General features: G+C 59.9%; 58 protein-coding genes and 2 pseudogenes (2 of these 60 running past the window's edge). 30 read left to right on the top strand and 30 right to left on the bottom strand.

The features are described from left to right. The 4 genes from FGA82_RS02440 to FGA82_RS32055 all read right to left on the bottom strand — a co-directional run. Positions 1-839: the 5' portion of a YifB family Mg chelatase-like AAA ATPase gene (locus FGA82_RS02440; RefSeq protein ID WP_110718106.1), read on the bottom strand. 655 nt of this gene lie to the left of the window's left edge; the window shows 839 of its 1,494 coding nt (coding positions 1-839); its start codon is at positions 837-839; its stop codon lies off the left edge, out of view. A 172-nt stretch (positions 840-1,011) separates the two neighbouring features. Then, positions 1,012-1,182 (bottom strand): hypothetical protein, encoded by a 171-nt coding sequence (locus FGA82_RS32060; RefSeq protein ID WP_171057229.1) that lies wholly within the window; start codon positions 1,180-1,182, stop codon positions 1,012-1,014. A 34-nt stretch (positions 1,183-1,216) separates the two neighbouring features. Next, entirely contained in the window at positions 1,217-1,753 is a 537-nt protein-coding gene (locus tag FGA82_RS02435) for an N-acetyltransferase (RefSeq protein WP_141125910.1), read from the bottom strand. Between the two features lie 459 nt (positions 1,754-2,212). Further along, positions 2,213-2,383, bottom strand: coding sequence for a hypothetical protein (locus tag FGA82_RS32055; protein WP_171057228.1), 171 nt, complete (start codon positions 2,381-2,383; stop codon positions 2,213-2,215). A 201-nt stretch (positions 2,384-2,584) separates the two neighbouring features. On the opposite strand from FGA82_RS32055, the gene FGA82_RS02430 reads away from it, so the two are divergent. After that, complete coding sequence (locus tag FGA82_RS02430) at positions 2,585-2,854, top strand: HigA family addiction module antitoxin (protein ID WP_141125909.1); 270 nt, start codon at positions 2,585-2,587, stop codon at positions 2,852-2,854. Here FGA82_RS02430 and FGA82_RS02425 read toward each other — a convergent pair. Next, positions 2,849-3,375 (bottom strand): annotated as a pseudogene (locus FGA82_RS02425) (BRO-N domain-containing protein). The gene FGA82_RS02430 and the pseudogene FGA82_RS02425 overlap by 6 nt on opposite strands. 359 nt (positions 3,376-3,734) lie before the next feature. Beyond that, positions 3,735-3,995 carry an accessory factor UbiK family protein gene (locus tag FGA82_RS02415; protein ID WP_007920416.1) on the bottom strand — a complete coding sequence of 87 codons (261 nt, stop codon included), beginning with the start codon at positions 3,993-3,995 and terminating at the stop codon, positions 3,735-3,737. A gap of 414 nt (positions 3,996-4,409) precedes the next feature. On the opposite strand from FGA82_RS02415, the gene glnK reads away from it, so the two are divergent. From glnK to sutA, 4 genes are all read left to right on the top strand, one after another. Continuing rightward, a complete protein-coding gene (gene glnK, locus FGA82_RS02410) occupies positions 4,410-4,748 on the top strand; it encodes a P-II family nitrogen regulator (RefSeq protein ID WP_002555808.1) in 339 nt (112 codons plus the stop codon). Positions 4,749-4,786: 38 nt separating this feature from the next. After that, on the top strand, positions 4,787-6,124 hold the full coding sequence (locus FGA82_RS02405) for an ammonium transporter (protein WP_141125908.1): 1,338 nt from the start codon (positions 4,787-4,789) through the stop codon (positions 6,122-6,124). Positions 6,125-6,340: 216 nt separating this feature from the next. Beyond that, positions 6,341-6,766: a secondary thiamine-phosphate synthase enzyme YjbQ gene (locus tag FGA82_RS02400; RefSeq protein ID WP_102901435.1), complete on the top strand. Its 426-nt coding sequence runs from the start codon at positions 6,341-6,343 to the stop codon at positions 6,764-6,766. A gap of 102 nt (positions 6,767-6,868) precedes the next feature. After that, on the top strand, positions 6,869-7,195 hold the full coding sequence (gene sutA / locus FGA82_RS02395) for a transcriptional regulator SutA (RefSeq protein WP_007920420.1): 327 nt from the start codon (positions 6,869-6,871) through the stop codon (positions 7,193-7,195). 143 nt (positions 7,196-7,338) lie between these two features. Here sutA and FGA82_RS02390 read toward each other — a convergent pair whose 3' ends face one another. The 6 genes from FGA82_RS02390 to lptM are packed head-to-tail and all read right to left on the bottom strand — an operon-like array spanning position 7,339 to position 11,942. Next, positions 7,339-8,037 carry an HAD family hydrolase gene (locus FGA82_RS02390; RefSeq protein ID WP_141125907.1) on the bottom strand — a complete coding sequence of 233 codons (699 nt, stop codon included), beginning with the start codon at positions 8,035-8,037 and terminating at the stop codon, positions 7,339-7,341. After that, positions 8,034-8,933: a tyrosine recombinase XerC gene (xerC, locus tag FGA82_RS02385; RefSeq protein WP_141125906.1), complete on the bottom strand. Its 900-nt coding sequence runs from the start codon at positions 8,931-8,933 to the stop codon at positions 8,034-8,036. The genes FGA82_RS02390 and xerC overlap by 4 nt, the downstream gene beginning before the upstream one ends. 2 nt (positions 8,934-8,935) lie before the next feature. Further along, positions 8,936-9,661: a DUF484 family protein gene (locus FGA82_RS02380; protein ID WP_137218492.1), complete on the bottom strand. Its 726-nt coding sequence runs from the start codon at positions 9,659-9,661 to the stop codon at positions 8,936-8,938. Positions 9,662-9,674: 13 nt separating this feature from the next. Continuing rightward, positions 9,675-10,505, bottom strand: coding sequence for a diaminopimelate epimerase (dapF, locus tag FGA82_RS02375; RefSeq protein WP_008084573.1), 831 nt, complete (start codon positions 10,503-10,505; stop codon positions 9,675-9,677). 3 nt (positions 10,506-10,508) lie between these two features. Next, a complete protein-coding gene (gene lysA / locus FGA82_RS02370) occupies positions 10,509-11,756 on the bottom strand; it encodes a diaminopimelate decarboxylase (RefSeq protein WP_141125905.1) in 1,248 nt (415 codons plus the stop codon). Positions 11,757-11,765: 9 nt separating this feature from the next. Then, positions 11,766-11,942 (bottom strand): LPS translocon maturation chaperone LptM, encoded by a 177-nt coding sequence (gene lptM / locus FGA82_RS02365; RefSeq protein ID WP_003229400.1) that lies wholly within the window; start codon positions 11,940-11,942, stop codon positions 11,766-11,768. A gap of 355 nt (positions 11,943-12,297) precedes the next feature. Between lptM and cyaY the strand changes: the two genes are divergently transcribed. The 3 genes from cyaY to rnk all read left to right on the top strand — a co-directional run bounded on the left by cyaY (position 12,298) and on the right by rnk (position 13,423). Next, positions 12,298-12,630 (top strand): iron donor protein CyaY, encoded by a 333-nt coding sequence (gene cyaY / locus FGA82_RS02360; RefSeq protein ID WP_141125904.1) that lies wholly within the window; start codon positions 12,298-12,300, stop codon positions 12,628-12,630. 4 nt (positions 12,631-12,634) lie between these two features. After that, positions 12,635-12,856, top strand: coding sequence for a DUF1289 domain-containing protein (locus FGA82_RS02355; RefSeq protein WP_137218495.1), 222 nt, complete (start codon positions 12,635-12,637; stop codon positions 12,854-12,856). Positions 12,857-13,003: 147 nt separating this feature from the next. Continuing rightward, positions 13,004-13,423 carry a nucleoside diphosphate kinase regulator gene (gene rnk / locus FGA82_RS02350; protein WP_016985881.1) on the top strand — a complete coding sequence of 140 codons (420 nt, stop codon included), beginning with the start codon at positions 13,004-13,006 and terminating at the stop codon, positions 13,421-13,423. A 6-nt stretch (positions 13,424-13,429) separates the two neighbouring features. Here the strand turns inward: rnk and FGA82_RS02345 are convergent, their stop codons facing one another. From FGA82_RS02345 to FGA82_RS02335, 3 genes are all read right to left on the bottom strand, one after another. Next, the gene (locus tag FGA82_RS02345; RefSeq protein ID WP_141125903.1) at positions 13,430-16,273 is read right to left on the bottom strand and encodes a class I adenylate cyclase; all 2,844 of its coding nucleotides are present in this window, start codon (positions 16,271-16,273) and stop codon (positions 13,430-13,432) included. Between the two features lie 181 nt (positions 16,274-16,454). Continuing rightward, complete coding sequence (locus tag FGA82_RS02340; RefSeq protein WP_008084565.1) at positions 16,455-16,700, bottom strand: TIGR02647 family protein; 246 nt, start codon at positions 16,698-16,700, stop codon at positions 16,455-16,457. Positions 16,701-16,960: 260 nt separating this feature from the next. Further along, a complete protein-coding gene (locus FGA82_RS02335) occupies positions 16,961-17,245 on the bottom strand; it encodes a hypothetical protein (RefSeq protein ID WP_122596690.1) in 285 nt (94 codons plus the stop codon). A gap of 123 nt (positions 17,246-17,368) precedes the next feature. On the opposite strand from FGA82_RS02335, the gene FGA82_RS02330 reads away from it, so the two are divergent. Then, a complete protein-coding gene (locus FGA82_RS02330) occupies positions 17,369-18,028 on the top strand; it encodes a glutathione S-transferase family protein (protein ID WP_141125902.1) in 660 nt (219 codons plus the stop codon). A gap of 133 nt (positions 18,029-18,161) precedes the next feature. Here the strand turns inward: FGA82_RS02330 and argH are convergent, their stop codons facing one another. Further along, on the bottom strand, positions 18,162-19,556 hold the full coding sequence (gene argH / locus FGA82_RS02325) for an argininosuccinate lyase (protein WP_141125901.1): 1,395 nt from the start codon (positions 19,554-19,556) through the stop codon (positions 18,162-18,164). Positions 19,557-19,881: 325 nt separating this feature from the next. Between argH and FGA82_RS32800 the strand changes: the two are divergent. The 8 genes and pseudogenes from FGA82_RS32800 to rsd form a co-directional block, all read left to right on the top strand. Then, a pseudogene (locus FGA82_RS32800) lies at positions 19,882-20,031 on the top strand (sensor histidine kinase); the annotation flags it as partial. Further along, the gene (locus FGA82_RS02320; RefSeq protein WP_007911111.1) at positions 20,028-20,774 is read left to right on the top strand and encodes a LytR/AlgR family response regulator transcription factor; all 747 of its coding nucleotides are present in this window, start codon (positions 20,028-20,030) and stop codon (positions 20,772-20,774) included. The pseudogene FGA82_RS32800 and the gene FGA82_RS02320, both read left to right, overlap by 4 nt. A gap of 138 nt (positions 20,775-20,912) precedes the next feature. Continuing rightward, on the top strand, positions 20,913-21,854 hold the full coding sequence (gene hemC / locus FGA82_RS02315) for a hydroxymethylbilane synthase (protein ID WP_141125900.1): 942 nt from the start codon (positions 20,913-20,915) through the stop codon (positions 21,852-21,854). Continuing rightward, positions 21,851-22,612, top strand: coding sequence for a uroporphyrinogen-III synthase (locus tag FGA82_RS02310; protein WP_141125899.1), 762 nt, complete (start codon positions 21,851-21,853; stop codon positions 22,610-22,612). Before hemC ends, FGA82_RS02310 begins: the two co-directional genes overlap by 4 nt. Before the next feature lie 16 nt (positions 22,613-22,628). Further along, positions 22,629-23,771 (top strand): uroporphyrinogen-III C-methyltransferase, encoded by a 1,143-nt coding sequence (locus tag FGA82_RS02305; protein ID WP_141125898.1) that lies wholly within the window; start codon positions 22,629-22,631, stop codon positions 23,769-23,771. Next, positions 23,768-25,006 (top strand): heme biosynthesis protein HemY, encoded by a 1,239-nt coding sequence (locus FGA82_RS02300; protein WP_141125897.1) that lies wholly within the window; start codon positions 23,768-23,770, stop codon positions 25,004-25,006. The genes FGA82_RS02305 and FGA82_RS02300 overlap by 4 nt, the downstream gene beginning before the upstream one ends. Before the next feature lie 218 nt (positions 25,007-25,224). Continuing rightward, positions 25,225-25,776: a disulfide bond formation protein B gene (locus FGA82_RS02295; RefSeq protein ID WP_141125896.1), complete on the top strand. Its 552-nt coding sequence runs from the start codon at positions 25,225-25,227 to the stop codon at positions 25,774-25,776. 183 nt (positions 25,777-25,959) lie between these two features. After that, positions 25,960-26,418, top strand: a complete 459-nt coding sequence (gene rsd, locus FGA82_RS02290) for a sigma D regulator (protein WP_141125895.1) — start codon at positions 25,960-25,962, stop codon at positions 26,416-26,418. 58 nt (positions 26,419-26,476) lie between these two features. On the opposite strand, the gene FGA82_RS02285 is transcribed toward rsd, so the two are convergent. Then, complete coding sequence (locus tag FGA82_RS02285; protein WP_134175989.1) at positions 26,477-27,142, bottom strand: FKBP-type peptidyl-prolyl cis-trans isomerase; 666 nt, start codon at positions 27,140-27,142, stop codon at positions 26,477-26,479. A gap of 192 nt (positions 27,143-27,334) precedes the next feature. On the opposite strand from FGA82_RS02285, the gene FGA82_RS02280 reads away from it, so the two are divergent. Then, positions 27,335-28,501 (top strand): AlgP family protein, encoded by a 1,167-nt coding sequence (locus tag FGA82_RS02280; RefSeq protein ID WP_141125894.1) that lies wholly within the window; start codon positions 27,335-27,337, stop codon positions 28,499-28,501. Here FGA82_RS02280 and FGA82_RS02275 read toward each other — a convergent pair. Continuing rightward, entirely contained in the window at positions 28,498-28,959 is a 462-nt protein-coding gene (locus FGA82_RS02275; RefSeq protein WP_141125893.1) for a TIGR02444 family protein, read from the bottom strand. The genes FGA82_RS02280 and FGA82_RS02275 overlap by 4 nt on opposite strands. Positions 28,960-29,009: 50 nt before the next feature. Between FGA82_RS02275 and FGA82_RS02270 the strand changes: the two genes are divergently transcribed. From FGA82_RS02270 to rhtB, 3 genes are all read left to right on the top strand, one after another. Continuing rightward, positions 29,010-30,920: an ATP-binding cassette domain-containing protein gene (locus tag FGA82_RS02270; RefSeq protein WP_141125892.1), complete on the top strand. Its 1,911-nt coding sequence runs from the start codon at positions 29,010-29,012 to the stop codon at positions 30,918-30,920. After that, positions 30,920-31,501 (top strand): mechanosensitive ion channel family protein, encoded by a 582-nt coding sequence (locus tag FGA82_RS02265; protein WP_064116380.1) that lies wholly within the window; start codon positions 30,920-30,922, stop codon positions 31,499-31,501. Before FGA82_RS02270 ends, FGA82_RS02265 begins: the two co-directional genes overlap by 1 nt. Positions 31,502-31,653: 152 nt before the next feature. Then, positions 31,654-32,286 (top strand): homoserine/homoserine lactone efflux protein, encoded by a 633-nt coding sequence (rhtB, locus tag FGA82_RS02260; RefSeq protein ID WP_077574998.1) that lies wholly within the window; start codon positions 31,654-31,656, stop codon positions 32,284-32,286. 114 nt (positions 32,287-32,400) lie between these two features. On the opposite strand, the gene FGA82_RS02255 is transcribed toward rhtB, so the two are convergent. From FGA82_RS02255 to FGA82_RS02235, 5 genes are all read right to left on the bottom strand, one after another. Then, positions 32,401-33,144: a hypothetical protein gene (locus FGA82_RS02255; protein WP_038359108.1), complete on the bottom strand. Its 744-nt coding sequence runs from the start codon at positions 33,142-33,144 to the stop codon at positions 32,401-32,403. Positions 33,145-33,147: 3 nt separating this feature from the next. Further along, a complete protein-coding gene (lpoB, locus tag FGA82_RS02250) occupies positions 33,148-33,735 on the bottom strand; it encodes a penicillin-binding protein activator LpoB (RefSeq protein ID WP_016772610.1) in 588 nt (195 codons plus the stop codon). A 36-nt stretch (positions 33,736-33,771) separates the two neighbouring features. Next, positions 33,772-34,146: a YcfL family protein gene (locus FGA82_RS02245; protein ID WP_141125891.1), complete on the bottom strand. Its 375-nt coding sequence runs from the start codon at positions 34,144-34,146 to the stop codon at positions 33,772-33,774. A 15-nt stretch (positions 34,147-34,161) separates the two neighbouring features. Further along, the gene (locus FGA82_RS02240) at positions 34,162-35,556 is read right to left on the bottom strand and encodes a COG3014 family protein (protein WP_141125890.1); all 1,395 of its coding nucleotides are present in this window, start codon (positions 35,554-35,556) and stop codon (positions 34,162-34,164) included. Positions 35,557-35,745: 189 nt separating this feature from the next. Next, on the bottom strand, positions 35,746-37,167 hold the full coding sequence (locus tag FGA82_RS02235) for a COG3014 family protein (RefSeq protein ID WP_141125889.1): 1,422 nt from the start codon (positions 37,165-37,167) through the stop codon (positions 35,746-35,748). A gap of 256 nt (positions 37,168-37,423) precedes the next feature. Here FGA82_RS02235 and FGA82_RS02230 point away from each other — a divergent pair, with 256 nt between their 5' ends. Further along, on the top strand, positions 37,424-39,322 hold the full coding sequence (locus tag FGA82_RS02230) for an FTR1 family protein (RefSeq protein ID WP_141125888.1): 1,899 nt from the start codon (positions 37,424-37,426) through the stop codon (positions 39,320-39,322). A gap of 134 nt (positions 39,323-39,456) precedes the next feature. After that, a complete protein-coding gene (locus FGA82_RS02225; RefSeq protein WP_141125887.1) occupies positions 39,457-39,912 on the top strand; it encodes a YaiI/YqxD family protein in 456 nt (151 codons plus the stop codon). A 128-nt stretch (positions 39,913-40,040) separates the two neighbouring features. Here FGA82_RS02225 and elbB read toward each other — a convergent pair whose 3' ends face one another. After that, positions 40,041-40,709, bottom strand: coding sequence for an isoprenoid biosynthesis glyoxalase ElbB (elbB, locus tag FGA82_RS02220; protein WP_141125886.1), 669 nt, complete (start codon positions 40,707-40,709; stop codon positions 40,041-40,043). Between the two features lie 290 nt (positions 40,710-40,999). Next, positions 41,000-41,650, bottom strand: coding sequence for a DedA family protein (locus tag FGA82_RS02215; RefSeq protein WP_141125885.1), 651 nt, complete (start codon positions 41,648-41,650; stop codon positions 41,000-41,002). A gap of 207 nt (positions 41,651-41,857) precedes the next feature. Between FGA82_RS02215 and hemB the strand changes: the two genes are divergently transcribed. Together hemB and ppk1 are read left to right on the top strand one after the other, a co-directional pair. Beyond that, on the top strand, positions 41,858-42,871 hold the full coding sequence (hemB, locus tag FGA82_RS02210) for a porphobilinogen synthase (protein ID WP_141125884.1): 1,014 nt from the start codon (positions 41,858-41,860) through the stop codon (positions 42,869-42,871). Between the two features lie 18 nt (positions 42,872-42,889). Next, positions 42,890-45,115: a polyphosphate kinase 1 gene (ppk1, locus tag FGA82_RS02205; protein WP_016985903.1), complete on the top strand. Its 2,226-nt coding sequence runs from the start codon at positions 42,890-42,892 to the stop codon at positions 45,113-45,115. A gap of 254 nt (positions 45,116-45,369) precedes the next feature. On the opposite strand, the gene ppx is transcribed toward ppk1, so the two are convergent. The 5 genes from ppx to FGA82_RS02180 all read right to left on the bottom strand — a co-directional run bounded on the left by ppx (position 45,370) and on the right by FGA82_RS02180 (position 49,939). Next, complete coding sequence (gene ppx, locus FGA82_RS02200) at positions 45,370-46,872, bottom strand: exopolyphosphatase (RefSeq protein ID WP_008081406.1); 1,503 nt, start codon at positions 46,870-46,872, stop codon at positions 45,370-45,372. A gap of 220 nt (positions 46,873-47,092) precedes the next feature. Continuing rightward, on the bottom strand, positions 47,093-47,830 hold the full coding sequence (locus FGA82_RS02195; protein WP_007911148.1) for an amino acid ABC transporter ATP-binding protein: 738 nt from the start codon (positions 47,828-47,830) through the stop codon (positions 47,093-47,095). Further along, a complete protein-coding gene (locus FGA82_RS02190) occupies positions 47,817-48,467 on the bottom strand; it encodes an amino acid ABC transporter permease (RefSeq protein ID WP_007911158.1) in 651 nt (216 codons plus the stop codon). Before FGA82_RS02190 ends, FGA82_RS02195 begins: the two co-directional genes overlap by 14 nt. Then, complete coding sequence (locus tag FGA82_RS02185) at positions 48,464-49,132, bottom strand: amino acid ABC transporter permease (protein WP_077574989.1); 669 nt, start codon at positions 49,130-49,132, stop codon at positions 48,464-48,466. Before FGA82_RS02185 ends, FGA82_RS02190 begins: the two co-directional genes overlap by 4 nt. Positions 49,133-49,153: 21 nt before the next feature. Next, positions 49,154-49,939, bottom strand: coding sequence for a transporter substrate-binding domain-containing protein (locus FGA82_RS02180; RefSeq protein WP_141125883.1), 786 nt, complete (start codon positions 49,937-49,939; stop codon positions 49,154-49,156). A 256-nt stretch (positions 49,940-50,195) separates the two neighbouring features. Here FGA82_RS02180 and FGA82_RS02175 point away from each other — a divergent pair, with 256 nt between their 5' ends. The 5 genes from FGA82_RS02175 to ubiD form a co-directional block, all read left to right on the top strand. Continuing rightward, a complete protein-coding gene (locus FGA82_RS02175; protein WP_141125882.1) occupies positions 50,196-50,903 on the top strand; it encodes a FadR/GntR family transcriptional regulator in 708 nt (235 codons plus the stop codon). Between the two features lie 120 nt (positions 50,904-51,023). After that, a complete protein-coding gene (trxA, locus tag FGA82_RS02170) occupies positions 51,024-51,353 on the top strand; it encodes a thioredoxin TrxA (protein WP_003206727.1) in 330 nt (109 codons plus the stop codon). A 249-nt stretch (positions 51,354-51,602) separates the two neighbouring features. Further along, positions 51,603-52,862, top strand: coding sequence for a transcription termination factor Rho (gene rho / locus FGA82_RS02165; RefSeq protein ID WP_003229334.1), 1,260 nt, complete (start codon positions 51,603-51,605; stop codon positions 52,860-52,862). Between the two features lie 127 nt (positions 52,863-52,989). Continuing rightward, complete coding sequence (locus FGA82_RS02160; protein WP_141125881.1) at positions 52,990-54,951, top strand: acyltransferase family protein; 1,962 nt, start codon at positions 52,990-52,992, stop codon at positions 54,949-54,951. An 80-nt stretch (positions 54,952-55,031) separates the two neighbouring features. After that, a protein-coding gene (gene ubiD / locus FGA82_RS02155) for a 4-hydroxy-3-polyprenylbenzoate decarboxylase (protein ID WP_077574985.1) crosses the window boundary here: on the top strand, positions 55,032-55,228 show its 5' portion. Its footprint extends 1,270 nt past the window's final position; the window shows 197 of its 1,467 coding nt (coding positions 1-197); its start codon is at positions 55,032-55,034; the stop codon falls past the right edge of the window.

The raw sequence follows: 55,228 nt of genomic DNA, 5'->3' as shown, positions 1-55,228 counted from the left end.
CCCACCAGCGCTGGCCCGGATGCCGAGTGGTGCGGTTGACGGAAGGGACGCTGCGGCCAATGGGTCAGCGGTGCGCCACTGGCGACGGACTGAATCGCCGCCACCTCCAGCGCTTCACTCTCGGCCAGCGGCGGCAACAGTCCCGGCAATCGGCTGGCCAGCAATGTCTTGCCCGTTCCCGGCGGCCCACTGAACAGCAGGTTATGGGCACCCGCAGCGGCAATCAGCAATGCCCGTTTCGCCGCCACTTGCCCCTGCACTTCATTCAAGTCGGGATAAGGCTTGCTGGCATGCATCAGTCCGTCGGAGACATAGGGCTCAACCGGCGTATGCCCATTGAAATGCGCCACCGCCTCCAGCAAATGATCCACCGCAAACACCTTCAACCCCGAAGCCAGGCACGCCTCCTCGGCATTCGCCCGCGGCACCACCAGCGCACGACCCGCCTTGCGCGCGGCCAACGCTGCCGGCAACACGCCGCGCACCGCTCGTACTGCGCCGGACAACGCCAACTCACCCAGACATTCCACATCGTCCAGCGTCAGACACGGCACCTGCACACTCGCCGACAGAATCCCCAAGGCAATCGCCAGATCAAACCGCCCGCCATCCTTGGGCAGATCCGCCGGCGCCAGATTCAAGGTGATCCGCCGCGCCGGAAACTGCAGCCCGGAATTGATGATCGCACTGCGCACCCGGTCCTTGCTCTCCTTTACAGCCGCCTCGGGCAGACCGACCATGGTCAGCGACGGCAGACCGTTGGCCAGATGGACTTCGACAGTGACGGCGGGGGCTTCCACGCCAATCTGGGCGCGACTGTGGACGATGGAGAGGGACATGGTCGTTCCTTGAGCTGAATCGGGGAGCCGCTTCCTGCGGGTTTTTTAAGGGTAGTCGGGGGAGAGGGCGTTGGTCGGACAGTTTTAAGGTCGAACCTTCACTGGATGTTGCTGAAGACACTAATTCTCAGGCATAAAAAAACCGCCTGTCAGGCGGTCATTTTTGCGGTACTCAGGTTCCACCACCGGCGAGCCAACCATCGGGCTCCATTTCCTTGCCATAGGTCGCGGCCACTTTCAGAAAATGCCGCTGACTGGCTGAAACTCTGTCCGGTAATCCGAGTGCCTCGGTACCCGGTTTGGACACCCGTGCCGGTTGGGTTTTCTGCTTCTTCTGCTTCATAAACACCTCACGTGCCGGGATGCTTGATTCGATCTTATTGGTCGTCCAATGGAAAGACAAGGCGACCGGTTGTATCAAAATAAAATCCCAGCGTTTGATAGTAAGGGATGGCGCCTGAGTCTGGCTCTTGTACTTCGATTTGCGTGCACCCCAGCTTCCGGGCGTAGAACTCTGTTGTCAGCAATGCCATCGGAGCGATCCAACCCCGCAAGGTATTCGTCTTGCAGGTGTGTCCCTGCAAAAGGACGATTTTCATGCAGATCGTGCTTCTTCGCGGTGTTGCGTAGCACAGTCCGCACAGTTCCTCTTCGTACCAGAACGCCAAGTCCAGCCCTTTTGCATCTTTGGTCTTCCAGTCCAAAACAGCGTCCCAGGGATACCCAACGGGGCCGGTCCACTGGTGGAATGCGTTAATTGCTACTGGAGTAATCGGATCGATCCTGAGTGATAGAGCGTCAACTCCAGCTGCCAGGGCTTCTGGATCCATGGACATGGTTTGATGTGCGAGTTTGCGCGATTCAGATTTGAAAGTCTGATTTCGAAGCTCGGTACCTTTGCCTTTTCTTCGCATCGTCTTGTTCTGTCGGGATCAATATGCAGACGATATCGAAGGCATTGATGCTTACGTAATCAGACGTAGGGGACGATCCTCGTAGGACTGTGCTTGTGTTAGTGAAGGACGTTGGAGATGACCAGTTCAGGGTGTGAGAGGGCGGAGAGGCAATACTTTATACCGGCATGGATGAGGGTTTTGCGCTGCTCTCGATCGTAAATGAGCTTTGACTCCTGAGCGGTACTGAAGGATCCTCACGCTCGAGGACTGCAACTGCGCATTCGTCGGGACTGGGCACCAGTAAAAGCTCCCCCGCATTTTTGGCAGCAGAGAAAGCTGGTTTCTCTGAAGTAATGACGACGGGCTAGCCTGTCGGATTCTGAACCCAAGGCCATAAAGTCGGGAGCTAAAGAATCGCTGCGACTACTCCTCCGAACACAAAAAAGGCGTCCTATGGACGCCTTTTTTATTTTTCACTCAGGATCTTCTACCGGCCAGCACGCCGCTTGGCTCAAGCGCTGGCCCAGATGTAACAGCAACTTCAATAAATCGCCGTTGGTTGGCTGACATATCCCCAGCCAAACGGAGTGCTTCGAGGTGTAAATCAACAATCTGAAATAGCTTTTCCTTCCTCTTCTTATCTTTCACAGATACCTCCATCTTGATGGGCGTATTTCGTTCGCCAATGTAATGACATGCGTAAGGGCTGCGTAACTGGGCGCAGACGCTAATGTTTGTAGGGCCATGCCCTAATAGTTGTAGGACGCCGGCGAAAGGGGGGTGAAGGTCTTGAATCCGGGAGTCGGATGCTCCAGTTTGGCCGTTCAATGCAGCCTCTGGAGGCGAAAAATGGATCGCAATGGTATGCGCCCGATTCATCCGGGCGAGGTTCTGAATAAGGAATTCATGGAGCCGTTGGGCATGACCGTCATGGATCTGGCCATGCCCACGAACTGGCCCGAAAGTGAGATCGAAAAGCTTGTGAAATGCCAGCTCGGGATCTGCGCCGATCTGGCAATCAGCCTTGCCACTCATCTCAACACTACGCCTGAGTTCTGGATCAATTTTCAATCGACTTACGATTTGCGCAGGGCCCAGCTCCGGCATGCGGGTTTATAGGGATTGCAGCATCCGCGAAGCTCTTTTCCACCATGGCCCCGTCATTGGGCGCTTGGTCTGTTCCCGTTCCACCATCATCTGCGGCACATCCTGCAACCGTATCCACGGTTGATTATTCCAATGCAACAAACTCAACGTCATGTCCGGCCAGTTGAGCAAGCTGAGGTGTGGGCGTTCGCTTGTGCTGGGGTGTTGGGCGTCGCGCAGGGTGGGGATGACTTGGTGGGTGAGCCATTCGCGCAGCGCTCGGTATTCGGGGCAGTAGTGGTAGACGAGGAGGGCGTAGATGCCTGATTCGCTGATCAGCAGGGTGTTTTCGATCTGGTTGTGGATCAAGGTTTTGCGGGTTTGGTATTGGTCGGGTCGAGTTTTCGCAGCATGCGTTCGTTGAGGTAGATGTGCAGCAGGCGGCTCAGGTCTCGGGCGCAGAACCACGGTTGGTTCTGGATGAGGAGGGCGTGGAGGGGGAGTTTGTGGCGGGTGAAGATGTGCGGTGTCAGATAAGTCTCTTCTTGATTCATTGAGCAGTTCCTCTTGCTTAAGGGGCTGCCCTCAATCGTCGCCAAACGATTGGGTGGCAGTTGTACGCGGGTTGGCGAACCGGAGCAAAAGGAACCCGGCAGACCCGAAGGTCTCCCACGCACAACCGCCATGAAACGATGTGGCGGTAAATGTAGCCGCCATCATGGTTGTCGTGCGCCTTAAGCTGTTCGGGTCGCCAAACCCGGTGCTGAACATTCAGCATCGGGTGAGCTTAGAAACCTGGGCTTTTCGGCGCAATCGGACGGCGGTGGTGCAGGTTGTAGGACGTTGCCGGGATGGTTGAAGGGCTGGAGATCAAAAGATCGCAGCCTTCGGCAGCTCCTACAGGGGGCGCGGATTATTCCGCGGGCGGTGTCAGCTTGGCTTCCATCTCGGCGACTTTGGCTTCGAGGCTTTCGAGGCGGGCGCGAGTGCGGGCCAGTACGACCATCTGGCTGTCGAATTCTTCGCGGCTGACCAGGTCGAGTTTGCTGAAGGCGCTTTGCAGCAGCATCTTGAACTGGCTTTCGATTTCGGCTTTCGGCAGCGGGGTGTCACCGCTGAAGAGGCGGGAGGCGGTGCCGCTCAGGGCGTCGAGGAAGTCTTTGGGCGCGAGCATGGTGGATGTCCTGGAAACAATGGCCGGCAGTGTATCACGCAGTGTCTATAGTCAATCTCGTGGTCAAGGATGCACGCTTTTCGCGCAGGCGGACGGACGGCGACGCACCGTTGTTGTGCGTATCCGGATGGGGTTTTGCACGGGATGGCGTGCGGCAGCGGCCAAGGGATTGAAATCAGAGGTTTTTGGCGAGATGGCAAGCTTTCTGCTTAGTCACCTTCGACCCATGCACTGATGCAGTCGCTGTGACGAATGCAGTGCGGCAGACGGAGCGGGGAGTTTCGTCGGCAGCGGTTAGCTGGCGTCAGTCGGGCAGGTACGGCCGACGATGCGTTACAAAGCCAGGCACTGCGCTTAGACTTGAGTCGGGTTTGTTTTCCTGGGGCAAGTCCACCAATTCGGGAGAGAGTTTTCATGAAGCTAGTCACTGCCATCATCAAGCCGTTCAAGTTGGACGACGTGCGCGAGTCGCTGTCCGAAATCGGCGTGCAGGGCATTACCGTTACTGAAGTCAAAGGCTTCGGCCGGCAGAAGGGTCACACCGAGCTGTATCGCGGCGCGGAATATGTGGTCGATTTTCTGCCCAAGGTGAAAATCGACGTGGCCATCGACGACAAGGATCTGGATCGGGTTATCGAGGCGATAACCAAAGCGGCCAACACCGGCAAGATCGGTGACGGCAAGATCTTCGTGGTCAATCTGGAACAGGCGATTCGCATCCGTACCGGCGAAACCGATACCGACGCGATCTAAGCGCCGCCACAAACCCCAACGCCCCAGGAGAAAACAATATGACTCTGCGTAAATTCGCAGGGCTAGGAGCCCTGTTGTCTATCGTAATGCCCGGCCTTGCTATGGCGGCAGACGAAGTGGCGGCCCCGGTCCTCAATTCCGGCGACACTGCCTGGATGCTCACCTCGACAGCACTTGTGCTGTTCATGACCATCCCCGGCCTGGCGCTGTTCTACGGCGGCATGGTTCGCTCGAAAAACATTCTTTCCGTGATGATGCAGTGCTTCGCCATTACCGGTCTGATCAGCATCCTGTGGGTCATTTATGGCTACAGCATCGCGTTCGACACCACCGGCATGGAGCAGGGCGTCGTCAATTTCAACTCGTTCTTCGGCGGCATGGGCAAGGCGTTCCTCGCCGGTGTCACGCCTTCGAGCCTGACCGGCCCTGCGGCGCTGTTCCCTGAGGCGGTGTTCATCACCTTCCAGATGACCTTCGCGATCATCACCCCGGCGCTGATCGTCGGTGCGTTCGCCGAGCGCATGAAGTTCTCCGCGATGCTGATCTTCATGGGCATCTGGTTCACCCTGGTTTATGCACCGATCGCGCACATGGTCTGGTCCGGTAACGGCGGCCTGATGTGGGACTGGGGCGTGCTCGATTTCGCGGGTGGCACCGTGGTGCACATCAACGCCGGTGTCGCTGGTCTGATTGCCTGCCTGGTGCTGGGCAAGCGTAAAGGCTTCCCGACCACCCCGATGGCTCCACACAACCTCGGTTACACCTTGATGGGCGCGGCGATGCTGTGGGTTGGCTGGTTCGGCTTCAACGCCGGTTCCGCTGCGGCGGCCAACGGCACTGCCGGTATGGCAATGCTGGTCACCCAAATCGCTACCGCTGCGGCGGCGCTGGGCTGGATGTTTGCCGAGTGGGTCACCCACGGCAAGCCAAGCGCACTGGGCATCGCTTCGGGTGTGGTTGCCGGTCTGGTCGCGATCACTCCGGCTGCCGGCACCGTGGGCCCGATGGGCGCACTGGTGATCGGTCTGGCCGCAGGCGTGGTGTGCTTCTTCTGCGCCACCACCCTGAAACGCAAGCTCGGTTATGACGACTCCCTGGATGCCTTCGGCGTACACGGTATCGGCGGTATCCTCGGCGCGATCCTCACCGGTGTGTTCGCTGCACCGTCGCTGGGTGGCTTCGGCACCGTGACCGACATCGCCGCACAAGTGTGGATTCAGTGCAAAGGTGTTGGCTTCACTGTGATCTACACGGCGATCGTCACCTTCATCATCCTCAAGGTCCTGGACGCCGTGATGGGTCTGCGTGTAACCGAGGAAGAAGAGTCGGTCGGCCTCGATCTGGCACAACACAACGAACGCGGCTACAACCTGTAAGTACGCGCACTGAAAAAAATTGCCCGGTTCGCCGGGCATTTTTTTGTCCGGGATTTGTCATTAAGCGACAGGCTGAAAGGATTTTTCGTACGCCTTTAGTCGTGTTTACGACGGCGGTTTTTCACCCGCCAAAGTCTTACGTCATTGCGCGAGTATTAGGGCCTTTGTTTTTTCCCAGAGCGCGCTAGAATGCGCCCCGAACGTGCGGAGAACTGTATGTGGCAACAGACTCTGATAACCCTGCGGGCACGGCCCCGGGGCTTTCATCTGGTAACGGACGAGTTGATCAAAGGCCTGCCTGAACTCAGGGAGTGCCGGGTCGGTCTGTTGCATTTGTGGCTGCAGCATACCTCGGCGTCGTTGACCATCAACGAGAACGCCGATCCGGCGGTCCGTCGCGACTTCGAACGATTTTTCAATCGTCTGATCCCACAAGGAACAGACGGCTATGAGCATAACGACGAAGGCCTGGACGACCTCCCGGCGCACTTCAAGGCCAGCGTGCTTGGTTGCCAGATCAGTCTGCCGGTTTCGGCAGGTCGCCTGGCACTGGGGACCTGGCAAGGCGTTTATCTGGGCGAGCACCGTGATCATGGCGGTGCTCGAAAAGTCCTCGCCACCTTGCACGGTGAAGGGGCATAAACCGTTGGTCACCAATGGTTACTGATTTTTTAACGGCGACTTTCGACAGTTGCCAAAGCTGGTCTATAACTAATCTGCTTTTCGCAAGTCATGAGGTAGAACATGAGCGACGATGATCTGGAAAACGACGACCTCGAAGTAGGCGACGAAGACGAGGCCGAGGAAGGTCTGGAAGCAGCAGCGGAAGACGTTGCTGACGACGATGGCGGTGACGATACGCCGGCCCCGGCTGCCAAAGGCAAAGCCAAGGCTGCGGTGTCGGTAGACGAGTTGCCGAGCATTGAAGCCAAGAACAAGGAACGCGACGCCCTGGCCAAGGCCATGGAAGAGTTCCTGTCGCGCGGCGGAAAAGTGCAGGAAGTGGAGGCCAATGTGGTCGCCGATCCTCCGAAGAAGCCAGACAACAAGTACGGTAGCCGCCCTATCTGAGGCGTGCCGCTTGCTTGCTGAAAAAGCCCGCCGTCGCTGCGGGCTTTTTCATGGGTGATGAAAAGATCAAAAGATCGCAGCCTTCGGCAGCTCCTACATTGGAATGCGTTTCCCTGTAGGAGCTGCCGAAGGCTGCGATCTTTTCAGCGGTTCCAGGGTGCGAGAACGGCTGGCAAATCGGTAAGGCTGCGGATTTCGGCGTCCGGCAAGCGATCCGCTTCCCAGGTTTTACCCGCCGGGTTGAACCAGATCGCCCGCAACCCGGCCTGCTGCGCCCCGGCAATGTCATCGCCGGGATGATCGCCGATATGTACGGCGGTTTCGGCGGTGGCGCCACCGCGCTGCAAGGCTTCGTGGAACAACCGGGCATCCGGTTTGGCGATGCCGATGTCTTCCGCACACAAGGCAAACTTGAAGTAGTCCGCCAGGCCCAATCGACGCACATCGGCATTGCCATTGGTGACCACGCCAAGCGCATAGTGATTGGCGAGAATCTCCAGCACCGGCTCGACTTCAGGGAACACTTCGATCTGATGCCGTGCATGCAGAAACACTTCAAAGCCCTTGTCCGCCAAGTCGGTTGCTTCTCCATGGGCGTACCCAGCGTCTTCCATCGCATGAAACAACACCCGCCGACGTAGCGCGCTGATGCGGTGTTTCAGCCCCGGTTCATTCGCCAATACACGCTCACGAATCGCCCATAAATGCTCCACCGGCACGGCGCCCAGATTCGGCGCATGTTCGCTCAACCATTCGCGCAACACCGCTTCGGCGCTGACGATCACCGGGGCGGTGTCCCAGAGGGTGTCGTCGAGGTCGAAGGTGATCAACTGGATGCTCATGAATCATCGCCTTTCATGCGTTTGGCCCGTGGATGGGCGCTGTCGTAGACCGCCGCCAGGTGCTGGAAGTCCAGGTGGGTGTAGATCTGCGTGGTCTTGATGTCGGAGTGGCCGAGCAGTTCCTGCACCGCGCGCAGATCCTGCGAGGATTCGAGCAGATGGCTGGCGAAGGAGTGGCGCAGCATGTGCGGGTGCAGGTTCTGCCCCAATTCGCGTTCGCCGGCGAGTTTGACCCGCACCTGAATCGCTCGCGGGCCGAGGCGCCGGCCTTGCTGGCTGACGAACACGGCGTCGTCTGCGGAGTTGGTCATGGCCCGTAACGGCAGCCATTGTTCCAGTGCTTCGCGGGCCTTTTTACCCACCGGTAGCAGCCGGGTTTTACTGCCCTTGCCGAGGACTTGAACCATGCCGTCGGCGAGGTCCAGCTGATCAAGATTGAGCCCGGTCAGTTCGGAAAGGCGCAGGCCGGAGGAATAGAACAACTCAAGAATCGCCTGATCGCGCCGTGCAAGAAAATCATCCTCCACCGCCCCTTCAAGCAATTGCAGTGCACGGTCGGTGTCGAGGGTTTTCGGCAGGCGACGTTCGCCTTTCGGGGGCGCCAGACCCGTGGCCGGATCGTGATCGCAAAGGCCTTCGCGATTCAGATAGTGATAGAGCCCGCGCACCGCCGAAAGCAATCGGGCGAGGCTGCGCGAGGACTGGCCCTGCGCATGCAAGCGGGCGATCAGGCTGCGCAGGCGCTGAATATCCAGCGCGGCCCAGCTGCCGATGTTCTGTTTCACGCACCAGCCAAGGACTTTGTCGAGGTCGCGGCGATAGGCCGACAGCGTGTGCGGCGACACCTGTCGCTCACTGCGCAAGTGTTCGCAGTAAGCGTCCAGTTGTCGTTCCATATTCAGCGTACCGAGCGCAGGGAGCTGTTGACCCGTGGCAGCACGCGGCCCATGACTTCGGCGATGTAGCTGAGGAACAGCGTACCCACCGAACTCTTGTAGTGCTGCGGATCACGGCTGGCGATCGCCAGAATCCCGTGGATGCCTTGATGGCTGACGGCGACCACGGCGGTGGAGCCGATCTGCTTGCGCTGTTCTTCGCCGAAGAGGAAGTCCAGCTCATGCTCGCGCAGGCTACCGCTGACGCTTTTGCCTTCGGTGAGCAGGCCACCGATGGCGACTTGCGCGTCGGCGTGGCTGACCCAGCGCCCGACCGGCGCCGGGTTGTCGCCGAGCAGGATCAGGCTGACAAAAGGCACCTGGAAATCCTGACGCAGACTGTCTTCGACGCTGATCACCACGTCTTCCAGGCTGGCGGCGTCCATCAGGGAAAGAATCAGGCGGCGAGTCTTGTCGAACAGGCGGTCGTTGTCGCGGGCGACGTCCATCAACTGTGAGAGGCGATGACGCATCTCGATGTTGCGGTCGCGCAGAATGGTCATCTGCCGCTCGACCAGCGAAACGGTATCGCCACGCTGGTGAGGAATGCGCAGGGCGGGCAGCAGTTCTTCGTGCTCGACGAAGAAGTCCGGATGCGCCTCGAGGTATGCGGCAACCGCTGCCGCCTCCAGGCTCTCGGACGCTGATTCGTCGGACTGTCGGGCGGGTACCTGAGGCTTATCGGTCATGGTTTCTGCTCACTCAAAGACGTACTTGTCCTTCGTATACACGCACTGCCGGACCGGTCATCAGTACCGGTTGGCCAGGGCCTGCCCATTCAATGGACAGACGCCCGCCGGGCAGGTCTATCAATAGCGGCGAATCCATCCACCCCTGGCTGATCGCAGCGACAGCCGCTGCACACGCGCCGGTGCCGCAGGCCTGGGTTTCCCCGGCACCGCGTTCCCATACGCGCAACTGCGCACGGTTGCGGTCGATGACCTGGAGAAAACCGACATTCACTCGCGCGGGGAAGCGCGGGTGGTGTTCGATTTTCGGCCCCAACTCATGCACCGGTGCACTGTTGATGTCCTGCACGCGCAATACCGCGTGCGGGTTGCCCATCGACACCGCGGCCAGTTCGACCGTGGTGCCATCGACTTCCAGCTGATAGCTGATGGCTTGCGCTGGCGCTTCGAACGGAATGTCCGCCGGCACCAGACGTGGAGCGCCCATGTTCACGCCGATCTGGCCGTCGTTACGTACGTCCAGTTCGATGATGCCGCCCTTGGTCTCGACGCGGATCTGCCGCTTGGCGGTCAGACGCTTGTCGAGCACGAAGCGCGCAAAGCAGCGCGCACCGTTGCCGCACTGCTCAACTTCGGAGCCGTCGGAATTGAAGATCCGATAACGGAAATCCACGTCCGGGTTGCTTGGCGCCTCGACGATCAGCAATTGGTCGAAACCAATGCCGGTGTGGCGGTCGCCCCATTGCTTGGCGTGCTTTGGCTGAATATGCGCGTGCTGGCTGACCAGGTCGAGAACCATGAAGTCATTGCCCAAGCCGTGCATTTTAGTAAAACGCAGCAGCATGGGTTACTCCGGCAGCAGGCTTTCGCCGGCAAACAGCTCGGCCACGGTCTCGCGGCGACGCACTTCAAAAACCTGATCACCGTCTACCAACACTTCAGCGGCACGGCCACGGGTGTTGTAGTTGGAGCTCATCACAAAACCGTAGGCGCCGGCCGAATGCACCGCCAGCAGATCGCCTTCGGCCAGGGCCAATTCGCGATCCTTGGCGAGGAAGTCACCGGTTTCGCAGATCGGGCCAACGATGTCGTATTTGCGCGCAGCGGTGTCACGCGGCTTGACCGCGGTAACGTCCATCCACGCCTGATACAGCGCCGGGCGGATCAGGTCGTTCATCGCCGCGTCGACGATGGCGAAATCCTTGTGTTCGGTGTGCTTGAGGTACTCGACCTGAGTCAGCAGCACGCCGGCGTTGGCAACGATGAAACGGCCCGGCTCGAACACCAGCGCCAGATCACGACCGTTGAGGCGCTCGCGCACAGCTTTGATGTAGTCGGCAGCCAATGGCGGCTCTTCATCGCGATAACGCACACCCAAACCACCACCGAGATCGATGTGGCGCAGGTGAATGCCGCAATCGCCGAGACGATCGACCAGATCCAGCAGACGGTCGAGCGCATCGAGGAACGGTGGCAGCGTGGTCAGTTGCGAACCGATGTGGCAGTCGACGCCAACCACTTCCAGGTTCGGCAGATGCGCGGCGCGCACGTACACGTCTTCGGCGTCGGCAATGGCGATGCCGAACTTGTTCTCTTTGAGACCGGTGGAAATGTACGGGTGGGTGCCGGCATCGACGTCCGGGTTCACACGCAGCGAAACCGGGGCGCGGACGCCCAGTTCGGCGGCAACCACTTGCAGGCGCTCGAGCTCGTCAGTGGATTCGACGTTGAAGCAGTGCACGCCGACTTCCAGCGCACGACGCATGTCGTCACGGGTCTTGCCGACACCGGAGAAGACGATTTTTTCAGGGCTGCCGCCAGCGGCGAGCACGCGTTCCAGTTCGCCACGGGACACGATGTCGAAACCGGCGCCCAGACGCGCCAGGACATTCAGTACGCCGAGGTTGGAGTTGGCCTTGACCGCAAAGCAGACCAGGTGCGGCATGCCGGCCAGCGCATCGGCGTACGCCAGATACTGGGCTTCGATGTGTGCGCGCGAGTAAACGTAGGTGGGCGTGCCAAAGCGGTCGGCGATGGCAGACAGCGCCACACCTTCCGCAAACAGTTCCCCGCCACGGTAGTTAAAAGCGTCCATGGCGATCCCTTATTGGTAAACGTCGTGCTTGTGCGCCTTGGAGGCAGGCTGTTGTTGCGACGATTTGGCTTGCTCGGCCGGGTCCTGATCGTCATCGGGCAGGTACAGCGGGCCTTTTTGACCGCAGGCCGAAACGAGGCAGGCAACCGCGACGAGCGCAGCAAGGGAAGAGATCAGGCGCTTCATGGCGAAATCCTTGAAAATGCGTTAATTGCGCCGGAGTATACCGGCCACCCGGCGGCTTGCCTATGCGAGGGGGTTCCCGTCCGGCGGGGCTCGTCCAAAGCTGCCCGAACCGCCGTAATCTCCTGTAGGAGTGAGCCGGCTCCGGGCGGCGATCCGACGATAGCGGAGTGTCAGATACATATATGCTGACTGACACACCGCTTTCGTCGGATCGCCGCCCGGAGCCGGCTCGCTCCCACAGGGTTCGGTGTTGCTGGGCCGGCAGGTGCTTGGTCGTTAATCTTTGCAATCGGCCGGCAGCGTCCGTATCTTTCGGCGCTTGTGCCTGATCAGAACATTTTTTGAGGTTGCCGCAATGAGTTTGTCCGAAGCCCGTTTTCACGATCTGGTCGATGAAACCCAGGAAAAACTGGAAGACATCTTTGACGAAAGTGATCTGGATATCGACATGGAGAACTCGGCCGGTGTGCTCACCGTCAAGTTCGAAAACGGCTCGCAGCTGATCTTCAGCCGTCAGGAGCCGCTGCGTCAGCTGTGGCTGGCGGCGGTGTCCGGTGGTTTCCACTTCGACTACGACGAAGAAAGCGAGCGCTGGATGTGCGACAAGAGCGAAGAGCAATTGGGCGAAATGCTCGAGCGCATCGTCGAGCAGCAGGCCGGCGCCGAATTCGACTTCGAAGGTCTGTGATTCCGTGACTGACACCGCTCCTGTTCGTCCACCCAAGCCGCTTTACAGCAACATCAGCCCGGCCGTGCCTTCGCCGTGCAGCGGCGTGTGCCGACTGGACGAACAAAAGGTCTGCCTCGGCTGCTTCCGCCATGTCGAAGACATTCGCGAATGGCGTTCGGCAGACGATCAACGCCGCCGGGTCATCTGCGCCCAAGCCGCAGACCGCCGCAATTCCTCAACGTAGGGGCTGGCCGGGTGGGTGACTTGTATATTTTTTGAGCTGTGATAGTGTCCGAACACGCCTCAACCCATCGAGGCCTGGTGAAAACCCCGTCTTTTTTGGCGGGGTTTTGCTTTTTTTGTGTGCAGAAGAAAGGAGTCTGCCCGGATCATGACCGCACCTTCCATCACCCTTACCCGTCTGGACGTGCAACGTCTGGAACGCCTGATCGACAGCCTGAACGATAAAGATCAGGCTGCGCCGGGCGTGATTGCGCTGCAAACCGAGCTGGACCGCGCCGATACCGTGGTCGGCCACGATGAAGTGCCCGCCGATGTCGTGACAATGAATTCCCGTGTGCATTGCCGCGAAGAAGGCAGTGGCAAGGATTACCACCTGACGCTGGTCTATCCGAAGGACGCCAACGCCGATGAAGGCAAGATCTCGATCCTGGCCCCGGTCGGCAGCGCGTTGCTGGGCCTGAAGGTCGGTCAGCACATTGACTGGCCGGCACCCGGTGGCAAGACCCTCAAACTGACTTTGCTGGAAGTCGAATCGCAACCGGCCAATGGTGGCGCGTTTCCCGAGTAACCCGCCTCAGACCTGTTCGAGTGCCTCGTTCAGGGCGCGCTCCAGGTCAGCCTTGTAGCGTAGATACAGATTGCTTGAACTCTGCCCGTCACCGAGCAGGCCCGAAAGGTCGAGGTCGGTGATGTAGCAGCGATAGCGTTCGCTCTCACGGCGCTGTTCGACGATCTCCCGGGCGACCACGCTGAACAGCTGGTCGCCATGTTCCAGTTCGCTGAATTCCCGTTGATTGCAATACAGGGTGACCTGCACTTCGCCCGGTGCGGCTTTGCCGACGATCGCCTGTACGTCATAGAACGGCTTGTTCACTGGCGTCTGCGGTGCCGGCCGCGCTTCGACCCGGCGCGCGCGTCCCGGGCCCGATGGCAATAACTGGTAATACAAGGTTTCGAGACGGGCATCCGGGCCGGCGTCCATCGGCAGCACGGCTTCGCGGCGGAACAGAATCGATTGCAGAAAGCGCTGCAACGGCACCAGCAGGCTCTGCTCGTCGTGATAAGGCAAATGCTGCTGCCACAGCGCGTTGAACTCATCCAATACGTACAACTCGGCCTGCTGCTCGGTGATGCGGTAGAACACTTGAATGCATTCCGGCTGGCCCATCGGCAGGATCAATGCGAGGTCGTGATCTTCCAGCGCCATCGGGTCCAGATGTAGCGGGCTGTAGCGCGGCTGTTCCTCGCCGAGGTAATCGAGCAGGGCCGGCAGGGTGGCGAGGGCGACGTGGTTGACCTGGCCCGGCACCAATTCCAGCACGTGATAGTGCTGCTGCACTTGAACCAGATAGCGGTGGTTCAGCTCGCTGAGCAACAGGTTCTGTGCGGTATCGATGATTTCTTCGACCCGACGGGCAATGAATTGCGCGCGGTTGTGGCAGAAACAACGCACCTTCAGCGACGGCTGCAGCGGCCCGCGCGGCAGATTGTTGAGGTAATCGCGCAGGCAATCGAGCAGGGCGTGCGGGCCGTCGAAGCGGTTGACCAGCACTTCGTTCCAGCTATTGAGCGTGACCTGATCCAGCGTCAGCACGAGGTTTTCGCGCACCCCGGCGTAACTCAGCGAGTCGGTGCGCTCGGTGGTCATCAGGATATTGAGGTCGCGGTGATGCTTGAGCGGGTCGACGCCGACGTTGACCAGAATCAGCACTTCGCTCGGCACCGCTGCACGCAGCAACGGTTCTTCCGCGACGGTGGGCAAGGGCAGGGCGATGCACTGTTGCAGGCTGCCGAGGAGGTTGAACAGTTCGAACTCGCTCAGGTCGCTGGTGCCGGGATGCAAAGCGAGGCGCGTGCTGCTGTCGATCACGCCGTTGCGGTGGCACCAGGTCAGCAGTTCAAGCAATTCGCGGCTGCGCTTGATCGGCGCGAAGTGTTCCCACTCAAGTGCCGTGAGGCTGCCGTTATACAGGCCCCACTGGGTTTGCCCCGGTTCCTTTTTATTGCGCGACTGCACCAGGGTCAGGGTGTCTTCGGCCAGATCCGGGGCGATGCCGGGGTTGATGAACTCGACCTTGTCGGCCTTGCGCTCGAAGGCTGCGTAGAGTCGGCGGCCGAGCACATTGAGGTCACGCTTGTTGATCAGGCTGACGGTCTGCTCGGTGCGGGCAAACTGGGTGAGGAAGCGATAGCTGTAGTTCAGCTCATTGACCAGCGCCCGGCGTTCGGCGCTGACCTGGCGGACTTTCCACTGGCTGCGGCTGTCGAGCAGCGTCAGTTGTCGCTGATCCCAATGCCATTCGCTGGCCAGCCGTTCCAGCAACGAACGTTGCCAGCTCTGCGTGCGGCTGTTGCCGGTGAGCTTGCGGTTGACCTTCAGGTACAGCGCGCGGCGTACCAGTTCCAGGCGTTCCGGTTCGTTGCGTGCGGTGAGGTATTCCTCGATACGCCGATACACGACCATGTACGGATCCAGTTCATCAAGATCCAGCTGGTTGGCGAACACGGCTTTCTTGAAGCGCAGGCTCAAGCACTGCACCTGCGGGTGTTCGCTGGCGTAAACCTCGGTCAGCAGCAGTTTGAGCACCGACTTGTAGGGCGACTCGATGCCTTTGAACAACTGCCACAACCCGGCACCAATGAACTCGCCCGGCGGAATCGTCGCCAGATGGCCAAGGTCAAGGGTTTCGTCGGCGCGGATAAAGCGCTTGGACAGCAGGGTATGGGTGTAAAGATCGTAGGCGGTTTCTTCGTAAACCGGCACCAGCCACCAGATCGGTGTGCGCCCGGCCAGCCAGATTGCGGTGCGATAAAACTCGTCGAGTAGCAGATAGTGCTGGGTCGACCCGCAGTTTTCCGAACTGAGCTGGGTGTCGCGTTCGCCTTTGACGAAGCGCACCGGGTCGATCAGAAAGAAATGTGCCTCGGCGCCCTGGCTCGCGGCCCAGGCCTCAAGCAAATGACATTTTTTGCCCAGTTCAGCGAGTTCGCTTTCGCTCAGATCCGGTGCGTGGCAGACCCACACGTCCATGTCGCTCTGATCAGCCTGCGCCAGCGTGCCGAGGCTGCCCATCAGGAACAGGCCATGAATCGGCCGCGGTGGATTGCTGCCGTGGCGCGGCTTGTAGGAAAACGAACGGGTCAGGCGTTGCGCTTCGGCGAGTGTGTTGGTGTCAGGCTCGTAATTCGACAGTCCGGCCGGCGTACTGCCCGAGACATAGCCCGGCAGCAGCGGATGGTTGACGTGGAAGAACAGCGGCAATAGCGTCAACACGCTCTGTTGACGTGTCGACAAGCCTTCGAGGGCGCGGCCGAGGCGGCCTTCATTGAGTTTGAGAAAACGCGCGCGCAGCTGGCTGAGGACCTTGCGGTCAATGCCTTCGTCGAGGTCGGGGCGGATTTCGTGGGTGCGCGTCATGTCAGCTCAAACCGGCTCAAAGGCTCGGACGTAGAGGGTCTCGGAATGTCAGGCAGTTTAGCCTTAGCGCAGCGGGACTTTTAGCTGAATTTGTTTTTTGACGTCAGATTTCTATCGCGGGCGACCGGGCAGGCCCGCGGAAATCCCGTGGCAGGAGTTCCCGTGGGCAAAGTCAGGGGGATCAGGCGGTTTCTTGCTCTCTCAGAATGGTCAGCACGGTTTGCACATTTTGTGCGGCATCGCGACCGAGGCTGGTCAGATACCCGCCATCGGGCTGATCGGTCAAGTCTTTTTCAAAGAGGCGTTTGGCGGCAGAAATATGTTTCGGGGCAGCGGTCTGATGAATTTTCAAACCTTCCTGGGAACTGTCCAGGGGAAAGAGTGCGAGGACTTCCAGTTCGGCAACCAACTCAGGGGTAAGCGACATAAGGACTCCAGACTTTCTAGGAATTGGACGACAGCGTCCCTAAGGTGAACCCGCTTTTGCGGCATGTCCAGTGCTCAGATCAGGGATTTTGTCTTGAGGCGGATTCCAGTGTAGTCGGGGCTCAGGGGAAGGCCTGATAGATGGGTGACAAATTGTGTGGGAGCGAGCCTGCTCGCGAAAGCGGTGTGTCATTTAGCGTTGCTTTTGCTGATGCACGGCATTCGCGATCAGGCTCGCTCCCACAGGGGGATGTGTTTGGCTTACTGCTTTTCTGGCGGTAATTCCGGCAAGGCGCGCAGCGCCGCTTCGTACCATTCAGTATCAAATGCGCGGTCTTCATCGAGCATCGCGTCAATCTCGTAGGCCAGCACGTGCGCCATCAGGTTGAGGATCTCTTCGCGCTCAGTTCCGACCAGTGTCAGCTTGTTGAAAGTCGCTTTGGCCGCTGGCGGGTTGTCGCTTTCGATCTGGTTCTCGATGGCTTCGATCAACGTAGCCTCGGTGAACTCTTCTTCGTCGTTGTCGATGTCTGTCGGCTCGCTCATGGCAGGCTCCTCATGGAAAGGCGCCAGTTTACCCGCATTCAGCGGCGTGATGCTGCTGGCGCGATTCGCCTGCACGATCTATAAACAGGCCCTGCCCACCCCGCACGGCCTGGAGGCTATGTGATGCTCAAGCTCTACGGATTCTCAGTCAGCAACTACTACAACATGGTCAAACTGGCACTGCTGGAAAAAGGCCTGCCGTTCGAAGAGGTCACGTTCTACCCGACGCCGACCCCGGAATCTCTGGCCATCAGCCCGCGTGGCAAGGTCCCGGTGCTCGGTGTGGACGCCGGTTTCATCAACGAAACCGCGATCATCCTCGAATACCTCGAACAGACCCAGAAAGGCACACCGCTGCTGCCGAGCGATCCGTTCGAGCGCGCGCAAGTCTTGGCGATTGCCAAGGAAATCGAGCTGTACATCGAGTTGCCCGGCCGTGCCTGTTATGGCGAAGCATTCTTCGGCATGACCCTGCCGGAAGCGATCAAGGAAAAGACCAAGACTGAACTGTTGCTGGGTTTTGCAGCTCTGGGCCGTCACGGCAAATTCGCCCCGTATGTGGCAGGCGACAGTTTGAGCATTGCCGATTTGTATTTCCTCTACAGCGTGCCGTTGGCCTGTGCGGTCGGGCAGAAACTGTTCGGGATTGATTTGCTGGCGGATATGCCAAAGGCGAAGGCGCTGCTGGAGCGGCTGGAGCAGAATCCGCATGTGCAGAAGATTGCGGCGGACAAGGAAGCCGCGATGCCGGCGTTTTTGGCGATGATCGCTGCCAAGAAGTGAGTTTTATAGCGCTCTGAAGGAAGCCTTCGCGAGCAGGCTCGCTCCCACAGGGTTATGTGCTGAAACACGATTATGTGTTCGACGCGAAACCCGTGGGGGCGAGCCTGCTCGCGAAGCTTTTGGCTTTTGGCTTTTAGCGGCTGGCGATCAGGGCCTGGCCGCGCACCACAGCCGCTTTGACCTGCACCGGCGCAGTGCCGCCGATATGGTCACGGGCATTCACCGAGCCTTCCAGGGTCAGCACGGCAAACACGTCCTGCTCTATCTGATCGCTGAACTGACGCAGTTCTTCCAGACTCATCTCGGCCAGATCCTTGCCGGTGTCCACGCCGTACTTCACGGCGTGGCCAACGATTTCATGGCAATCACGGAACGGCAGACCACGACGCACCAGATAATCCGCCAGGTCAGTCGCTGTGGAGAAACCACGCAGCGCCGCTTCACGCATGATTGCGTGCTTCGGTTTGATCGCCGGGATCATGTCGGCAAAGGCCCGCAGCGAATCGCGCAGGGTGTCTGCAGCGTCGAACAGCGGTTCCTTGTCTTCCTGGTTGTCCTTGTTGTAGGCCAGCGGTTGGCCTTTCATCAAAGTCAGCAGGCCCATCAGTGCGCCGAATACACGGCCGGTCTTGCCACGCACCAGCTCTGGCACGTCAGGGTTTTTCTTTTGCGGCATGATCGAGCTGCCGGTGCAGAAACGATCCGGCAGATCGATGAACTGGAACTGCGCGCTGGTCCACAGCACCAGCTCTTCGGAGAAGCGCGACAAGTGCATCATCGCGATGCTTGCGGCCGAGCAGAATTCGATGGCGAAGTCGCGATCGGAAACGTTGTCCAGCGAGTTGCCGCCGACGGCATCGAAACCCAGCAGTTGCGCGGTGTATTCACGGTCGATCGGGTAGGTGGTGCCAGCTAGCGCAGCGCTGCCCAGCGGCATGCGGTTGGTGCGCTTGCGGCAGTCGACCAGACGCTCGTAGTCGCGGCTGAGCATTTCGAACCAGGCCAGCATGTGATGACCGAAAGTCACTGGCTGCGCGGTCTGCAGGTGGGTGAAGCCGGGCATGATGCTCGCGGCTTCGCGCTCGGCTTGTTCCAGCAGGCCTTTTTGCAGGCGGGTGATTTCGGCGAGGATCAGGTCGATCTCGTCACGCAGCCACAGGCGGATGTCGGTGGTGACCTGGTCGTTGCGGCTACGCCCGGTGTGGAGCTTTTTACCGGTGACGCCGATGCGATCGGTCAGGCGTGCTTCGATGTTCATGTGTACGTCTTCGAGGTCGATGCGCCAGTCGAACTGGCCGGCCTCGATTTCGCCCTGAATGGTCTTCAGGCCATCGATGATGCTGTCGCGTTCGGCATCGGTCAGCACGCCGACCTTGGCCAGCATAGTGGCGTGGGCGATCGAGCCCATGATGTCGTGGCGATACAGGCGCTGGTCGAAAGTGACGGAGGCGGTGAAGCGGGCGACGAAGGCGTCGACGGGTTCACTGAAGCGGCCGCCCCAGGACTGATTGGTCTTGTCAGTGCTCATGAATTCGCTCGTATCGGCTTGAAGAAAGAAGGCGTGAAACGCTGGCGCGGATAATAACAGGGTTGCCAATCCTGTCGTTGACACTGGTCGATACGTTTTTTTCTCATTGTGTGCGCCATAGTCGGCGCTGGTCCCGGAGGTTTTGCGCAAGGATATTTTTCGATTGAGCAATATCGGCGCGGCGAGCGTCTACAGTTGGACATAAGGGTCGACGCGGCTCTGGATCACGTAAAGGTCTTGCCGCCGACTATAAGAAGAGGGGTTGGGTGTTTTGTCCTTCGGCAAACCCCGTGAGAAACGCAGGAAACAGCGGGCTTTGAGCAGTACGACCCGGGCACTGGCAAATATTGCTGGCCGACGTACGGCACTTTTTGGCGCTCGGGCTAGTCTTAGCGTGGATCGCGGTGACGGACGTCACTTCACCTGTCTACGCTATCCTTGTGCGAGACTCACGCAGGAATCCAGCGCAATATGAATGTCCTGATCGTTGATGACGAACCACTGGCTCGCGAGCGCCTCAGCCGAATGGTGAGCGAACTCGAGGGTTATACAGTTCTGGAGCCCAGCGCCACGAATGGCGAAGAGGCGTTGGCACTGATCGACAGCCACAAGCCGGATATCGTGCTTCTCGATATCCGTATGCCAGGCCTCGATGGCCTGCAGGTCGCTGCCCGTCTGTGCGAACGCGAAACGCCGCCTGCCGTAGTGTTTTGCACCAGCCCCGATGAATTTGCCGTGGAAGCCCTGCAGGCCAGCGCCGTGGGCTATGTGGTGAAACCCGTGCGAACTGAACATCTGCATGACGCCCTGAAACGGGCGGAACGTCCCAACCGGGCGCAACTCTCGGCCCTGACCCGTCCCGCTGCTGAAAGCGGCACCGGCCCGCGCAGCCACATCAGTGCGCGCACCCGCAAAGGCATCGAACTGATCCCGCTGGATCAGGTGGTTTACTTCATTGCCGACCACAAGTACGTGACCTTGCGCCACGAGGCCGGCGAAGTGCTGCTGGACGAACCCCTCAAGGCGCTTGAAGACGAGTTCGGCGAGCGCTTCGTGCGTATCCACCGCAACGCGCTGGTCGCCCGCGATCGTATCGAGCGTTTGCAGCGCACACCGCTGGGGCATTTCCAGCTGTTCCTCAAAGGGCTCAATGGCGATGCGCTGATTGTCAGTCGCCGGCATGTGGCCGGTGTGCGCAAGATGATGCAGGGCCTGTAACCCGGTCATTCCGGACGGCTCCAGCTCCTTTTTACCGGGCATTGCAGGCCAGGGAGGCCGCGCCGACTCTGATTCAAGTCAAAGTGGATTTGGCTGAGCTGTTATTATCCGCCGTATCTATTCAGTACGGATTGATCCATGTCCTCTCGCGAAATCCGCATCGCCACCCGTAAAAGTGCGCTGGCCCTCTGGCAGGCCGAATACGTCAAAGCCCGTCTGGAAGCGGCCCATCCGGGCCTGCTGGTGACGCTGGTGCCCATGGTCAGTCGCGGCGACAAGCTGCTCGATTCGCCACTGTCGAAGATTGGCGGCAAAGGTCTGTTTGTCAAGGAACTGGAAACCGCGCTGTTGGAAAACGAAGCCGACATCGCCGTGCATTCGATGAAAGACGTACCAATGGACTTCCCTGAAGGTCTCGGTCTGTTCTGCATCTGCGAGCGTGAAGACCCGCGCGATGCGTTCGTTTCCAATACCTATGCCAGCCTTGAGGCATTGCCTGCCGGCAGCATTGTCGGCACGTCGAGTCTGCGTCGTCAGGCGCAATTGCTGACCCGTCGTCCGGACCTGCAAATCCGCTTCCTGCGCGGCAACGTCAACACCCGCTTGGCCAAGCTCGATGCTGGCGAGTACGACGCGATCATCCTCGCTGCGGCCGGTCTGATCCGCCTCGGTTTCGAAGATCGCATCACCTCGGCGATCAGCGTTGATGACAGCCTGCCGGCCGGTGGCCAGGGCGCGGTTGGCATCGAATGCCGCAGTGCTGACACTGAAATCCACGCTTTGCTCGCACCTTTGCATCATGCCGATACATCATCGCGCGTGACCGCCGAACGTGCTCTCAACAAACATCTGAATGGCGGCTGCCAAGTGCCGATCGCCTGCTATGCGGTGCTCGAAGGCGAGCAGTTGTGGCTGCGGGGTCTGGTTGGTGAGCCGAGTGGCGGCAAGCTGCTCAGCGCCGAAGCGCGTGCTCCACGCGCGGATGCCGAAGCACTGGGCGTCAAGGTGGCCGAAGACCTGCTCAGCCAGGGCGCCGACGACATTCTCAAAGCGGTCTACGGCGAGGCAGGTCACGAGTGACTGGCTGGCGCCTGCTGCTGACGCGCCCTGCGGAGGACTGTGTGGCGCTGGCGCAGACGTTGGCCGGGCAGGGCGTTTTCAGTAGCTGTTTGCCGCTTCTGGACATTGTCGCGCTGCCGGTCTCTGCCAAAATTCGCCAGGCGATTGCGCGGTTGCCGCGTTGCAACGCGGTGATCGTGGTCAGCAAACCGGCGGCGCGCATTGCGCTGGATCTGCTCGGTAATTCGTCTTCGCTGACGATGCCTTGGTTCAGCGTCGGTGCAGCAACCGCGCAGATTCTTAGCGATCATGGTCTGGACGTGAGCTTCCCTGCGGATGGCGATGACAGCGAAGCCTTGCTGCAATTGCAGCGTCTGCGTGAGGCGGTCAGCCAGCCGGGTGCGCAGGTGTTGATCCTGCGCGGTGAAGGCGGCCGCGAGTTGCTTGCCGAGCGCCTGCGCGAGCTTGGTGCTAGTGTCGAGTATCTGGAATTGTATCGACGCGACTTGCCAGCCTACGCCCCGAAGGAACTGCCACGGCGGATCGAAGCGGAACGCTTGAACGGGCTGGTGGTCAGCAGTGGACAGGGTTTCGAGCACCTGCGTCAGATGGCCGGCGATGCCTGGCCGACCATCGCGCCGTTGCCGTTGTTTGTTCCAAGCCCAAGAGTCGCCGAGCTGGCACGTGCCGCCGGGGCTCAAACAGTTGTGGATTGCCGCGGCGCGAGTGCCGCGGCTTTGCTGACGGCGCTACGGGAGCATCCCGTACCCGTTTTCTAATGCAAAGGATGGATACGTGAGCGAAACAGCCTTGCCAAAAGATGACGTCCAGCCTGTGATTGAAACCCAGGTTGAAACTCCACCGCCGGCCACAGAGCCGCGCCGAGGCAATGGACTGGCCATCGTCGCCTTGTTGCTCGGCGCTGCCGGCGTCGCGATCGGTGGCTGGGGTGTCTGGCAGGTCCGTCACCTGCAGACCAATACTCAGCAGCAATCCGGTGAAGTGCAGGCATTGAACGATCAGGCGCAGAGTCTGAAGCTCAATGAGCAGCGTCTGACCGAGCGCCTCGCACAACTGCCGGGTGCCGACGAACTCGCTGATCGCCAGCGTCTGGTCACGCAACTGCAGGGTGATCAGCAGCGCCTCAATCAACGTCTGGAAACCGTCCTCGGGGCGAGCCGCAAGGACTGGCGTCTGGCCGAGGCCGAGCACCTGTTGCGTCTGGCCAGCTTGCGCCTGTCTGCGTTGCAGGACATCAGCAGCGCTCAGGCGCTGGTGCAGGGCGCTGACGAAATCCTCCGTGAGCAAAACGATCCCGGTTCCTTCGCCGCTCGCGAGCAAGTGGCGAAAACCCTGGTGGCGCTGCGCAGCACGTCGCAACCGGATCGTACCGGTCTGTTCCTGCGTCTCGGCGCATTGCGTGATCAGGTCATCGACCTCACCGAGCTGGCGCCGGAGTACAAGGATCGCGGCGAATCACTGCTGGGTCTGACTGCGGACGGCGACGGCGCCAGTCGTTGGGCGCAGTGGTGGGATAAGGTCTCGCGCTACATCCGTATCGATTTCAATGCCGACAAGAATGTGCGGCCGCTGCTGGCCGGGCAGAGCCTGAGTCAGGTGCGCCTGGCCCTGAGCTTGGCACTGGAGCAGGCGCAGTGGGCTGCGCTCAACGGACAAGCGCCGGTCTACACCCAGGCGCTGGCTGAGGCGCGTGATGTGCTCAAGGGCAATTTCAACCCGGACAATCCGCAAAGCAAAGTGATGCTCGAACAGGTTGCCGAGCTAAGCAAGGAACCGGTCACGGTCACGACGCCGGATCTGGCTGGCACGCTGAGTGCGGTGCAAGCCTATCTTGAGCGGCGCAATGTCAACGCCGAAGAGTCGGTGAAGCCCTTCGCCAAGCCTGCCGCCAACACCGCGCAGGAGATCACACCATGAAACGCCTGTATGTGATCGTGTTTCTGGTGATCGCGGCGACGGCGGCACTGGGGCTGGCGATTGCCGAGCATTCCGGTTACGTGCTGGTGGCCTACAAGAGCTTCCGCTACGAGTCGAGCCTGTGGGCGACACTGGCGGTGATCACAGTGGTGTGGCTGCTGATCTGGGGGATCAAGGCGCTGGTTGAATTGGTCATGACCTCCAGCGGTGTGGTCAATCCATGGTCACGCCGCAACCGCAGTCGCCGTGTCCAAGTGGCGATCGAGCACGGCCAACTGGATCTGGCCGAAGGTCGCTGGGCCAGCGCTCAACGGCATCTCTATCGGGCGGCTGAAGCCGAGCGTCAGCCATTGCTGTACTACCTCGGCGCTGCCCGCGCGGCCAATGAGCAAGGCAATTACGAAGAGTGTGATCGTTTGCTGGAGCGCGCACTGGAGCGTCAGCCTCAAGCAGAGCTGGCTATCGCTCTGAGCCATGCGCAGTTGCAGACTGACCGTGGCGATACCGACGGTGCCTTGGTGACCCTGCAAGCAATGCATGATCGCCATCCGCACAATGCACAGACGCTGCGTCAGTTGCAGCGCTTGTATCAGCAGCGTGGCGAATGGTCGGCAGTGATTCGTTTGCTGCCGGAGTTGCGCAAGGACAAAGTCCTTCCGCCGGCTGAACTGGCTGAGCTTGAACGCCGCGCCTGGGGTGAAAACCTCTCGCTGGCCGCACAGCGTGAAGAGGACGGAACAGTTGGCTTGCAGTCGCTCACGCGCGCCTGGCAGCAACTGACCTCGGCGCAGCGTCAGGAACCGCCGCTGGTGTTGGCGTACGCCGAACAGTTGCGTCAGTTGGGCGCTCAGGTGGAAGCAGAAGAAGTGCTGCGCACTGCCCTCAAGCGCAAGTACGACAGCCATCTGGCCCGTCTCTACGGACTGGTACGCGGTAGCGATCCGGCGCGTCAGTTGCAAACCGCCGAAGGCTGGCTGAAGGAACATCCGAACGATCCGAGCTTGTTGTTGACCCTCGGCCGACTGTGTCTGCAAACCAGTCTGTGGGGCAAGGCACGGGATTATCTGGAGAGCAGCCTGCGTGTGCAGCGTAATCCGGAAGCCTGTGCGGAACTGGCGCGCTTGCTCGCACAGTTGGGCGATACCGAACGCAGTAATCAGCTGTTTCAGGAAGGTCTGGGTCTGCTGGACGAGCGCCTGCTGGCCGCACCGTTACCGGTACCGGCTCACGTCTGAAGTGGCGAGGGAGTTCGCTCCCTCGCTTACCTTTTGTGGCTGAAGTTTCTGCTTCAGTCAGCGCTTGCGGAAAATTCCTACGGCGAACTACACCAATTCCTCTCGAACCTGTCGGGTTTTCCCTACACCTCTGGTGAACTGTCGGCAGGGCCTCGCCTTGAAAGGCTGACACGCTTTCCTCTACCGTAACTGCCTGTCTCTACTGTTACGGAAAAGCCATGTCGTTGGCCTGCTCACGCTCCTTGTTCTTCATGGCTTTCACTGCGGGGGCCTTTGCTCTGGGAGCTTCTTATTATCTTGAATATGCTGTCGGTCTGACGCCGTGCAGCCTGTGCCTGGTGCAACGCCTGTTTATCACGCTGCTGTGCGTATCCAGTGGTGTGGCGGCGGTGCACGGCCCCAAACGCGTCGGCTTGTGGTTCTACTGGTTGTTGACCCTGGGCGCGAGTCTGGGAGGCACCACGGCTGCCTGGCGGCAGGTATTGATACAGAGTGACCCGGTGCTGCAACTGCTTGATTGCGCGCCTGCCCCCGAGACATTGTTCAGTGGTCTGCCCTGGATCTGTGCCTTGCAAAGAATGTTTAGTGGCGGTGCCGATTGTGCGGAAATTTCCTGGACGCTGTTCGATCTGAGCATCCCGGAGTGGAGCCTGCTGTTCTTTGTCGCTGTCTCGATTCTGGCGGTGTATCAATTGCTGCGGCTGGTCTGGAGTGCTCTGCAACGACCGCTCAGCGGCGAAGCGTCGCACCCGGTGCTGCTGCGGGATTAAACACTTGTATGAACTTTATCTCCTGCGTACCTTGAAGCCATAGGCGTGCGGGCATAATCTGGCCCGCACGTGTCATTGGATTTATGTTGCTCGATGACGCTCTGCCCGGCCGACCCCCAAGGCAAAATCAAAAGAGGGGCGCGGGTGTAGAGCAGCATGACCCACAAGGGAAGAGAGATCGCCATGCTCGAAAGTTGTCAGAATGCTCAGGAACGTTGGGGTGGAGTTCATCTGCTGATCGACCGCTGGTTGCAGGAGCGTGAAGATCTGATCGGTGCCTACGACAAACTCGGTGCGCAGCCTGAGTCGCTGGCCGAGAGCCGCAAGCCCTTGCAGGAGTTCTGCGGCGTGCTGGTCGATTACGTCTCGGCCGGGCATTTCGAAATCTATGAACAGCTGACCGGCGAAGCCAAGGCGTTCAACGACAAACGTGGTCTCGAACTCGCCGAGACGATCTATCCGCGCATCGACGTCATCACTGAAAAACTGCTCGCCTTCAACGATCTGTGCGATGAAGGCAAGTGCGTGGCCGAGAAGTTCAAGGAACTCGGTGGCCTGCTGCATGAGCGCTTCGAACTCGAAGACTGCCTGATCGAAGTGCTGCACACAGCACACAAGGAAGAAGATCCGGTTCAGGCCTGATCCAGAAACCTGATCAAAAAAACGGTGCGCCCCAAGCGCACCGTTTTTTATTGCCTGTTTAACTGGTCGCGCCGCGCAACTCCACTTCAAATACCAGCGGTGTAAAGGGGGCAATCAAGTCGCCGGCACCGTCGGCGCCATAGGCCTGATCCGATGGGATCACCAGTCGCCATTTTGCACCTACCGGCATGTTCTGCAGTGCGGTGCGCCAGCCGGCAATTACGCTGTCGAGATTGAACCATTGTGGCTGAGTGTTCTGATCGAACACTGTGCCGTCCGGCAGCCGACCGACATACAGCACCTGGACTTTTCCGTCAGGCCCGGCTTTTGTGCCATTGCCAGGTGTCAGCTCGGTGAGCAGGATGCCGTCGGCCAGTTCTTTCACACCCGGTTTGGCTTTTTCAGCGGTCAGAAAACGTTGCTCGTTTTCCATCGCCGCATCACTTGAAGGCTGTGCTGAGTGCTCGGCATTTTGCGCTTCATGATCAGCCAGAATCTGTTCGATGCGTGCTTCGCTCAGTGCCAGCGGCTTGCCTTGATAGGCTTGTTGCAAGCCGTCGACCAGCGCCTGAATCTGCAATTGCGGGACTTCCTGACGCAGCCGTTCACCGAGGCTGGCACCGAGGCTGTAGGCCAGATCGTGAGCATCGTTCGCGGTGGTTTTTTCGTCCGCATGAGCGGCCGAAAAAATCATCCAGAGGGATAAAAAAAAGTAGCGCGACATGGGCACACTCCGTCCTGAGATGCGGTGGATTATGCCAGCGCGAACGTCTGCAACGGTGAACTGCTTTTGCCTTCGCGCAGAACATTTTCGATTCGGTGCAACGCAACGCAATCGATACTGTCAAGATGCCCTAGCGGCGGTAACTGCAGAGGTCTAGTATGAGCCGCACTCACGTCAGCCAGGAGGTAAACCATGTCGGCCACCAAGAAGCCTGTAAATACTCCGTTGCACTTACTCCAACAACTCTCGGGCAGCTTGCTCGAGCATCTGGAAAACGCTTGCTCGCAAGCTTTGGCTGATGCTGAAAAACTGCTCGCCAAACTGGAAAAGCAACGCGGCAAGGCGCAAGAAAAACTGCACAAGTCCCGCACCAAATTGCAGGACGCAGCTGCTGCCGGCAAAGCCAAGGCACAAACCAAAGCCAAGGGCGCAGTGAAAGAACTGGAAGACCTGCTCGATGCCTTGAAGGAACGTCAGTCCGATACCCGCAGCTACATTCTGCAACTCAAGCGCGATGCCCAGGAAAGTCTGAAACTGGCTCAGGGTGTTGGTCGCGTTCAAGAAGCCGTGGGTAAAGTATTGTCCACCCGCGCAACCAAACCGGCAGCGGCACCAGCGAAGAAAGCAGCCGCCAAACCTGCGGCGAAAACTGCAGCGGCAAAACCCGCTGCAAAAACTGCCGCCAGGCCTGCTGCAAAAGCGCCAGTGAAAGCGGCGGCCAAACCGGCTGCTAAAACCGCTGCAAAACCAGCGGTGAAAAAACCGGCGGCGAGCGCTGCAAAACCAGCGGCGAAAACCACCGCTGCCAAGCCAGCTGCTGCCAAGCCAGCTGCACGTACTGCCGCTGCAAAGCCGGCTGCAAAACCAGCCGCTGCCAAAGCTGCTCCGGCTAAAACCGCAGCTGCAAAACCGGCCGCTAAACCTGCTGCCAAAGCGGTGGCGAAACCAGCAGTAAAACCTGCTGCCAAAACCGCTGCTGCCAAACCAGCAGCCAAGACTGCCGCTAAACCCGCTGCTGCAAAACCAGCCGCAAAACCAGCCGTTAAGGCCGCCGCCAAACCGGCAGCCAAGCCAGCCGCGAAACCGGCCGCCGCTGCTAAACCTGCGACTACTGCTGCCAAGCCTGCAGCTGCCAAACCGGCCGCCAAGCCAGCTGCAAAACCCGCCGTGAAAAAGCCAGCCGCTGCCAAACCAGCTGCCGCCAAACCGGCTACCGCTCCAGCTGCCAAGCCTGCTGCGCCAGCCACTCCGGCCACGTCAGCCGCCGCAGCACCAGCCGCTACTACCTCGACCCCTTCGACTGCGCCATCGCCAGCCGCTACGTCGAGCGTCAGCAACAACCCGACCAGCGCTTCCTAAGTGCCGGTTGCCGCGACGCGCAGCACTTGCAGCGCGTCGCGGTTCGGTCCGGCCGCCGTGCCGGCCAATTCTTCAAGCCAGGTGATTGAACCTGCGTCGTTTCGCAGCCACTCCTGCGCCACCCCCTCAAGCCGTGACAGCAACGCTCGCTCAGCTTCTAGCTCAAGTGATTTGATCTGCTCGCGCATGCCTTTCAACACCGCATCGTCAACTGCCCGTGCTTTCCACTGCATACGCAGTGTTCGCAGTGGCTGCACCACGTCGATATCCCACGGTTCGGTCAGCGCCTGAAGCTGGCGAACGCGTAGTTCATCGCAGGCCACTGCGCGCTGCTCCAGCCATAAACCGCACAACAGCAGGCACACGTTCGCGCCCGCCGTTTGCAGTTGCAGGCAGGCATCTTCCACGCCCGGTCGGGCGTAGGTGGCAAGGGAAAAGCTCCACAGGTCAGAGGACATCGTGCTACTCGCGCCAGTTGTGAGCGAAGCTGGTAGACTCCGCCGCCATTATGATCCGACTTCAGAACCTGACTTTACAGCGTGGCCCGCAACGTCTGCTAGAAGACGCCGAGCTGACTCTGCACGCCGGCCACAAAGCCGGCCTCATCGGTGCCAACGGCGCCGGCAAATCGAGCCTGTTCGCCTTGATTCGGGGCGAACTGCATCCGGACTCGGGTGACTGCTTCCTGCCGGCTGACTGGCGCATCGCCCACATGCGCCAGGAAATCGAGACGCTTGAGCGTCTTGCTGTCGACTATGTGCTCGATGGTGACTTGCGTCTACGCGAGGTGCAACGTGACCTCGCCGCCGCCGAAGCAGCGCACGACGGTGCTGCTCAGGCCCGTCTGCATGCCGAACTCGACAGCGCCGACGGCTATACCGCCGATGCGCGGGCGCGCAAATTGCTCGCCGGTCTCGGCTTCACCAACGAGCAGATGGATCGCCAGGTAGGAGATTTCTCCGGTGGCTGGAGGATGCGTCTGAATCTGGCGCAGGCATTGATGTGTCCGTCGGACCTGTTGTTGCTCGACGAACCGACCAACCACTTGGATCTCGACGCAATCATCTGGCTCGAAGAGTGGCTGAAAAGCTACCCGGGCACCTTGCTGCTGATTTCCCACGACCGCGATTTCCTCGACGAAGTCGTCGATCACGTCGCGCATGTCGATCAGCGCAAAATCACCCTGTATCGCGGCGGCTATAGCGCATTCGAGCGCGCCCGTGCCGAGCGTCTGGCCCAGCAACAACAGGCCTACGAGAAGCAGCAGGCGCAACGTGCGCACATGGAAAGCTACATCGCCCGCTTCAAGGCGCAAGCGACCAAGGCCCGTCAGGCGCAGAGCCGGATCAAGGCGCTGGAGCGGATGGAAGAGCTGTCGGCGGCCCACGTCGACTCGCCGTTCGATTTCGTCTTCCGCGAGTCGAGCAAGATCTCCAGCCCGCTGATTGACCTGTCCGATGCCAGCTTGGGTTACGGCGACAAAACCATCCTGGAGAAGGTCAAGCTGCAACTGACCCCGGGTGCGCGGATCGGCCTGCTTGGCCCGAACGGCGCGGGTAAATCGACGCTGATCAAGAACCTCGCCGGCGAGCTGTCACCGCTCGGCGGACGCCTGACCCGTGGCGAGAACACCGTGGTCGGTTACTTCGCTCAGCATCAGCTCGACTCGCTGGACTCCAAGGCCAGTCCGTTGCTGCACATGCAGCGTCTGGCACCGACCGAACGCGAGCAGACCCTGCGCGACTTCCTCGGTGGTTTCGACTTCCGCGGTGCACGCATTGATGAGCCGGTGCTGAATTTCTCCGGTGGCGAGAAGGCGCGTCTGGCCCTGGCGTTGATCGCCTGGGAACGCCCGAACCTGTTGCTGCTCGACGAACCGACCAACCACCTTGACCTGGAAATGCGCCTGGCGCTGACCATGGCGCTGCAGGAATTCAGCGGCGCGGTGTTGGTGGTATCTCACGATCGGCACTTGCTCAAGAGCACCACCGATAACTTCTACCTGGTCGCTGACGGCAAGGTCGAAGAGTTCGATGGCGACCTCGAAGACTACGCGCGCTGGCTGGTGGAATACCGTCAGCGCAACGCGCCGGTCAGCAACACCCCGGTGAACCCGGACAAGACCGACAAGAAGGCTCAGCGTCAGGCGGCGGCTGCGTTGCGTCAGCAACTGGCGCCGCACAAGCGTGAAGCCGACAAGCTCGAAGCCGAACTCGGCAAGCTCCACGAGAAGCTGGCCAAGGTCGATGCCAGCCTCGGCGACAGCGACATCTACGAGCCGGCGCGCAAGAACGAATTGCGTGATCTGCTGGCCGAGCAGGCCAAGCTGAAGGTTCGCGAAGGCGAGCTGGAAGAGGCGTGGATGGAAGCCCTCGAGACGCTGGAAAGCATGCAGGCGGAGCTGGAGGCGCTGTCCTGATGGAAGCGTTCAAGTTGCCGCTGCCGGCGGAGTGGATCGAGCCGATCTGGTTTGCGGTGCAGATTCTGCTGATCCTGCTGGCCGGCTACCTTACCCAACGTTTCGTTGCCAAAGGCCTGACCCGGTTGGGTGAGCGTTATCCGTTTCCGCCGCAATTGCTGATGCCGCTGCGCGGTGTGTTGCGCTGGTTGATCATGGGCAGTGCGCTGATCTTTGTGCTGGAACGCCTTGGTGTATCGGCCACGGTGTTGTGGACTGCGCTGTCGGGGTTCGTCGCGGTGGCGGCGGTCGCGTTCTTTGCGATGTGGAGCGTGCTGTCGAATTTGCTCTGCGCGATTCTGATCTTCACGGTAGGGCCGTTTCGCCTGGGCGATATCGTTGAGTTGGTCGACACCACCGACAAGCCGGGTGTGAAGGGCCGGGTGGTGGCGATCAATCTGCTTTACACCACGTTGATCGAGGCGGAAGAGTTGGGGACTGGCAGCGCGATGGTGCAGGTGCCGAACAGCTTGTTCTTCCAGCGTTCGGTGCGGCGTTGGCGCGGGACGGATGTGTTTCCGTCGAGCGGTTTCGAGAAGTAAGGTTTCGAGCAAGATCAAAAGATCGCAGCCTTCGGCAGCTCCTACAGGGATCGCATTCTCATGTAGGAGCTGCCGAAGGCTGCGATCTTTTGCTTTTAGCCCCAAACCGCATTAGCTTTGACAACTTGTTACGGCATGAGTCGAGGTGTGCGATGGAGCTTCAAACATGGCTGGCGTTTTTTGCCGCCTGCTGGGTGATCAGTCTGTCCCCGGGTGCTGGCGCCATTGCGTCGATGTCCAGCGGTCTGCAATACGGGTTCTGGCGCGGTTACTGGAACGCCCTAGGCCTGCAAATCGGTTTGGCCGTGCAGATCGCCATTGTCGGCGCCGGTGTTGGCGCGATCCTGACTGCTTCGGCGACGGCCTTCCACGCGATCAAATGGTTTGGCGTGGCTTACCTCGTGTATCTGGCCATCAAGCAATGGCGTGCGCTGCCCATGGACATGAGCGATGACGCCGCGGTACGGCCGATCGGCAAACCGCTGGCGCTGGTGTTCCGTGGCTTTCTGGTGAACATCAGCAACCCCAAGGCTCTGGTCTTCATGCTCGCGGTGCTGCCGCAGTTCATCAACCCGCATGCACCGTTGCTGATTCAGTATGTGGTGATCGGTGTGACGATGATCTGCGTCGACCTGATCGTCATGGCCGGTTACACCGGTCTGGCGTCGAAGGTGCTGCGCCTGTTGCGCACACCGCAGCAGCAGAAACGCATGAACCGCACGTTTGCCGGGCTGTTCATCGGCGCGGCGGCGTTTATGGCAACGTTGCGCAAAGCGGCGGCATAAACATCGCGGGCACAAAAAAGGCGACCTTTGCAGGTCGCCTTTTTTGTGGCTGGGACGCAGAGCGTCCCGGGATGCATTCCCACGCGGAGCAGGGGAACGATCAGGGGCCAGTCATCAGCGCAGGATCACCGGCGCAGTATCACGCGGCAGGTTGTTGCGCTGCGGCGCCTCACGCGGCTGTTCGTAACCGCCACCACCGAGCTGCATGCTCAGTTGCCCGGCCACGTCTTCACCCAAGGCCTTGGACACGTCACGCACCACCCGTGGGCGGTTCAGCGAGATCTTGATGTCGCGATGGTTCACCAGTTTGGTGTCCTGCGCTTCGCCCATCGCCGTGAAGGCCGACGTGATTTCGAAGGTCTTGGTGTTGATCAGGCTGAAGTCCGCCACCAACGTCAGGCCCAGTACCGCCGAATAGCTGTCGGTGTTCGCCAGCTCGTTGACGTCCTGAGTGAAGTCGATGTCCGACACCGTACCAAACAGCACATAGTCGGCGCCTTTGAAGTTGCCGGCCTTGATGCGCTTGATCACATCGTAGACGTCACCCTTGGACGACGCGGTGTACGGCGTGCCCTGCACCAGCTGGAACATGCCGGTACGCAGGATTTCACCCTTGATGTCGCCGGTGAATTTGCGCAACTCGCCTTGCTCGATGTAGCTGGTGCTCGCTTCGATCTCGTTGTAGCTCGACGAGCCGCTGGAGCTGTAGTAACCCTCGCGATGATTGCTCTGAGCGGAAACGATGTGGATGTATTGCTCCACACGTTCCTGATACGCCAGATCCGTTACCGCGACTTTCGGGGCCGCTTGCACGCTGAACGCGCAAGCCAGGGCCATCATGCCAATCCATGCGCGCATCAATTAACGCTCCGTGGTTTTGCGGATCTCTTTTTCGTCCATCCACTCGGCCAGACCGCTTTCAACGTCGATCAGTTGCAGGCTGAATTTGTAGAAGACGTCCTTGTAATCGCTGCTGCGCTTGACGATCGAACTGATCGAACCTTCGATGCGGTACTTGGCGGCAACCATGTTGCCGGTCTTGGCCACGGTGCTCTTCTTGTACAGGCCGCTCTGGTTTTGCAGCTTGAGCTGGTCAACCTGGCTTTGCATGGCATTGTTGTCGCTGGCGAAACGCGCAACACCGGTCTTCATCAGCTGAGTCTTGATGCTGGTGGTGATTTCGCGGGTGTCGATGTATTCGCTGGTCTTGTTCTTCACGTCGTAGACCTGAACCACCGGACGACCCTGCAGAATGCCGGACTGGGCCAGCGAGCGGGTCATCGATTCGGCGATCATTTGCAGGTCGGTCGACCCGAATTCGTTGGTCACGGTTTCAACCGCTTTGGTGTCGCCGTAGCTGATGTTCTTGCTGCCCAGGGTTGGCGAAGTGTTGGCGCAACCGGAGGCCAGCAGGGCGATAACGGCGATGCAGGAAAAGCGTGCAAACATGGGAATGCTCTCTAAAACAGGAATAGGGTGACAGGCTTACGGCGTCTTGATTTCCAGACGGAAGTCCACGGCTTTCGGGGTCGGTGCGATGCCTTGAATGAAGCTGGTCTGGGCGCCGTACATCATTTGGCTTTTCCACACTTCTTCTTCGGCAATCGGGAAGCCTTCCGCGCCGAGCCAGGCGAAGCGGTAGTAGAAAAGCTTGTTGCTGTTGAGGGTGTTGCTCAACTGCACATTGACCGTCATGAAGCCGTTTTCGCGGGCGACGCGCATGGCGCCGACGACGATGTGTTTCTGCGGACCCATGGCCACGACTTTGCTCGCGGCGCTGCCCGGCTCTGGCGGTGGCGGGGTGGCGCAGCCGCTCGCCAGCAAGGCGAGGGCGGCGACGGCGATGAGTTTGAAGCGCATGCAAAGACTCCGTTCTTAAGGTTGTTTGAGGCTGGCGACGTTGGTCGCGCTGGCGCTCGGGATGACGTGTGCGGCGAGGCCACCGGCGAAGACCTGGTTGCCCACGGCACGCAGGGTGATCACCTGATAACGCTGATCGACAGTGACCTTGACCACCGAACCGCCGACGGCGCTCGGCAGACTGACCTGATGTTCACCCTTTTTCAGGCGCAGACGCACCACTTGGGTGTTGTCCGGCAGGGTACGCCACGTACGGGTATCGGCACCTTCGAGCACAGCTGAAGAAATACCGACGGCCAGACCGGCCAGTGGGTTGGTTTCGTTGATCTTCTTCTGCGCCACGCCTTTGGTGATCGCCCGCACAGTGGTGCGCAGGATGATCCCCGGCATGTCGTCACGCAGTGCACGGCGGGACATGGCGGTGGTGCTGTTGAGCGCGGTCAGATCGACTTGCTGACCATCGACACCGATCTGTGCGAACGGCGCAGTGGACGTGTCCGGTTTGATGATCGGGAACGACAGCGGCGTGATCACTACGTTGTTGGAGATCGGCAATGGCAACGGCACGCGGATCGAATCGCGGGCCGGCGCCAGACCGCTTTGCACCACGATCAGGATGTCGCTGTCGTCGGACTTGCTCGGCTTGTCGAGGTTGACCAGTGCCTGCTCCAGCAACGGCGTGTTCGGACGCAGCTCGGCGGCCTTGCGGTAGCCCGGTGCAGCCAGGCCTTTCTCGCCCAGCGCTTCATAAACGAAGCCGGACAGGTAATGGCTGAACGCACTCTGGTAGCTGTTTTTCAGGCCAACCACTTCCGGCGCGTCGAGACTGGCGACCGGATACCCTTGCAGATCCTTGTACTGAGTCTTGATGCCTTCTTTCTCGGCTTCTTCCTCGCTCTTGAGGTATTCCTTGTCGCGCAGGTCGGCGATCACTGCTTCACGTTCGTGAGTTTTCTTGATCGCAGTACGTGCGCCGTCAAAGTCATTGACCGCCAGCAGGTTCAGGGCCATCTGCGTGGTCAGCATGACCTTTTCGTAGTCGTAGCCTTCGTAGCGACGCACTTTGTCATTGACGATGAAGCTGCCGAACTGAGCCAGGTACTTACCGGTGTCGAGCTTGACCGAATCTTCCCACTGACCCACCACTACATCGGCGCTGGTCCAGGCATTCTGGCTGCCAGAGAGGTCGCCCTTGGCGCGCAGCAATTCACCTTTCTCGAAGTAATAGAGCAGGTCTTTGTCTGGACCGGTGTTGTTCTTTTCCAGCAGGGTCAGCGCGGCGTCGACGTTGCCGGTGGCCAGTTGCTGGTTGGTCTGTGCCAGTTCCGAGTCGTAGTTGCGAAACGCCGAACAGCCGGACAGCAGAGTAACGGCGCTGAGCGCGATCAGAGTGGGGGCGCGGAATGCCATGGGGGTACTTCTTCCCTGGAGTAGTACAGCCGCGTGTGCTGGTCGGGCTGGTGTGACCCATCGACAGTGGCGTTGGCCTCCTGCCAATTCCTCATAACCTGAGGAGCTTTAATGCCCGGTCGTAATAACGCGGGCGCGGCATTATAAGCAGGCGGTGATGGCTATGTAATAGCTTTTTAATTGCACTGGTTAGTTAGGTGCCATTACTTGTTTCGAACGGGTTACTTTCTCTGGTAAAGGCGTCGCAGGAGCGACAAAGGCCGACCCCACGTAGTAGGTCTGATCCCGGAACACGCGCAGATTGAGTATTTGATGAGCCTGATCGACGCGTAAGGTCAGGGGATGGCCCGGTGGGTAGAAGGGCACGTCGATCTTGTGCAGGCCCTTTTTCAGGCGCACACGGGTGACCTGTGTCTTGTCGGGCAAGGCGCGCCAGGTGCGTGTGTCAGCCTCCTCGAGAGGATCCTGCTTTGTCACCACTAATGAAGCCTTGGCCGGGTTGCGCTCGTTTTCCTGTGCCTGGCCGATCGCGGCCATATTGGCGCGGAACATGGCGCGCGAGATGATTTGCGGCATGTCATCGCGCAGTGTTCGCATGGCCATGTCGGTCACGCTGTTGATGACTGTCAGTGGCTGTTTACGGCCATCAATGCTCAAGTAACTGAAGGTCGGGGTGACGGCGTCCGGAATCATCACCGGAAAGGATATTGGCGCGACAATGACCAGGTTTTCGTTCAGGTGCACCGGAATCGGCACTTGCACCGAACTGCGAGCCGGTGCCAGCCCGCTTTGCACAATAATCAGAACGTCGCTTTCATCGGCTTTGGCTGCAGGCTTGTCAAGGTTACGCAAAGCGTTCTGCAGAAATGGCATGTCCGGGCGCAGTTCGATGGCTTGGCGATAACCGGGCGCCGCGAGGTCACGCTCACCCAAGGCTTCATAAGTGAACCCGGCCAGATAGTGGCTGAACGCACTTTGATAGCCATTCTTCAGTTCGAGCACTTGTGGCGCATCGAGTATGGCCACCGGATAACCTTGCAGGTCTTTGTAACGCAGGGTGATGCCCTGGGTCTTGGCCTGTGCTTCCGCCTCTTCGTATTGCACTTCACGCTGGCGGGCAATCAGGGCTTCGCGTTCATGGGTTTTCTTGATATCGGCGCGGGCGCCAGCGAAATCGTTGACGGATAACTGGTTGAGGGCCATTTGCGTGGTCAGCATGACCTTCTCGTAGTCATAGCCTTCGTAATGCAGCAGCTTGTCGTTGACGAGCATGGTGCCCATTTCATTGCCGAACCGAGCCAGCAGCTTCATGGCGCCGGAAGGGTTGGCCTCTTCGCGCTGGAAGATCATCCGGTCAGCACTGCGCCAAGCTTGCTGACTTTCGGGCAGAGCGCTGCCAGCGCTGAGGATGGCGCCTGTTTCCAGGTAATACAGCAGATCCTTGTCTTCCCACGGGTTGTGCATCTCGACCAGTGCCAGTGCACCGGTGAGGTTGCCCTTGGTCATCTCGTCGGTGGTTTGCTGCATTTCCTGATCGTAATTGCGGTAAGCCGCGCAACCGTTCAGTGAAAGAGCAGTGGCGAGCAGGACGAACAACGGGATGATCCGCATAAACGGTGTGGTTCCTTGAGCCGGAATGTTGAAGGCGCGCGCAGTATAGTGACGGATGCTGGCCAGTGGCTGCGAGTCAGGTTGGGGGCCGACGTGCGCCGATCAAAGACCCTGTCCCTGAGGCAATCCTCTGCGATTTTGCGGTGTTCGTCTGCCGGGCATATCCGCCTGATCAAAGCGAAACACCGACAAAGCTTGAGAGAAAAGTCCGCGGAGTGAACAATATGTAACTCCGTATTTCTCCTGAGAATTCTTCATGACTGCCTCGTCCCGAATTCTGGCCTGGCTGGTGTTCCCGTTGTTTGCCTTGAGCAGCTTCAATCTGCTGGCCGATACCGTGGAAGGCGCACCGCAAGCGCTGCACCTGCTCGACTACATCAGCGCCGACTACCCGCCGACGGTAGCGGCGGGCAAGGTTGTCGATGACGCCGAATATCGCGAGCAACTGGAGTTCACTCGGGCGCTGCAAGGCTTGATCGCCGGTATGCCGGCCAAGTCGGAAAAGGCTGCGCTGGAGCAGGGCGTTGAAGCCCTGCACGCGGCGATCAGCGCGAAACAGGACGGCGCCGAAGTGGCCCGTCAGGCGCGGCAACTGGGTGCGCAACTGGCCGTGGCCTATGAAGTCAGCCAGGCGCCGATCATCACCCCCGATCCCACCCGGGGTGCTCCGCTCTATGCGCAGAACTGCTCGGTGTGCCACGGCGACAGCGGCGCCGGTGACGGCCCGGCGGGACTCGGCATGACCCCGCCGCCGGCCAATTTGCGTGATGCGGCGCGGTTGGATCACTTGAGTCTGTATGCGATCTACAACACCCTCGGCCAAGGCGTCGAAGGCACCGACATGCCGGCGTTTGCCGATCAGCTTGATGATCGCCAGCGTTGGGATCTGGCGACTTACATCGCCGGCTTCAGCGCCGATCCGACGGCGGCCAAAGCCGAGAAGACTTACAACATCGCCGATCTGGCGCGTCAGACCCCGGCCGAAGTGCAGGCTGCCGATGGCCCGCAAGCCGCAGCGACGTTTCGTGCGCAGCGCGCGCAGCCGCCGCAGGTCAAGCGTGGCCCGGCGCAGTTGCTCGACTACACCGCCGCAACGCTGGACAAGAGCCTTGCCGCGTACCGTGCCGGTGAACACGATCAGGCTTACGACCTGTCGGTAGCGGCGTATCTGGAAGGCTTCGAGCTGGTCGAGAGCTCACTGGATAACGTCGACGCCAACGTGCGCAAGGACACCGAAAAATCCCTGATGGCATACCGGCAATCGTTGCAGGACGGCTTGCCGGTCGAGCAGGCCGAGCAGCGGCTGGACGCGGCCAAGGCCAAGTTGAAGGAATCTGCCGGGTTGCTCGGCAGTGACGGTTTGAGCTGGTCGCTGAGTTACATTTCCGGCCTGCTGATTCTGTTGCGTGAAGGTCTGGAAGCGATTCTGGTGCTGGCGGCGATTCTTGCCTTCCTGCGCAACACCGGTCAGCAATCGGCGGTGCGCAGCGTCAACGTCGGTTGGGGTCTGGCGCTGCTGGCCGGTCTCGGCACCTGGGCGCTGGCGGCGTATGTGATCGACGTCAGCGGTTCGCAGCGTGAACTGCTCGAAGGCGCTACAGCGCTGTTTGCCAGCGTCATGGTCTTGTGGCTCGGCGTGTGGATGCATGACCGTCGTCACGCAGCCGCCTGGCAGGATTACATCAAGAGCAGTCTGGTCGGTGGTGGCGGACGTTTCGGCTTCGCGATTCTGGCGTTCTTCTCGGTGTACCGCGAGTTGTTCGAAGTGATCCTGTTCTATGAAACCTTGTGGTTGCAGGCCGGACCGGCCGGGCATGACGCGGTGCTCGCCGGCGGCGCGACCGCACTGGTGCTGTTGGTGGGGCTGGCGTGGGTGATCCTGCGCGGTTCGGCGAAACTGCCGCTGACGCTGTTCTTCAGCATCAACGCGGCGCTGTTGTGCGCGTTGTCGGTGGTGTTTGCCGGACATGGCGTGAAGGCGTTGCAGGAAGCCGGGATCTTCGGCACTCGGCCGGTGGCGTTCTTTGAATTCGACTGGCTGGGAATTCATGCCGATGCGTATTCGTTGACGGCGCAGGCGGTGGCGATTCTGGCGATTGTGGTGTTGTACGGGCGTAGTTGGGTGGCGGAGAGGCGGCGGGTTTCGGCTGCTTGATTGAGTGCTCCCTTAAAAGATCGCAGCCTTCGGCAGCTCCTGCAGGGGCGTAGCATGTCGCAATATTGCGGCGCTACGCGCACTCTGTAGGAGTTGCCGAAGGCTGCGATCTTTTGCTTCTAGAGGTAAAGAAAATGCGTGTATGGATCGATGCCGACGCCTGCCCACGGGCGGCGAAGGATATGGTGGTGAAGTTTGCACTCAAGCGCCAGTTCGAAGTGGTGCTGGTGGCCGGGCAGCCGCAGATCAAGCCGGGGCTGGCCATCGTCAAACTGATCGTGGTGCCGAGCGGTCCGGATGCGGCGGACGATTATCTGGTCGAGCACGCGGTTCCGGGTGAACTGGTGATTTGCAGCGATATTCCGTTGGCCGATCGCTTGGTGAAGAAGGGCGTGGCGGCGCTGGATCCGCGCGGCAAGGAGTTTGATGCGCAGAACATGGGTGAGCGCCTGGCCGTGCGCAACCTGTTCACCGATCTGCGTGAGCAGGGCCAGATGAGCGGCGGCCCTGCGCCATTTGGTGATCGCGAGAAACAGGCGTTTGCCAATGCGCTGGACCGGATCCTGACCCGACTATCGCGCCAGTCTTGAGCGGTACACAAAACCTGTGGGAGCGAGCTTGCTCGCGAAGGCGCCAGATCAGGCAACGCTGTGTTGAATGACACACCGCTTTCGCGAGCAAGCGCGCTCCCACCTTTGGTTTTGTACGCAGTTGGGGATCAGGCGTCGTTTTCGTGGGTCAGTTCGAGGACGCGATCCACGAGCTTGTTGATCCCCGAAGCCGCCTCGCTGATATTCTGCGCCAGCATGTAAGCCGGGGTCGTCACCAGTTTGCGCGCCTTGTCTTCAATGATTTCCGTCACTGCACATTCTTCGTGGGTTGCGCCCATCTTGTTCATCGCTGTGGCCGTGTCGGCGTCGTTGCCGATGGTGCAGGTCACGCCCGGGCCGTAGATCTTCGCGGCCAATGCCGGCGAGATGCACATCAGGCCGACCGGTTTGCCCGCTTCGGCAAACGCCTCGGCCAAGGCCAGCACCTCAGGCTGAACAGTGCAGCCAGCGCCTTCAACGGCAAAGTTCGAGAGGTTCTTCGCCGCTCCGAAACCACCCGGCACGATAAGCGCATCGAAGTCGTCGACATCGGCCTCGCGGATGTCCTTGATGTTGCCGCGGGCAATGCGCGCCGATTCCACCAGCACGTTGCGCGTCTCGGGCATTTCTTCGCCGGTCAAGTGATTGATTACGTGCAATTGCGTAATGTTCGGGGCAAAGCACTGCACCTGGGCGCCGCGTTGGTCGAGGCGCAGCAGGGTGATGACGCTTTCGTGGATTTCGGCGCCGTCGTACACGCCACTGCCGGACAGGATCACTGCAACTTTTTTGCTCATGGGTTTCTCTCCAGATTCATGGCGCTAAATGTCCACTAAATTGTCGTGCGTTGCCATAGGCTCAAGTGGTGGCGGCACTTGCATGGAACGCTTTCTACATGGATCGCAACAACGGCGGGGTGTTCATTCTTTGGGGTTGCCTGCTGCGTAACGAGCGGGAGATTCTTGGCGTGAGAACGCCGCTGGCGAACTTGAATGCGCCAGAGCAACGAGGATAAAAGTGACGTATCTGACTGAGAGGGGCGGCCAGCCCGCTCAGTGCCGGCGGGCTGTAGCAAGTCGCCAATGAGTTACTCGGCTGGCGTCTTCGGTTCGGCAGGCCTGGCCTCTTCGGCTTGATTCAGCAGTGCAGCTTTCGCGGCTTGCTCGTCGGCGTAAACCTGCCTGGCCAATCGCGCATTCTTGAAGCGGCGGCGCAGCCACAGACCAACGCCGAGCACCAGCAACGCGCCCAATACCCACAACTCGTACTTCTTGATGCTGCCGAGCATGCCTTCCAGCACCGCACCGAAGTGGTAAGCCGCAGCAGCCAGCGCGGTAGCCCAGATCGCAGCGCCAATGCCGTTAAGCAGCAGATAACGTCCCGGCGGATAACCCGACAGGCCGATCGCCACCGGCATCACCGTGCGCAGACCGTAGACGAAACGGAAACTCAGCACCCAGATGTCCGGATGCTTACGAATATGCTCCAGCGCGCGGTCGCCCATCATCTGCCAGCGTGGTTTGCGCGCGAGTAACTTGCGCCCGTGCTTGCGCCCGAGGAAGTACCACAGCTGATCGCCGGCATAGCTGCCGAAGAACGCCACGACCACCACCAGGTTGATGTCCATGTATCCACGGAACGCGAGGAAGCCCGCGAGCACCAGGATGGTTTCGCCTTCGAAGAACGTGCCGAGAAACAAGGCAAAGTAGCCAAAGTCATGCAGAAATTGTTGGAGCATTGTCTGGGTGCTGGCGAAATGAACGCGCAGCCTAACCCTTCGGACACATTCATGAAAGTGTCCAAATGTGTCTCGACGTGAACAATTCCTACACTGAGAATGGAATGCGGCTACATGTCGCGGGTCTCACACAACTGTCATCTGTTCGTCATAATGGCCGTCTATAACTGTCACGCTCGCCCGTTTGCGCGGGCTCAGGAGTCCGCCGTGAGCTTTACCCCTGCCAACCGTCTGTTCCCCGCCACGCGCCTGCGCCGCAATCGTCGTGATGATTTTTCGCGTCGGCTGGTGCGGGAAAATGTGCTGACGGTCGATGACCTGATCCTGCCGGTTTTCGTGCTCGACGGTGAAAACCGCCGCGAAGCCGTGGCCTCGATGCCCGGGGTAGAGCGGCTGACTATCGATTTGCTGCTTGAAGAAGCGGCGAAGTGGGTAGAGCTGGGGATTCCGGCGCTGGCGTTGTTCCCGGTCACTCCACCTGAATTGAAATCCCTTGATGCTGCCGAAGCCTGGAATCCTCAAGGCATCGCCCAGCGCGCCACCCGCGCGCTGCGTGAGCGTTTTCCGGAACTGGGGGTGATCACCGACGTGGCGCTGGATCCGTTCACCACCCACGGCCAGGACGGCATTCTCGACGAAGAAGGCTACGTGCAGAATGACGTCACCGTCGATGCACTGGTCCGCCAAGCCCTGTCCCATGCCGAAGCCGGTGCGCAGGTGGTTGCGCCTTCGGACATGATGGACGGGCGTATTCAGGCGATCCGCGAAGCGCTGGAAATCGCCGGTCACGTCAACGTGCGGATCATGGCTTACTCGGCCAAGTACGCCAGCGCCTATTACGGGCCGTTCCGCGATGCTGTGGGTTCAGCCTCGAACCTCGGCAAGGCTAACAAGGCCTCTTATCAGATGGACCCGGCCAACAGCGACGAAGCGCTGCACGAAGTCGGTGCGGACTTGTCTGAAGGCGCGGACATGGTCATGGTCAAACCGGGCATGCCCTACCTGGACATTCTTTTCCGGGTAAAAGATGCCTTCAAAGTGCCGACCTTCGTCTATCAGGTTAGCGGCGAGTACGCCATGCACATGGCGGCGATCCAGAATGGCTGGTTGAGCGAGGCGGTGATTCTTGAATCACTGACCGCCTTTAAACGTGCCGGCGCTGATGGCATCCTGACTTACTTTGCTGTCCGCGCCGCTCAATTGTTACGAGAGCAGAAATAGCCCTCCCAGGAACATTCAATGAATACCGAAGGACTCACGGAAGTTGCAGTAAAAGAAGCTCAACCGGTGGTCGAGCAAATCACCGAGACCCCGCCGGAACTGGAGCCTGCGCCACCCGCACCGGCGGCAGAACCTGCGGCGGCGGTGCCAGCGATCGCCATTCCGGGCCTGGATGACAGCAGCCTGTACATCCACCGCGAGCTCTCGCAACTGCAATTCAACATCCGCGTGCTGGAACAGGCGCTGGACGAGTCCTATCCGTTGCTGGAACGCTTGAAGTTCCTGCTGATCTTCTCCAGCAACCTCGACGAATTCTTCGAAATCCGTGTCGCCGGCCTGAAGAAGCAGATCACCTTCGCCCGTGAGCAGGCCGGTGCCGATGGTCTGCAACCGCATCAAGCACTGGCGCGGATCAGCGAGCTGGTGCACGGTCACGTTGACCGTCAGTACGCGATCCTCAACGATATTCTGTTGCCGGAGCTGGAAAAGCACCAAGTGCGCTTCATCCGTCGCCGCAACTGGACGGTCAAGCTGAAAACCTGGGTGCGCCGCTACTTCCGCGACGAGATCGCGCCGATCATCACCCCGATCGGCCTCGACCCGACTCACCCGTTCCCGTTGCTGGTGAACAAGAGCCTGAACTTCATCGTCGAGCTGGAAGGCATCGACGCCTTCGGTCGCGACTCCGGTCTGGCAATCATCCCGGCGCCGCGCTTGCTGCCACGGATCATCAAGGTGCCGGAAGAAGTCGGCGGCCCGGGCGACAACTATGTGTTCCTGTCGTCGATGATCCACGCCCACGCCGATGACCTGTTCCAGGGCATGAAGGTTAAAGGCTGCTACCAGTTCCGTCTGACCCGAAACGCCGACCTGGCGCTCGACTCCGAAGACGTCGAAGACCTGGCCCGCGCCCTGCGTGGCGAGTTGTTCTCGCGTCGTTACGGTGATGCGGTGCGTCTGGAAGTGGCTGACACTTGCCCGAAACACCTCTCGGACTACCTGCTCAAGCAGTTCAACCTGAGCGAGAGCGAGCTGTATCAGGTCAACGGTCCGGTCAACCTGACGCGGTTGTTCAGCATCACCGGTCTGGACAGTCATCCAGAGCTGCAATACACGCCGTTCACCCCGCAGATCCCGAAACTGCTGCAGAACAGCGAAAACATTTTCAGCGTGGTCAGCAAGCAGGACATCTTGCTGCTGCACCCGTTCGAGTCGTTCACCCCGGTGGTCGACCTGCTGCGCCAAGCCGCGAAAGATCCGCACGTGCTCGCTGTACGCCAGACCCTGTACCGCTCGGGCGCCAACTCCGAGATCGTCGATGCGCTGGTCGATGCCGCGCGTAACGGCAAGGAAGTCACGGCGGTCATCGAGCTGCGGGCGCGCTTCGACGAAGAATCCAACCTGCAACTGGCCAGCCGTCTGCAAGCGGCCGGTGCGGTGGTGATCTACGGCGTGGTCGGCTTCAAGACCCACGCCAAGATGATGCTGATCCTGCGTCGCGAAGCTGGCGAGATCGTCCGCTACGCGCACCTCGGCACCGGTAACTATCACGCCGGCAACGCCAAGCTTTACACCGACTACAGCCTGCTGACTTCCGACGACGCCTTGTGCGAAGACGTCGGCAAACTGTTCAGCCAGTTGATCGGCATGGGTAAAACCCTGCGCATGAAGAAGTTGCTGCATGCGCCGTTCACCCTGAAGAAGGGCATGCTCGACATGATTGCCCGCGAAACCCAGTTCGCCGTCGAAGGCAAACCGGCGCACATCATCGCCAAGTTCAACTCGCTGACCGATCCGAAGATCATCCGCGCGCTGTACAAGGCCAGCCAGTCCGGCGTGCGCATCGATCTGGTGGTACGCGGCATGTGCTGTCTGCGTCCGGGGATTGCTGGGGTTTCGCACAACATCCATGTGCGCTCGATCATTGGCCGCTTCCTTGAGCACACTCGCGTGTTCTACTTCCTCAATGGCGGCGATGAGCAGATGTTTCTCTCCAGCGCCGACTGGATGGAGCGCAACCTCGACAAGCGCGTCGAGACTTGCTTCCCGGTCGAAGGCAAGAAGCTGCTGACCCGGGTGAAGAAAGAGCTGGAGCTGTATTTGACTGACAATACCCATAGCTGGAGTTTGCAGTCGGATGGTCGGTACATCCGCAATACTCCGACCGGGAACCAGAACCCGAGGAGTGCGCAGGCGACGTTGTTGGAGCGGTTGGGTAGCCCGATTTTGCCGGTGAGCAGCTAAGGTCAAAGGCAAGAGCCCCTCACCCTAGCCCTCTCCCAGAGGGAGAGGGGACTGACCGGGGTGTGCTTACGCTATACACCGACCTGGCATATCGAGTCGAACTCAGATTTGAAAAGCACGAAGATCGGCCCCCTCTCCCTCGGGAGAGGGCTGGGGTGAGGGGCATCGATCTCACGCACACCACTAAATCCCAGCCGAACACCCAATAAAAAAGGCGATCCAGAAGGATCGCCTTTTTTATGCCCAATCGAGACTCAGTGGACGGTGAGGACAATGCCCACCCGCGTCAGCCAATCCGCCTCAAGCCCGAAATCTGCCTGAGTCAGCTGATTCTCATCCAGCCAGTTCTCCGGGAATTCTACATCCAGGGTGTTGCCCTTGGCGTGCAATACCACCTGCGGCATCGTTTGCGTGCCACGAATGTGGTGGAACAGGATCGCAAAGCGCAGCAGCACGCACAGGCGGATCAGCTTGTCACCGTCGTCACCGAAATCGGCAAACTTGTCTTTCGGAATATTGCGGCGATGGCCACGCACCAGCAACGCGAGCATCTGCTGGTCTTCGCGGGAAAAGCCGGCAAGGTCCGAGTGCTCGATCAGATAGGCGCCGTGTTTGTGATAGTGATAGTGCGCAATATCAAGGCCGACTTCGTGCACTTTCGCCGCCCAACCGAGGAGTTCGCGCCAGATGCCGTCATCCAGCTCCCAGTCCACCGCGACCTGATCGAACGCGTGCAAGGCTTTGCGTTCAACTCGCGCGGCCTGTTCCAGATCGACGTGATAGCGCTCCATCAGCGAGGTCAGGGTGCGCTCGCGCACGTCTTCGTGATGATGACGACCGAGCAGGTCGTAGAGCACGCCTTCACGCAGCGCGCCGTCGCAGTGATCCATGCGTTGCAGTTCGAGGGCGTCGAAAATCGCTTCGAGAATCGCCAGGCCCGCCGGGAAGATTGTCCGGCGATCAGGCTTGATGCCTTCGAAGTCGATCTTGTCGACGTCGCCAAGCTTGAACAGTCGACGCTTGAGCCACGCCAGGCCTTCGGCGTTCACTTCGCCGGTGCCATGGCCGCCGGCCTTCAGTGCCAGGCCGATGGCGCGGATGGTGCCCGAGGAGCCGATGGCTTCATCCCAGGTCAGGCGGTGCAGGGCGTGTTCGATGCTCATGATCTCCAGCCGCGCCGCCGTGTACGCCTGGGCGTAGCGGGCCGGAGTGATCTTGCCGTCCTTGAAGTAGCGCTGGGTGAAGCTGACGCAGCCCATTTGCAGGCTTTCGCGCAGCAGCGGCTCGAAGCGCTGGCCGATGATGAATTCGGTACTGCCGCCGCCGATGTCAGCGACCAGACGTTTGCCCGGGGTGTCGGCGAGGGTGTGCGACACGCCCAGATAGATCAGGCGCGCCTCTTCACGGCCGGAGATGACTTCCACCGGATGGCCAAGGATTTCTTCGGCGCGGTGAATGAATTCGAGGCGGTTGCGCGCTTCACGCAGGGCGTTGGTGCCGACGATGCGCACGGCGCCCAGTGGCATACCGTTGATCAGTTGGGCAAAACGCTTGAGGCAATCGAGGCCGCGCTGCATCGATTCTTCGTTGAGCTTGCGCTCATCGTCGATGCCGGCAGCCAGTTGAACCTTCTCGCCGAGGCGCTCGAGAATGCGGATTTCGCCGTTCTGGGCCTTGGCCACGACCATGTGAAAGCTGTTCGAGCCCAGGTCGATTGCGGCGATCAGGGACAGATTCTTGGCTTGGGATTGCGGCATGGTCAGGGGGTCTCGGTCGATAACCTCGACATCGTGCCACGATCAAACGCTGGCGCCAACGCGCATGGTTCAAACCGCCGGAGCGCGCACCCCGAACCTGATCGTTCCCACGCTCTGCGTGGGAATGCCTCACCGGACGCTCTGCGTCCGCTTTTGGGACGCGGAGCGTCCCTGGCTGTATTCCCACGCGGAGCGTGGGAACGATCAGGATAAGGCAGATTCAGGCTGTCGCTTCGACGGTGCCAATAAAGTTCGCCAGCTCCGCCGTCTGCGGATTGGCAAACAGCACCTTCGGATCGCCCACCTCATGCACTTTGCCATGGTGCATGAACACCAGTTTGTCCCCGACCTCGCGGGCAAAGCGCATTTCATGGGTGACCATGATCAGCGTCATACCTTCCTTGGCTAATTGCCGCACGACGCTGAGCACTTCATTGACCAGCTCCGGGTCGAGCGCCGAGGTGATCTCGTCGCACAACAGCACTTTGGGTGACATTGCCAGCGCCCGGGCAATCGCCACGCGCTGCTGCTGGCCACCGGACAACCGATCCGGGAAGGCATCGAATTTCTCGCCCAGACCGACCCGCTCGAGCATCTCGCGCGCCAGTTCCGCCGCTTTGGCTTTCGGCACTTTCTGCACCACTTGCGGCGCGAGCATGACGTTTTCGCCCACGGTCAGGTGCGGGAACAGGTTGAACTGCTGAAAGACCATGCCGACCTTCTGCCGCAAGCTGCGCAAATCAGCGCGAGCAGCGTCGAGGTATTCGCCGTCAACTTCGATCACGCCGTCGTTGATCGACTCCAGGCCATTAAGCGTACGCAGCAGGGTGGATTTGCCCGAGCCGCTGCGGCCGATGATCGCCACCACCTGGCCTTCCTCGACGCTGAGGTCGATGCCTTTGAGTACGTGGTGATCGCCGTAGTATTTATGCAGGGCGGAAATTCTAAGCAGAGGCATGCAGTCTCCTTTCCAGGTAGCGCGCACTGAGGGACAAGGGGTAGCAGAGCAGGAAGTAGCCGAGGGCGACGAGGCCGTAGACCATGAACGGTTCAAACGTGGCGTTGGCGAGCATGCCGCCGGTCTTGGTCAGCTCGGTGAAGCCGATGATCGAGGTCACGGCGGTGCCTTTGACCACTTGCACCGAGAAACCCACGGTCGGCGCCACGGCAATGCGCAACGCTTGCGGCAGGATCACGTAGCGCAGCTGTTCCAGCGGATTCAGCGCCAGACTCGCCGAGGCTTCCCACTGGCCATTGGAGATCGATTCGACGCAGCCGCGCCAGATCTCTGCCAGATAGGCGCTGGTGAACAAGGTCAGGGCAATCGCTGCGGCCATCCACGGCGAGATTTCAATCCCGGCCAGCGCCACGCCGAAGAACACCAGAAACAGCTGCATCAGCAGCGGCGTGCCCTGGAACAGCTCGATCCAGGTGCGGGCGATACTGCTCGACACAGAGTTTTTTGAAATGCGCATGATCAGGATCAGCAGCCCGACGATCCCGCCACCGATAAACGCCACCAGCGACAACGCCAGCGTCCATTGCAGGCCGACGAGCAGGTTGCGCAGGATGTCCCAGAAGGTGAAATCGCTCATGCGCGGCTCCTGCTGATGTAGCGCCGACCGATCCAGTTCAGTAACTGGCGAATCAGCAGCGCCATGCACAGATAGATCAGCGTGGTCAGCGCATAGGTTTCAAAAGCGCGGAAGTTGCGCGACTGAATGAAGTTGGCAGCGAAGCTCAGCTCTTCGGTGGCGATCTGCGAACAAACCGCCGAGCCGAGCATGACGATGATGATCTGGCTGCTCAGGGCCGGCCAGACCTTGCCCAGTGCCGGCAGCAGCACCACATGGCGGAACGCCTCGAAGCGCGTCATCGCCAACGCCGCTGCGGCTTCCAGCTGCCCGCGCGGGATCGCCTGAATGCCCGCGCGGATAATTTCCGTCGAATAGGCGCCAAGGTTGATTACCATCGCCAGCACCGCCGCCTGCCACTCGGAAATCTGCACGCCCAGCGACGGCAGGCCGAAGAAGATGAAAAACAACTGCACCAGAAACGGCGTGTTGCGGATCAACTCGACGTAGACGCCGAAGATTGTCGAGAACGGGCGGATGTTCCACGCCCGCACCAGCGCCCCGACAATCCCGACGCCGACCCCGAGCAACGCACCGATGGCCGTCAGCTCAAGGGTGAACAGCGCCCCGCGCAACAGCAGGTCGGTGTTTTCCACCACCGGCATGAAATCGAACTGATAAGCCATGAAGGTCTCCCGCGCAGTCGATCAGAGATCGGCCGGCAGCGGCTCTTTCAGCCAGGTCTGCGAATTCTTTTCCAGTGCGCCGTCAGCCTTGGCGCTGGCCAGGATGTCGTTGACCTTGGCCAGCAGCGCCGCTTCGTTCTTGTTCACCCCGACGTAGACCGGCGAATCCTTGAGCTTCACTTTCAGCGCCGGCACGCGTTTCGGATTCTTTTCGCTGATCGCGACCATCACCACGTTGCCGCTGGCGATCAGGTCGACTTGGCCGGCGAGGTAAGCGGCAATGGTCGAGTTGTTGTCTTCGAAGCGCTTGATGGTCACGCCTTCGGGGGCGACCTTGCTCAGTTCGATGTCTTCGATGGCGCCACGGGTGACGCTGATGGTCTTGCCCTTGAGGTCGTCGAGGCTGGCGATCGCAGCGTCTGGCGGGCCGAACACGGCGAGGTAGAACGGTGCGTAGGCGCGGGAGAAGTCGATGACTTTCTCGCGCTCAGGGTTTTTGCCGAGGCTGGAAATCACCAGATCGACTTTGCCGGTGGTCAGGAACGGAATGCGGTTGGTGCTGTTGACCGGGGTCAGTTCGAGTTTGACCTTGAGCTGGTCGGCCAGCAGTTTCGCTGTGTCGATATCCAGGCCGCGCGGTTTCATGTCCGGACCGACCGAGCCGAATGGCGGGAAGTCTTGCGGAACGGCGACTTTCAGCGTGCCGCGCTTGACCACGTCGTCGAGACCGTCGGCGTGAGCAGGGGCCTGACTGAGCAACAGAGAAGAAAACAGGGCGGCGAGGAGGGCGCTGTAACGCTTGGTCATGAACAATCTCCGGATCGGCGGGAAGTGATTTCTGCGATCGGACAGAGCATGGGCCGTGCCAATACAGGGCTTTCGACCCGGCAGGCCGCAGTTTCAGCGGGTTTGTTCGGTCTTACTGGTCTGAACAGTCAGGTTGCTTTTCGCACTGCGATAGCGCATCTGCCCCGCGCGTCGAACCCCGCTGGGGCACGACTTGCCGGACTCGGCGAATAGCTTTACAACTAGCCGCACATTGGCCTGGTGCGTCTGAAAAACCATGAATTCGATTTCCCGTGCGGTACCCGAAGTGGCGCTGCAAGCGATCCGTAAACTGATCACCGAGCAAGGTTTCGGCGCGGGTGATGCCTTGCCGTCGCAACGGGATCTGGCGTTGCAACTGGGTGTCAGCCGGGCGTCGTTGCGTGAGGCGTTGTCGTCGCTGAGTGCGCTGGGCGTGGTCAGTATTCAGCCGGGCAAAGGTGTGTTTGTGCAGGCGCCGGTGGAATTGTCGCGGGGCGATAGTGCGCCGGGCTGGTCGTTCGCCGCGCAAGCGTCGCCGCTGGATATCTTTCAATTGCGCTATGCATTGGAAGGGTTTGCGGCGGGGCTGGCGGCGGTGACGCTCAGCACGTTCGATCTGGATGCACTGGAAGACAACGTTGCGGCCATGCGCGAGCAATTGAAGGCCGGCGACTTTGAGGCCGCAGCGAAACTGGACTTCGAATTCCACCGACGTATCCTTCTGGCCAGCGGCAATCAGGCGATGCTGAGCATCCTCACCGCCAGCGCCGAAATGTTCCTGGAGAGCCAGAAACTACCGTTCATCCGCGCCGAACGTGCGATGGAAACCTGGCAGGAACACCGCAAGATCCTCCGGGCCCTCGCGCGCCGGGCGTCGGGCGCGGCACAAAAAGCCATGCAGGAACACGTGCGCAACGCCGCCCTGCGTACTGGAATTTCCTTCATTGCCCCCGCCACGGCGTGACTTGAGCTATACCCAAACTCATCGAGTGCCATAGCAAGACTCAATCAACTGCGGCTTCCTGAACAGGGGAAGGGCGGCTATGATGGGCCACGTTTTTTTGCTTACAACCTGGAGAATTCCATGAGCAGCGATCTTATCAAACACGTTAGCGACGCTAGCTTCGAAGCCGACGTACTCAAGGCCGAAGGCGCTGTCCTGGTCGATTACTGGGCTGAATGGTGCGGTCCTTGCAAAATGATCGCTCCGGTTCTGGACGAGATTGCCGAGACTTACAAAGGCAAGCTGACCGTTGCCAAACTGAACATCGACGAAAACCAGGAAACCCCGGCCAAGCATGGCGTGCGTGGTATCCCGACGCTGATGCTGTTCAAGAACGGCAACGTTGAAGCGACCAAGGTCGGCGCCCTGTCGAAGTCGCAACTGGCGGCTTTCCTCGACGCCAACATCTAAGCGTCGCTGTAAAGTGCCTGAAAAAAAGCCCCGCAATTAGCGGGGCTTTTTGCGTATTCAGGGCTAGACGCTCCGAAACTCAGGTGGTACATTCGGCCCCGCACTGGTTTCTCCATTGCCCCCTGCTAGCCGTCGCCGACGCACTCCTTTTCGAATTAGTTCGCGATCCTGTCGCCTTCTCCGCGGCGCGGCCTCATTAAGCCAAAAGCTTAATTTCCCCCCCTCCATAAATGATTACGTCATTCCTATATGAATCTGACTGAACTCAAGCAAAAGCCGATTACCGAACTGCTCGAATTGGCCGAACAGATGGGCATAGAAAATATGGCCCGTTCGCGCAAGCAGGACGTGATTTTCTCCCTGCTGAAAAAGCACGCGAAAAGCGGCGAGGAAATCTCCGGTGATGGCGTGCTGGAGATTCTCCAGGACGGCTTCGGCTTCCTGCGCTCCGCTGACGCTTCCTACCTGGCCGGCCCGGACGATATCTACGTCTCGCCAAGCCAGATCCGCCGTTTCAACTTGCGCACCGGTGACACCATCGTTGGCAAGATTCGCCCTCCGAAGGAAGGCGAGCGGTATTTCGCCCTGCTCAAGGTCGACACGATCAACTTCGATCGTCCCGAGAACGCGAAAAACAAGATTCTCTTCGAGAACCTGACCCCGCTGTTCCCGACCGTGCGCATGAAGATGGAAGCCGGTAACGGTTCCACCGAAGACTTGACCGGTCGCGTGATCGACCTGTGCGCCCCGATCGGCAAAGGCCAGCGTGGTCTGATCGTTGCACCGCCGAAAGCCGGTAAAACGATCATGCTGCAGAACATCGCAGCGAACATCGCCCGTAACAACCCTGAAGTTCACCTGATCGTATTGCTGATCGACGAGCGTCCGGAAGAAGTAACCGAAATGCAGCGCACCGTGCGCGGCGAAGTGGTTGCCTCGACCTTCGACGAACCGCCGACCCGTCACGTGCAGGTAGCCGAAATGGTGATCGAGAAGGCCAAGCGCCTGGTCGAACACAAGAAAGACGTGGTGATCCTGCTCGACTCCATCACCCGTCTGGCCCGTGCCTACAACACCGTGATCCCGAGCTCCGGCAAGGTATTGACCGGTGGTGTCGATGCCCACGCCCTCGAGAAGCCAAAGCGTTTCTTTGGCGCTGCGCGGAACATCGAAGAAGGCGGCTCGCTGACCATTATCGCCACCGCGCTGGTTGAAACCGGCTCGAAGATGGACGAAGTGATCTACGAAGAGTTCAAGGGTACCGGCAACATGGAACTGCCTCTGGATCGCAAGATCGCCGAGAAGCGTGTGTTCCCGGCCATCAACATCAACCGCTCCGGCACCCGCCGCGAAGAGTTGCTGACTGCCGACGACGAACTGCAGCGTATGTGGATCCTGCGCAAGCTGCTGCACCCGATGGACGAAGTGGCTGCCATCGAGTTCCTGGTCGACAAGCTGAAAACGACCAAGACCAACGATGAGTTCTTCTTGTCGATGAAGCGTAAGTAATACACACGCTGTAAAAAATAACGCTCCCGAAAGGGGGCGTTTTTTTTTGCGTACGCGCAGCATAACTTTCGTAACGCGCTACTGTCCTTGTCTGGAGCGGTTTGTACCTACAAGGATAAGAAATGTTATGCACACGTTTGGCATTCGCCGTGACATCGACGGATTAAGGGCACTGGCGGTCATCCCCGTCGTGCTGTTTCATTTCGGATTCAATACATTCAGCGGCGGCTTTGTCGGCGTCGATGTATTTTTCGTCATATCCGGCTTCCTGATCACCTCAATCCTTTACCGCGAAATCAGCGCACAGCGCTTCAGTTTCCTCGACTTTTGGGGACGTCGCGCCCGGCGCATCCTGCCGGCCTTGACTGTGGTTGTGGTGGTGACTCTGGCATTTGGCTGGCTGTTGCTGACGGCCAAAGACCTGGCCGAACTCGGGCGGACGATTCGTTACCAGTCGCTGTTCATTTCCAACATCCTGTTCATGCGTGAAGACGGCTACTTCGAGCCTGCCTCGGAACTCAAGCCGTTGCTGCATACCTGGTCGCTGGCGGTGGAGGAGCAGTACTACATCTTCTTCCCGCTGATGATGGTGGTGATGATGCGCTACGTCCGTCATTGGCGCTGGATGTTGTTTGCGGTCCTGCTGGTGTCGTTCGGCTTGAACATCGTCTATATCGAACGCCGGCCGGAGTTCGCCTTCTTCGCGCTGCCGACCCGCGCCTGGGAATTACTTTGCGGGGCCATGTTGGCGGTGATACCCGTGCCCAAGCATGTTGCGCGGCCGTGGCTTCGTCAGTCTGTCGGTCTGATCGGACTGGCGGCAGTATTGGTGGCGATCTTTACCTTTGACCAAACCACGCTGTTCCCGGGCTGGGCGGCACTCCTGCCGGTCTTGGGCACGACGGCGCTGATCTGGTCGGGCGCGCAGGGCCCAACCTGGGTTGGGCGGTTTTTGAGTGTCCAGGTGCTGGTCTGGGTCGGGTTGCTCTCTTACTCGCTTTATCTGTGGCATTGGCCGGTTTACGTGTATGCCAACGCGATCTCCATCGACGGCATCCAGCCGCTGGAGGCGCTCGGCTGGATGGCATTGGCGTTGGCTCTGGCTTGGCTGAGCTTGCGCTATATCGAGCTGCCTTTTCGTGAGAAACGTGTGTTTGCCAGCCGTAACTCGGTGTTGGTCGGTGGGTTGGTCTCGATCACTGTTCTGGCGATTACCGGCTCGGTGATTCGCTCGGCAGACGGTGTTCCACAGCGTCTGACCGGCAAAGCGCTGGAGTACGCGCAGTCCCGGGAGTGGAAAGCCGGGCAAACCGAATGCATGCAGTTGAGCACGGACAAGGCGCTGGACAAGGTCTGTCGGGTGGGTAGCGATCAAGAGGTCGCCCCGACAAAGATGTTCTGGGGTGACAGTCACACCGCGGCCTTGTTGCCGGCCATTGCAGGCACTGCCGGTCGCGATGCACAGCCGGTCTGGTTGTACAGCCTGACGGCGTGCCCGCCGATTGTCGACGAGCACCTGCGCCAGCAATGCAAAGACTTCAACAAGCGCAACATGGCGCTGGTGCTTGAGCGAGGGATCAAGGACGTGGTCCTGGCGGCGAACTGGAGTCTGTACATTTATGGTCGCGAAGATGGCGACGGCGATAAACAGTTCCTGCTCGATCGCAAAGACAACAGGGCACAAGCCGAACAGCGTCTGGCCGCAGGGCTCAAGGCTCAAGTGGCTGAACTGCGCGCGGCAGGTGTGCAGGTCTGGCTGTTCAAGGAAGTGCCACTGCAGCACAAGAGCTACATCGACCGCCTGACCAGCCTGGCCCGCATCGGGCGCTCGGCAGAAGGGCTCGGTCGTCCGCTCAGTGAACATCTGGCGCGCCAGCAGTTTTTCACGGATCTGTTCGGCTCGATGAGCGCCGCCGATTCCGGCGTACACGTCATCGACCCGACACCGTTGATGTGCAAGAACGGGCTCTGCCCAATCGATGTCGACGGCCACTCGCAATACAAGGATGCCGACCATCTTTCCGACGTCGGCAGTGCCAGATTGAGCCCGTTGTTTGCGCCGATCCTGGTGGGCACGAGCCACAATTGAGCGATGCCAGGCACTGACGGGCTGCTGTTTGCCCGTCAGAGCAGGTAGGATGTACGCCTATTTTGAGGGTGCCATCGTCAATGAAATTCAAGGATCTTCGGGATTTCGTGCAGCAGCTTGAGCAGCGCGGAGAGTTGAAACGCATCCAGATTCCCGTCTCGCCGGTGCTGGAAATGACCGAGGTGTGCGACCGCACGCTACGGGCCAAAGGTCCGGCGCTGCTGTTCGAAAAGCCGACCGGCTACGACATCCCGGTGCTCGGTAACCTGTTCGGCAC

The organism is Pseudomonas fluorescens (assembly GCF_005938625.1).
Taxonomy (GTDB): domain Bacteria; phylum Pseudomonadota; class Gammaproteobacteria; order Pseudomonadales; family Pseudomonadaceae; genus Aquipseudomonas; species Aquipseudomonas fluorescens_BD.
This window is presented reverse-complemented; position numbering and strand designations above follow the sequence as displayed.

Coding starts and splice junctions, on each gene's coding strand:
- cyaY (WP_141125904.1), top strand. CDS start 12,298: ATGAGTTTGTCCGAAGCCCGTTTTCACGATCTGGTCGATGAAACCCAG.
- lptM (WP_003229400.1), bottom strand. CDS start 11,942: ATGAAGCGCCTGATCTCTTCCCTTGCTGCGCTCGTCGCGGTTGCCTGC.
- FGA82_RS02430 (WP_141125909.1), top strand. CDS start 2,585: ATGGATCGCAATGGTATGCGCCCGATTCATCCGGGCGAGGTTCTGAAT.
- FGA82_RS02405 (WP_141125908.1), top strand. CDS start 4,787: ATGACTCTGCGTAAATTCGCAGGGCTAGGAGCCCTGTTGTCTATCGTA.
- FGA82_RS02335 (WP_122596690.1), bottom strand. CDS start 17,245: ATGAGCGAGCCGACAGACATCGACAACGACGAAGAAGAGTTCACCGAG.
- ppk1 (WP_016985903.1), top strand. CDS start 42,890: ATGAATACCGAAGGACTCACGGAAGTTGCAGTAAAAGAAGCTCAACCG.
- FGA82_RS02265 (WP_064116380.1), top strand. CDS start 30,920: ATGGAAGCGTTCAAGTTGCCGCTGCCGGCGGAGTGGATCGAGCCGATC.
- lpoB (WP_016772610.1), bottom strand. CDS start 33,735: ATGTTTGCACGCTTTTCCTGCATCGCCGTTATCGCCCTGCTGGCCTCC.
- rhtB (WP_077574998.1), top strand. CDS start 31,654: ATGGAGCTTCAAACATGGCTGGCGTTTTTTGCCGCCTGCTGGGTGATC.
- rsd (WP_141125895.1), top strand. CDS start 25,960: ATGCTCGAAAGTTGTCAGAATGCTCAGGAACGTTGGGGTGGAGTTCAT.
- FGA82_RS02345 (WP_141125903.1), bottom strand. CDS start 16,273: ATGACGCGCACCCACGAAATCCGCCCCGACCTCGACGAAGGCATTGAC.
- FGA82_RS02270 (WP_141125892.1), top strand. CDS start 29,010: ATGATCCGACTTCAGAACCTGACTTTACAGCGTGGCCCGCAACGTCTG.
- FGA82_RS02180 (WP_141125883.1), bottom strand. CDS start 49,939: ATGACCAAGCGTTACAGCGCCCTCCTCGCCGCCCTGTTTTCTTCTCTG.
- dapF (WP_008084573.1), bottom strand. CDS start 10,505: ATGCTGCTGCGTTTTACTAAAATGCACGGCTTGGGCAATGACTTCATG.
- FGA82_RS02255 (WP_038359108.1), bottom strand. CDS start 33,144: ATGCGCGCATGGATTGGCATGATGGCCCTGGCTTGCGCGTTCAGCGTG.
- trxA (WP_003206727.1), top strand. CDS start 51,024: ATGAGCAGCGATCTTATCAAACACGTTAGCGACGCTAGCTTCGAAGCC.
- FGA82_RS02415 (WP_007920416.1), bottom strand. CDS start 3,995: ATGCTCGCGCCCAAAGACTTCCTCGACGCCCTGAGCGGCACCGCCTCC.
- FGA82_RS02320 (WP_007911111.1), top strand. CDS start 20,028: ATGAATGTCCTGATCGTTGATGACGAACCACTGGCTCGCGAGCGCCTC.
- FGA82_RS02300 (WP_141125897.1), top strand. CDS start 23,768: ATGAAACGCCTGTATGTGATCGTGTTTCTGGTGATCGCGGCGACGGCG.
- FGA82_RS02245 (WP_141125891.1), bottom strand. CDS start 34,146: ATGCGCTTCAAACTCATCGCCGTCGCCGCCCTCGCCTTGCTGGCGAGC.
- hemC (WP_141125900.1), top strand. CDS start 20,913: ATGTCCTCTCGCGAAATCCGCATCGCCACCCGTAAAAGTGCGCTGGCC.
- FGA82_RS02280 (WP_141125894.1), top strand. CDS start 27,335: ATGTCGGCCACCAAGAAGCCTGTAAATACTCCGTTGCACTTACTCCAA.
- FGA82_RS02435 (WP_141125910.1), bottom strand. CDS start 1,753: ATGCGAAGAAAAGGCAAAGGTACCGAGCTTCGAAATCAGACTTTCAAA.
- FGA82_RS32060 (WP_171057229.1), bottom strand. CDS start 1,182: ATGAAGCAGAAGAAGCAGAAAACCCAACCGGCACGGGTGTCCAAACCG.
- FGA82_RS02330 (WP_141125902.1), top strand. CDS start 17,369: ATGCTCAAGCTCTACGGATTCTCAGTCAGCAACTACTACAACATGGTC.
- FGA82_RS02185 (WP_077574989.1), bottom strand. CDS start 49,132: ATGGCTTATCAGTTCGATTTCATGCCGGTGGTGGAAAACACCGACCTG.
- FGA82_RS02175 (WP_141125882.1), top strand. CDS start 50,196: ATGAATTCGATTTCCCGTGCGGTACCCGAAGTGGCGCTGCAAGCGATC.
- FGA82_RS02160 (WP_141125881.1), top strand. CDS start 52,990: ATGCACACGTTTGGCATTCGCCGTGACATCGACGGATTAAGGGCACTG.
- FGA82_RS02190 (WP_007911158.1), bottom strand. CDS start 48,467: ATGAGCGATTTCACCTTCTGGGACATCCTGCGCAACCTGCTCGTCGGC.
- xerC (WP_141125906.1), bottom strand. CDS start 8,933: ATGGAACGACAACTGGACGCTTACTGCGAACACTTGCGCAGTGAGCGA.
- FGA82_RS02390 (WP_141125907.1), bottom strand. CDS start 8,037: ATGAGCATCCAGTTGATCACCTTCGACCTCGACGACACCCTCTGGGAC.
- sutA (WP_007920420.1), top strand. CDS start 6,869: ATGAGCGACGATGATCTGGAAAACGACGACCTCGAAGTAGGCGACGAA.
- ppx (WP_008081406.1), bottom strand. CDS start 46,872: ATGCCGCAATCCCAAGCCAAGAATCTGTCCCTGATCGCCGCAATCGAC.
- argH (WP_141125901.1), bottom strand. CDS start 19,556: ATGAGCACTGACAAGACCAATCAGTCCTGGGGCGGCCGCTTCAGTGAA.
- FGA82_RS02400 (WP_102901435.1), top strand. CDS start 6,341: ATGTGGCAACAGACTCTGATAACCCTGCGGGCACGGCCCCGGGGCTTT.
- FGA82_RS02340 (WP_008084565.1), bottom strand. CDS start 16,700: ATGTCGCTTACCCCTGAGTTGGTTGCCGAACTGGAAGTCCTCGCACTC.
- lysA (WP_141125905.1), bottom strand. CDS start 11,756: ATGGACGCTTTTAACTACCGTGGCGGGGAACTGTTTGCGGAAGGTGTG.
- rho (WP_003229334.1), top strand. CDS start 51,603: ATGAATCTGACTGAACTCAAGCAAAAGCCGATTACCGAACTGCTCGAA.
- FGA82_RS02285 (WP_134175989.1), bottom strand. CDS start 27,142: ATGTCGCGCTACTTTTTTTTATCCCTCTGGATGATTTTTTCGGCCGCT.
- elbB (WP_141125886.1), bottom strand. CDS start 40,709: ATGAGCAAAAAAGTTGCAGTGATCCTGTCCGGCAGTGGCGTGTACGAC.
- FGA82_RS02235 (WP_141125889.1), bottom strand. CDS start 37,167: ATGCGGATCATCCCGTTGTTCGTCCTGCTCGCCACTGCTCTTTCACTG.
- FGA82_RS02195 (WP_007911148.1), bottom strand. CDS start 47,830: ATGCCTCTGCTTAGAATTTCCGCCCTGCATAAATACTACGGCGATCAC.
- FGA82_RS02225 (WP_141125887.1), top strand. CDS start 39,457: ATGCGTGTATGGATCGATGCCGACGCCTGCCCACGGGCGGCGAAGGAT.
- glnK (WP_002555808.1), top strand. CDS start 4,410: ATGAAGCTAGTCACTGCCATCATCAAGCCGTTCAAGTTGGACGACGTG.
- FGA82_RS02275 (WP_141125893.1), bottom strand. CDS start 28,959: ATGTCCTCTGACCTGTGGAGCTTTTCCCTTGCCACCTACGCCCGACCG.
- FGA82_RS02380 (WP_137218492.1), bottom strand. CDS start 9,661: ATGACCGATAAGCCTCAGGTACCCGCCCGACAGTCCGACGAATCAGCG.
- FGA82_RS02215 (WP_141125885.1), bottom strand. CDS start 41,650: ATGCTCCAACAATTTCTGCATGACTTTGGCTACTTTGCCTTGTTTCTC.
- FGA82_RS02230 (WP_141125888.1), top strand. CDS start 37,424: ATGACTGCCTCGTCCCGAATTCTGGCCTGGCTGGTGTTCCCGTTGTTT.
- FGA82_RS02240 (WP_141125890.1), bottom strand. CDS start 35,556: ATGGCATTCCGCGCCCCCACTCTGATCGCGCTCAGCGCCGTTACTCTG.
- FGA82_RS02295 (WP_141125896.1), top strand. CDS start 25,225: ATGTCGTTGGCCTGCTCACGCTCCTTGTTCTTCATGGCTTTCACTGCG.
- rnk (WP_016985881.1), top strand. CDS start 13,004: ATGACCGCACCTTCCATCACCCTTACCCGTCTGGACGTGCAACGTCTG.